The sequence below is a fragment of the Ruegeria sp. G5 genome, assembly GCF_056533365.1.
In genome coordinates this window covers 167,508-209,793 of record NZ_JBQFOK010000008.1, presented here as the reverse complement: position 1 = coordinate 209,793, position 42,286 = coordinate 167,508, and the positions used below count along the sequence as shown (strand labels likewise).

The following is a 42,286-nucleotide window of genomic DNA, read 5'->3' as shown; positions in this document are numbered from 1 at the left end:
CTGCGGTCAGCGTCGTTTTACCATGGTCAACGTGGCCAATCGTGCCGATGTTGACGTGCGGTTTTGTACGCTCAAACTTTTCCTTTGCCATTCCTCAGGCGCCCTTTTGCAATTTGGGGGACCCTTGGTCCCGCGGTTACATCTGCGCGCGCGAGATATTTGGTTCGCAGGGGAAAATCAAGCACATCCTGCGGGAAAAGCCGTTTACGACGCTGGATTTTGCGTGAGTTCGCCAGAATCCAGCGGCTGGATCAGATCGGGACGCCGCTGGAACCAGCCGTTCTCCTGATGTTCTTCGGCCAGCCACTCTTCGACTCGGTCCGCAACCTTGAGCGCAAGGCCGCTCATTTGCTCTTCTTTGGTACGAGAATGCCCCGATCCCGCCAGGGCGCTTTCACCGGTTGTGTCTTCGAGAACCTGGAACTGTTTTCCTTTGGCCAGAAACTCTTTCTTGTTCACGTCATAGACGTTGACCAGCACGATCGCGGTACTTTTGGGATTATAGATCACCGGAATGCCGGGGGGCGCCAACATGTAGCCTTCAAGGCTGATACCAATATCATAGTCCTGTGCACCCTCATACCGGCCCAAGCGGATATCCACAGCATTCTGAATGGCCGCGGTCCATTCGTCCGGCGTGGCGTCGCGTGATACAGGCCCCTGAACGGCCTTGTCGGCAAAGGCGTAATTCACCCGAAGTTTGAACTCACCCAAGGACTCGGGCTCTTCATAGACCTGCGTCTGTGTGCAGGCGCCCAGCAGGGCCAGTCCGGTAATCAAGGTCAGAATGCGCAACATGGTATCGTCCCGATAGGCCTGTTTTTCTTTGATCTAGCGCACCTATGCGACTTGTGCCAAGCCGTATCCGCGAAATTCCCCGCCGACACGCGCATGATCACGAGAATTTATAGTCCCGCGGGAAGCCATATGGCGGCTTTTTCCCAACACCCGCCCGCTTTGCCAGCCATTGTGACATGTCGGCCTCGTGTCGGGTTTTGTCACCGCCCATAGACCACTTCAAGCCATCATCCCAATTAAACGTCGTCACGTCCGATAGCCCGCCATCCAGTTCCAGCGTGCCTTGTCGACCACGCGCCATATTATATTTCTGCAGACGCACGCCTTTTCCGCGCGTCATCTCAGGAAGCTCGGTGACCGGGAACACAAGGAACTTGCCGTTCTGAGACACGACCGCGACGTGGTCGCCATCAACCGGTTTGCAGATTACCGCCGCCTCGTCTCCTTTGACGTTCAGCACCTGTTTACCGTTACGGGTCTGTGCCAGCACCTCATCTTCCGGCACCATGAATCCGTTGCCAGCATCCGAGGCGACCAGAAGTTTGCGCCCGGGTGTGTGGATCAGAATATCGACGATCTGCGCTTCGTTGGGCAGGTCGACCATCAGGCGCAGCGGTTCACCCATGCCGCGCCCGCCGGGCAGATTGGCGGCGCTGACGGTGTAGAATCGACCATTCGACGCGAACACCAGCAGCCGATCCGTGGTTTCCGCGTGGAAGATAAACCGCGGGCCGTCGCCGTCCTTGAACTTCAATTCGCGCTTCAGGTCGATATGGCCGGTCATGGCGCGAATCCAGCCCATCTGAGAGCAGACGACCGTGATCGGTTCTTTGTCGATCATTGCCTCAAGCGGGACCTCTTCGACTTGCCCAGCTTCGGCAAACTGGGTCCGGCGGGCACCACCTTCGTAATCTTTGCCAAAGGTCTTCTTGGTCTCTTTGAGCTGTTCAGCGATTTTCGCCCACTGCAGTGCCGGATCGGCTAGCAGGTCTTCGAGGCCAGCGCGTTCCAGCATCAACTCGTCGCGCTCGCGCACCAGTTCCATCTCTTCCAGACGGCGTAGGCTGCGCAGGCGCATGTTGAGGATGGCGTCGACCTGAACCTCGGACAGTTCGCCCTCGCCCGGTTTGGGCGTGATGTAGTCGGATTCGTCCGTGGCGCGGACGTGATCGATGCCCCAATCCTCGCGCATCAGCGCGGCCTTGGGATCATCGTCATAGCGGATGATGTCGATGACACGGTCGAGGTTCAGGAAGGCGACGATAAAGCCCTCCAACACCTCTAGACGGTGGTCGATCTTACCCAGACGGTGACGCGAGCGGCGGATCAGAACCTCTTGCCGGTGATCGAGGAAGGCGCGCAGCACTTCCTTCATCGAACAGACCTTGGGCGTTACCCCGTCGATCAGCACGTTCATGTTCAGGCTGAACCGCACCTCGAGGTCCGAGTTGCGATAGAGCATCCCCATCAGTACCTCGGGGTCCACGTTCTTGGAGCGTGGTTCAAGGATCAGGCGGATGTCATCAGCGGATTCGTCACGGACATCGGCGAGGATCGGGATTTTCTTGGTCTGGATCAGTTCCGCGATCTTTTCGATCAGCTTGGATTTCTGAACCTGATAGGGGATCTCGGTAACGACGATCTGCCACTGGCCGCGGCCCAGATCCTCGACCTCGAACTTGCAGCGCAGACGGAAGGACCCGCGCCCGGTGCGATACGCCTGCGCGATATTCTCGGGTGGCTCGACAATCACGCCGCCAGTCGGGAAGTCCGGTCCGGGGACGTAGTTGAGCAGCGTGTCGTCGCGCGCATCCGGCGTTTTAATCAGATGCAGACAGGCATCGCATAGCTCGGCAATGTTATGTGGCGGAATATTCGTCGCCATGCCCACCGCGATACCGCTGGCGCCGTTCGCCAACAGGTTCGGAAACTGCGCAGGCAGCACCACCGGCTCGGTCAGCGTGCCGTCGTAGTTATCGCGGAAATCGACAGCGTCTTCGTTCAGACCCTCAAGCAGCGCCTCAGCCACGATGGTCATCCGCGCCTCGGTATATCGCGAGGCCGCCGGGTTATCGCCGTCGATATTGCCGAAATTCCCCTGCCCGTCGACTAGCGGGTAGCGCACGTTGAAATCCTGCGCCAGACGCGCCATCGCGTCGTAAATCGCGGCGTCGCCATGCGGGTGGTAGTTGCCCATCACGTCGCCCGAGATCTTGGCGGACTTACGGAATCCCCCCGTCGCGCTGAGTCGCAGCTCGCGCATCGCATAGAGGATTCGCCGGTGAACCGGTTTCAGGCCGTCCCGCGCATCCGGCAAAGCCCGGTGCATGATGGTGGACAGCGCATAGGTCAGATAGCGTTCGCCAATTGCGCGGCGCAGCGGTTCAGCTACCTCGCCCCCACCTTCGGGAGCCTCCATGTTGGGGTCGTCGATCGTATCGTTCATATATGATGTGATACGACGCAAGAGCGCCCGGGTAAAGCAAGCAGCGTATATTTTGCTGGGGACAAGTGGCGGTTTTTACAACACGGGGAGGCAACACCCCGATTTCCCCCAATCTTTCGACTCCACAGTACTGATATGGTATGCTCGCTGCCATTAGACTGCTGCTTTTTTTTCAGATTTACGATTTGCCTGGGGGATGCGCCATGACGCGCCTTATCATTATCAGTTTTGCTGCACTCGGCTGGTGCTTTTACATCATGAGCGGAGGGCCAGACTTTGAGCCGCGCGGCACACGCGCCGAGCAACCGGTTCGTGTCGCATCAACACCAAGTGTCACACCGATCGCAACCACACCAGCCGACGCGCTTGTAACCAACGTCGCAGCGCGTACGCCTGCTGTCCGCATCAAGCCGATCCAAGCGCAACCCCCCGCTGTCGAGCTTGTTGCAGAAACTGTCAGCCTCGAAGACCTTAAGGGGCTGTCCGTATTCGAAGACGAAACCGCCAACATAACTTTGGCGTCGCTGGAAGACGGGGTAACCGGCCTTCAGCAAGTCAGCCTGGACGAACCCGTAGACACGCCCGTTGCCCCGGTTGAATTTGAACCGAAAAAAGACATTCGCGAAATCTCGGGCACGCGCGTCAACATGCGCGACGGGCCGGGTACGATCTATCCGATTGTCGGCAAAGCCTCGATTGGGCAGCAGGTCGAAGTCCTGAGCGATTCTGGCACGGGTTGGCTACGTCTGCGCGTGTTGCCCGAGCAACAGGTTGGCTGGATTTCTGCTTCTTTGGTTAGAAAAGTCGCCGACTGACCCGCCGCAATGATTGTCCCGGCTGAGACCAAGCCCTAGCTATGGCGTAGGATCAGCTTCGGGAAAATCATGCAAAGAACCATCCTCATTACTGGCTGCTCGTCCGGCATTGGGCTGGACGCAGCCCACGGCATGCGCGCGCGCGGATGGCGCGTATTCGCCTCATGCCGACAGCAGCGTGATTGCGACAGGTTGCGCGCGCAGGGTTTTGAGAGCCCCCGCATCGACTATACCGACACCGAAAGCATCGAAACCGGGTTGGCCGAAGTTCTGACAGCAACCGGCGGGACGCTGGACGCCCTGTTCAACAATGGCGCGCACGGACTGCCCGGCGCGGTCGAAGACCTGCCGACGGATGGTCTGCGCGCGATTTTCGAGGCGAACTTTTTTGGCTGGCATGAGCTGACGCGGAGGGTCCTTCCGGTCATGCGCAACCAAGGACATGGCAGAATCGTACAAAACTCTTCGGTCTTGGGCCTTGTGGCGTATCCTTGGCGCGGTGCTTACGTCGCCACGAAATACGCGATCGAAGGTCTGACAGACACATTGCGGCTGGAACTGGCAGATACCGACATCAACGTCATCCTGATTGAGCCTGGCCCGATCACGTCCAAAATCCGCGAAAACTCGATCCCGTTTTTTGAGAAATTCATCAACTGGCAGAGCTCTGCCCTGCGCGACAGATACGAGTCCAACTTATTGAAGCGGCTATACGAATCTTCTGGCCCGGATCGCTTTGAACTACCCGCATCTGCCGTCACCGAAAAACTCGCGCATGCGGTTGAGTCCAAGCGCCCGCGCCCGCGCTACTATGTGACGACGCCCACCTACATCGCCGGATATCTGCGCCGCATACTGCCAACGCGTACAATCGACCGCATCCTGTCGGATGTCTGAGGCGAAATTACCCGTTCGCTTTTCGCGCCCATGGGGCTAGATGAGAGGCTAACGAAACACAAAACGCGGACGGTGTATTCATGGACCCTTTGATGGTCGTTTTGTTGCTGGCTATGGCGGCTGTTGTCGTCGTGCTGGTCATTGGCATATCGAATTTCGGGAAAGCCGGTAAAAGCGCCGCGCTTAAAAGCAACAAGATGATGCAGCTGCGGATTCTGTTTCAGTTCATTGCCGTGGTGCTGATCGTGCTCTACGTCTGGCTGCGCGGACAAGGAGGTCAATAAATGGTTGTTCTCAACAAAATCTACACACGTACCGGCGATGACGGAAAAACAGCGCTGGGTAATGGCGAACGCGTTGCCAAATACTCGGGCCGGGTAACCGCCTATGGCACAGTGGACGAGCTTAACGCATTTGTAGGCGTTGCGCGCACCGAAGCCGAGGGCGAGGTAGAGGCAGCGCTGGCCCGCATTCAGAATGACCTTTTTGATCTGGGTGCAGATTTCTGCCGTCCGGACATGGAAAAAGACGCCGAAGCGGACTTCCCACCCCTTCGCGTCGTCTCGGCACAGATTGACCGCCTCGAGGCCGAGATCGACCATATGAACGAGACCCTGGAACCGCTACGCAGCTTTATTTTGCCCGGCGGCTCGCGTCTGGCCGCACATCTTCATGTCTGTCGCACCGTATCCCGGCGCGCCGAGAGGTTGGCAGTTGAACTGACGAACATGGAACCGGTGAACGAAACGGCGGTGAAATATCTCAACCGCCTGAGCGATTGGTTCTTTGTTGCGGCGAGATGCGCCAACAATGATGGCCGCGATGATGTTTTGTGGGTTCCCGGTGCAAACCGCTGAACGGGCCCTGCGGGAAACAAAATTTCGTTCCCTAACGTAAAAAATGTCGAAACGCGACGTCCTCGCGACATGACGTGACGATTTTGCTCTGTTCCGGACCGGGCCGAGGCGCTATCTACACCCGCGAGAGCATTGGTGGAGTCGCATTGCGGCTTGCCGTTTTTGTAAGGAGCTTACGCAAAAATGAAGGTACTTGTGCCTGTCAAGCGCGTGATTGACTACAACGTGAAAGTTCGCGTCAAAGCGGATGGCAGCGGTGTTGATCTCGCCAATGTAAAAATGTCGATGAACCCGTTCGACGAGATTGCAGTGGAAGAGGCGATCCGGCTGAAAGAAGCGGGCAAGGCTGACGAAGTCGTTGCTGTTTCGATCGGCGTGAAGCAGGCGCAGGAGACACTGCGGACTGCTCTGGCCATGGGTGCGGACCGCGCGATCCTTGTTGTGGCTGCGGATGACGTCCACACGGATATTGAGCCTCTGGCCGTTGCGAAAATCCTGGCCAAAGTGGTCGAGGAAGAGCAGCCGGGCATCGTTCTGGCGGGCAAGCAGGCGATCGACAACGACATGAACGCCACCGGCCAGATGCTGTCGGCCCTGCTGGGCTGGTCGCAAGGCACCTTCGCGTCCGAGCTGGACATCGAAGGCGACAGCGCCAAGATCACCCGTGAGGTGGACGGCGGTCTGCAGACCATCACCGTCAAGATGCCGACCATCGTGACCGTTGACCTGCGCCTGAACGAGCCGCGCTATGCCTCGTTGCCGAACATCATGAAGGCGAAGAAAAAGCCGCTGGATGAGAAAACCGCCGCCGATTACGGCGTCGACGTCACTCCGCGTCTGGAAGTCGTCAAAACCGATGAGCCTGCGGCGCGCGCCGCTGGTATCGTCGTCGGCTCGGTTGATGAGCTGGTCTCGAAACTCAAAGAAGCGGGGGCTGTGTAATGGCTGTACTTCTGCTTGCCGAAGTCAACAATGGCGAACTGTCGCTGGACGCCACCGCCAAGGCCGTGTCCGCAGCGAAATCGCTGGGTGACGTAACCGTTCTGGCCGCGGGTGGGTCTGCCGCTGCTGCTGGTGAGGCTGCTGCCAAGATCGACGGTGTCTCGAAGGTTCTGGTTGCTGAAGACGAGTCGCTGGGCCACCGCCTGGCGGAATCGACCGCAGCGCTGATCGTGGGTCTGGCCGATGGGTATGAGCACATCGTTGCCCCAGCCACCACCGACGCCAAGAACGTCATGCCGCGCGTTGCTGCGCTGCTGGACGTGATGGTGATCTCGGATGCGTCCGGCGTGGTTGACGGCGCGACCTTCGAGCGTCCGATCTATGCGGGTAACGCAATTCAGACCGTGAAATCAAGCGACGCCAAGAAAGTCGTCACCATCCGGACTGCAAGCTTTGACGCTGCAGGCGAAGGTGGATCGGCTGCGGTTGAGACAATCTCGGTCGGTGAAAACCCAGGTCTGTCCGAATGGGTCGAGGATAAGGTTGCTGAAAGCGATCGTCCTGAACTGACTTCGGCTGGCGTTGTTGTTTCCGGTGGCCGTGGTGTCGGCTCGGAAGAGGACTTCAAGCTGATCGAAACACTGGCCGACAAACTGGGTGCCGCTGTTGGTGCCTCGCGCGCTGCCGTTGACTCGGGCTACGCACCCAACGACTGGCAGGTGGGCCAGACCGGTAAGGTTGTTGCACCGGACCTCTATGTCGCTGTCGGCATCTCGGGTGCAATCCAGCACTTGGCTGGCATGAAAGACTCGAAGGTCATTGTTGCGATCAACAAGGATGAAGAGGCACCGATCTTCCAGGTCGCGGACTTCGGCCTTGTCGCCGACCTGTTCCAGGCCGTGCCGGAATTGACTGAGAAACTCGGCTGATCACAGTCGAAGATTTTTCGTCGAAAAATCTCAGAAAGGCCCACGTCACCGCGGGCCTTTTTTTATTCAAGATCATTGATCGCCACGCTGAGTACAGAAGCTATGGAGCGATGAGCAGCGGGGCCGATCATGTGCTCGGCCATCGGCTGTTGCAACGTACCGAACAGCATATCCTCAAGCTCATCCGATTGGCCCGAAACAGCGACGGACGCTTCGACAAGCTTTGCACAAAACGGTCTGACTGCTTCCAGCATTTCTGGTCTAACGGACACTTCGGCTTCCTGCTCCAGTCGCACCTCTTGCGGCTGTTTCAGAACACGCAGATGCAACAGGATGATCGGCGTTTGAATACTTTGCGCCAGTGTTGTCACCTGCCTGGTCCAGTTTCTGCGCAATTCCTCGACCACAACTTCGAACCGGGCATCCTGATGCCTGTGTAAAAGTGTCATCAAATGATGCACAAAATTAACATCCGCAAAGTCAACTTCCGGATACAGCGATACCAACGCGTCGGTCGCAGTTAGGAACCTGTCGTTGCGCCGGGGGTGCACTTTGTAGAATCGATTCGATTGTCCCAAAATATCGGGCGCTTGCAGAACGCAAAGGTCTGCTCTGTCCAATAAAGACTGCAATCCTGTGTCGCCGCACAAGGCATCGACTCCACAAAACAAACTGCCAAAGTTCAGGCACCTCCTGTCCAACCTTTCTTCGAGAACCGTCGCGAATGGGCGATCAACAAATCGCCCAAACGTTTCAGTTCCACCTGCCACGGCGACATAAGGCTTTTCAGTTGACCGTTCCGGCCCGCGAAACCATAGGCGCGCCCCGTCGTATTGGCAGACTGTATCCTCGGGTCCCCCCGAGCCTGTTTGATGATAGCTCATAACACTCACCCAATTTTTCACCCAATTGCCACCTTGCAGCCGCAAGTCTTTAGAAAAGGCTAATGTGCGGATTTGAAGCAAATTGCATGGGCGCGTTGCCCTTGCCGCCCGCCCCCATCTACCGATACTGTCCCGGTATCCCGAGGCACAAAGGCACTTGAAAATGGATGTTAAATCAATCGGAGTGATTGGCGCAGGTCAAATGGGTAACGGTATTGCTCATGTTTTGGCCCTGGCGGAATATGACGTGCTGTTGAATGACGTCAGCCAGGATGCTCTTAACAGTGCCATGGCGACGATCGAGGGCAATCTGGCACGTCAGGCCTCTCGTGGGAAAATCTCGGATGAGGCAATGCAAGCTGCTTTGAAGCGCATTACAACTACGCTGGAGTTGCCTCAGCTTGGGCAGACAGATCTTGTAATCGAAGCCGCGACCGAGCGCGAGACGATTAAACAGGCTATTTTCGAAGACCTGCAACCCCATCTTCTGCCCCACACGATCCTGACCTCGAATACATCCTCAATTTCCATAACAAGGCTGGCGAGCCGCACGGACCGGCCGGAACGTTTCATGGGATTCCACTTCATGAATCCGGTCCCCGTCATGCAACTGGTCGAGCTGATCCGTGGCATTGCGACCGACGAGGAAACCTTTAGCGCCTGTAAGGCCGTTGTGGACCGGCTGGGGAAAACCGCCGCCAGCGCCGAGGACTTTCCTGCCTTTATCGTAAATCGAATTCTGATGCCGATGATCAATGAGGCCGTGTACACCCTGTATGAAGGCGTTGGAAACGTGCAATCAATTGATCAGTCAATGAAACTGGGGGCCAATCACCCGATGGGCCCACTGGAACTGGCGGACTTCATCGGGTTGGATACATGTTTGGCGATTATGAACGTTTTGCACGATGGGTTGGCCGATACAAAGTACCGCCCTTGTCCTTTGCTGACGAAATACGTTGAAGCTGGATGGTTGGGTCGCAAGACGCAACGTGGGTTTTACGATTACAGAGGCGACGCGCCAGTTCCCACGCGGTAGATCAGGGGGCCAGCCCCCTCGCCCGGATTAAATCCGGGCTCACCCCCGGGATATTTTTGGCCAGATGAAGATCCGGATCAGGGTTTGGGCGACTGCCCCAAATCCAACGTATGTTTCCGCAACCAGGTCATGAAACCCCGCGGGTCCCTCTCCAGCACCTGCATGTCTTCGTCCGAGATCGGCTCACCAATCACCGGAGATTGCGGTTTGTTGCAGGATCTTACGATTTCATGAAGCAGCAAGCCTTGACGCAAAATCGCTGAGAGTTTGTTCGCAATCTGGTAGGCGCGCGAGTTTCTACCCGGGAAAAAGATCGGAACCACCTGAGCGCCGGAGCGGCGGATCATCTTGGCGGTAAACACGTTCCATTCCCGCTCGATCGCCGGACCGAACCAATCGTCCGAAGACATCACGACGCCAGACGGGAACAGAGCGACAACGCCACCGTTTTTGAGATGCTCCATGGCCTTGCCACGCATCTCCAGCATTTTGGCCTGAGCTTCGGGGTCGTGGGGAAACGGAACGGGAATCATGAAAGACGTCGCGGCCTCGTCCAGCCCTGTAAGAACAGACCGGGTCAGGATGCGGTAATCACTGCGGACCCTGCCGATCAGCTCGGCCAATATCATTCCGTCCACCATACCATGCGGGTGATTTGCCACCACGACAACGGGACCTGTTTTGGGGATATGGGCAATCTGTTCTTCCGGTGTGGTCAGATCGATCCCCATCACCTCTAGAGCGCCGCCCCAGAACCGCTGTCCCCGGTAGTATTCGTTCTTCTTTTCGAACTTGTTGACCATCCGCAAAATGGTCAGCTTCCCGGTGCACCATTCGATCGCGCGAATGGCCGTCGAAGTCCAGGCATCGTCGAACGAGTTCGCGTAAGTCAGGGTTCTACGGTCGTAGATTTCACCCTGGTCGTCGACACCGTCTACAACCGGGCCCGTCTTGGTATCGTGCGTTGTTTCCGCCAATTCCTGGTCTTCCCGTTCTTCGTTTCGCGGCAGACGCTGTCAGAAGCCTTCCCCGAACTTATCGTTTACAAGGGTCTCTAACGCATCAGCCAACGCCTCAGCATCCGGTCCGGACGTCTCGACGTCAATAGTCGTTCCACGCGACGCTGCCAACATCAAAAGACCCATGATGCTATCACCCGACGCTGAGAGACCGTCTTTTGATACTTCTGCCTGCGCATCGAACCCCTCGACGACCTCAACCAGTTTGGCAGAGGCGCGGGCGTGCAAACCCTTTTCATTGATTATTTTCAAGCTTCGGGAAGTCATTCTTTATCAGTCCGGTCTTCGTCCAAGGTCACATTTTGCGCATTGATGTACTTGCGTCCAGCCTCCATCGCCTGACGCACGGCATCGCCGATTGGCAGGTGGCGGGTTTTAGCCAGTTTTATCAGCATAGGCAGATTTGCACCGTAAAGGATACGCCGGTCTTGCGGTGCACAGGCCCTGAGACTCAGATTCGACGGGCTGCCGCCGAACAAATCGGTCACCACAACCACGCCATCGCCCACGTCCACGCCATCGGCTGCAGCACAGATTTCGGCTTGTTTTGCATCACGGTCGTGATCCGCCTCGATTGAAATCGCGGCCAAGCCAGATTGTTTTCCGACCACATGTTGCATGGCAGACAGGTATTCCTGCGCCAACCCCCCATGTGCAACGATTACGATCCCGATCAATCCGGCCTCACATTCAAAGAACGACGTTCCATTTCGCGATGCCTAATTGCCACTTGCTGCCCCTGCTCTGCAAGTGCCTTTGCAACTGCTTCAGCAGTGGCAACCGATCTGTGTTGCCCCCCTGTGCAGCCAAAAGCCACTGACAGATGCGCTTTTCCTTCGGCACGGTAGGCCGGCAGCAAAACTTGCAGCAGGTCCACGACCCGGGTGAAAAACGGCGCATAGTTCGCGTCTGACTGCACATAGTGCGCGACATCGGGATTTCGACCATCTTCCGCACGCAGTTCCGGACGCCAGTATGGGTTCGCAAGAAAGCGGCAATCGAAAACCATATCCAACCCGCGGGGCAAACCCCGCTTGTAGGAAAAAGATTCGATGGACACCGCCAAATGTCTTCCGCCTTGCGGTGCAAACCAGCGTTCCACCTCTTCGCGCAACTGATGAACATTCAGGGGGCTGGTATCGATTAACGTATCGGCGATCTCACGAATGGGCGCCAATAATTCCTTTTCCTGGACAACCCCGGTTTCCGGACTGGCGTCGGTTGCGACCGGATGCCGTCGGCGTGTTTCAGAAAATCGTCTGAGCAACACTTCATCGCTGCAGTCCAAATACAAGGTCGTTAAATCCACGCGTTCCATTTGGCGTAGCTTGACGGCCAGTTCGATGAACCCGATCGTTGAAAAATCCCTGTTTCTGGCGTCTATACCCAGCGCCATTGGGCGATCGCTTTGCGGACCGTCCAGCAAACGTGTCAACAAGCCCATCGGAAGGTTGTCGATTGCCTCGAACCCAAGATCTTCCAGGACACGAATGGCGGTGGACCTGCCTGCGCCCGAAGGACCAGTTACCAATACGATACGCCGCTGAGGTGTTACGTGCTGGGCCATTGCGGATCTACGCGTCCTGTTTTTAACAATTGCATTAACGCTGCCGCCAAATTGGGGACACTCGCAGCCCTTAGCAAGGGAACAGTTTGCCTCAGGACCAAAGCAAATTCAGGTTCTGGCAGGCGCGATGTCATGGCTTGGTCCAAGTCGACCACGCAAGAAAGCGGGACAGGTCCAACCGCGTCGGCGCGTATCAGGCCAATGCCGCGCGCCTCGATCAAGCCGCCGATATTGGGGGCAGCATCTGCCGTGGCGACATCTCCTGCCATCTTCAGCGTAACACGGTCATCCGCGACGAGATCGGCCCCTAAAGCCATCATCTGCAATCCCAACGCGGATTTGCCTGTACCCGAGGCGCCAACAATCAGTAAACCGCACCCGCCAACGGCCACGCATGTTGCGTGTATAACTGCAGTTTCCAGGTTTTCTACATCGGCAAGGGGCTGGCCACCCATGGCTTATACAGGCAACCCAACGACAAATCTTGCCCCTAGCGGGTCCGAGGTGATGTCGGCCTCGGTCGGTCTGATGTTCTCAGCCCAGATCACGCCGCCATGGGCCTCGATGATCTGCTTGGAAATCGCAAGTCCCAGACCCGAGTTGTTCCCGAAATGCTCAGCGGGGCGTTGCGAGTAGAACCGCTTGAAGACCTTTGTCAGCGCCTGTTCGGGGATGCCCGGACCGGTGTCTTCGACCACGATCAGCACCCGATTTTCGCGCTGCCGCACCCAGACACGGATTGCGTCGCTGTCTTCGCAAAACGAAATCGCATTGGTGATCAGGTTAACGAAAACCTGCGCAAGCCGCGCCTCGAGACCATGGATCACAATTGGCTGGCTGGGCAGATCGGTAATATAGTCAATGCCCTTTGCACGCGCTTCTTCACCCAGATACTGACCGATATTGCCCAACAGTTTGAGCAGGTCAAATGGTTGCTCTTCTTCCTTGACCAGTTCAGCGTCCAGGCGGGACGCATTGGAAATATCACTGACCAGTCGATCCAGCCGGCGCACGTCATGTTCGATCACACCCAAAAGCTTTTCGCGCTGATCGTCGCGTTTGACCATGCGCAAGGTCCCAACCGCAGATTGGAGGCTGGCAAGTGGGTTCTTAATCTCGTGCGAGACATCGGCGGCAAACTGTTCGTTCGCGTCAATTCGATTGTAAAGCGCCGTGACCATGCCGCGCAGCGCCCGGCTCAGGCGGCCGATCTCATCGGGGCGGGCGCTCAAATCCGGGATACGGATGCGACCGGGGTTCATTCCCGCGCCCCTGTCCTTTCCGGTTTCTGCTGCAGACGCCAAATCAGCCAATGGGTTGGCGATCGTCGATGCCAGAACCAGACTCAGGCCGATAGATACTAAGAGCGCCACTACGAACATCTGCAGGATCCGCTCTTGCTCACGCCGCGCGAGCGCATCAATTTCTCCGGCTGGGCCCGAAATGGCAACCGCCCCGACCGGCACACCATCCAGAAGGATGGGAGAGGCCGCAACGATTACCGTCTGACCTGCTTCATCCTGAACTGCCTGCACCTGCGTCTGACCTTCAAACGCGGGCGGAATAATGTCCTGCACACGCTGTGCCAGGGTTGGTGCGGTGCTGGGATCATAGCTGTTGAACACACGAGACAGCCCGGTCCAGACCGCGTTCAACGCGTCGCTTATCAGGGTGCTGCCCGTTTGCACCTCGGCTTCAGATCGGAACAACACGGGCAGTTGTGATGACGCCTCTGCGCCGCGGGTCCACCCGGTCAGCGTACCAGCCGCATCATAAACGAAGACTTCTCCGCCCGGCGGCAGGCTCAGACCTGCCAGCGTTTCATCGACATTTAGCTCGCCCGTGTCTTGGGCCAAAGCATCAGATCCCTGGCGCAACTGTGCCTCAAACACATTGCTGACGAGCTGCGCGTTCACGACCAGATTTCGCGCAGTCTTTTGCACCTGTTCCTCGCGCGAGTCGTCCAGATACAACAAGCCAGCAACAAGGATCACCAAGGCGATCAGGTTGAACGTGACGATTTTCCGCGCCAGCGGCGATTCACGTAATGCAAATAGGTTTCGGCGGCGGCGCGATGCGCTCTGCTCGGCCGACTCGGGATCCTGCGGGATGACCCAATCATCCCCCAGTACGACATCGCCATCCCTGAATTCGTTGGCTTGATCCGTATCGCGCACGAGTTCCAACTACCCTTTCAGATTGGTATTATTCTTCGTTGTATCTGTAACCAATTCCATAGAGCGTTTCGATGGCCGAAAACTCAGAATCCGCGGCACGCATTTTCTTGCGCAAACGTTTGATATGGCTGTCGATCGTGCGGTCATCGACATAGACCTGATCGTCATAGGCCACGTCCATCAACTGATCCCTGCTTTTGACAAAACCCGGACGCTGCGCCAACGCCTGAAGCAAAAGGAACTCGGTCACGGTCAGCGACACGTCGGCACCCTTCCAGCTAACCGCATGGCGCAAAGGGTCCATACGCAGGTCGCCACGCTCCATCACTTTGGCATCACCGGTATTGGCAACTGTCGCATCGCCCGAGGTCGCCTCCTGCCGGCGCAGCAATGCGCGGATACGCTCGACCAGCAACCGCTGCGAGAACGGCTTTTTGACGTAGTCATCCGCGCCCATGCGCAAGCCGAGCACTTCGTCGATTTCATCATCCTTGGACGTTAGAAAAATCACCGGCATTTGCGTTTTCTGACGCAGGCGCTGCAACAAATCCATGCCGTCCATGCGTGGCATCTTAATGTCCAGAACAGCCATGTCCGGAAGCTTTTTGTTAAATGCGTCCAACGCTGCCTGTCCATCGTTGTACGTTTCGACCTCGAAACCCTCGGCTTCAAGCGTCATGGATACAGACGTCAGAATGTTTCTGTCGTCATCCACCAGTGCAATCTTTGACATCGGGTTAGCCCCTATTCCTGCTCACTCATGCAATATATCGTTATTAGTAGGGTATTTCTGGCGTTTTTGTGGCCGCGAATCAATCCGTATCTGCGAATCGTGCGTTTGTTGTCACACAGTTGCGGCAAAAAAGCCGTTAATGTTGCCAGAAAAGCGCCCCGGTTTCCGACAGGAAATGTTTGGTGGCGCTAAACTTGAACTTGGTTGCGCTAACTGCACCAAACCCTTCTGTTCATGCCCCAAACGACCGTGATAAGACCCGCACTGTCCGCCGGATTTTCCGGCATAATGCCCAAAAAGCGCACCTTGGCCCAACCGCCGCCGCGCCGCCACAGGAGAAGACACACATGACATCTGGACGGGTTAACCCGCAATTCCGCCTCGAAGATCAGGGCATCGAGGGTCTGGGCAATGTCTATTATAACTTCATGGAACCGGCGCTGATCGAAGAGGCGCTGAAGCGCGGTGAAGGTACACTTGGCAATGGCGGTGCATTTCTTGTCACAACCGGCAAGTTCACGGGCCGCTCGCCAAAGGACAAGCATGTTGTCCGCACCGATAGTGTCGCAGAGCATATCTGGTGGGAAAACAATGCCGAAATGAGCCCCGAGGGCTTTGAGGCGCTGTACGTGGATATGCTTGAGCATATGAAAGGTCGCGATTATTTCGTACAGGACCTGGTCGGTGGCGCTGACCCTGCCTATTCGATCAATGTTCGAATGGTAACCGAACTGGCCTGGCACAACCTGTTCATCCGCCACCTGTTGCGCCGTCCGGACCGCGAGGATCTGGACGAATTCACCGCAGACTTCACCGTCATCAACTGCCCCAGCTTTCAGGCCGACCCGGCCAAGCATGGCTGCCGCTCTGAGACTGTGATCGCGATGAATTTCGACCGCAAGCTGATCCTGATCGGCGGAACCGAATACGCGGGCGAGAACAAGAAGTCTGTCTTTACGCTGTTGAACTACATGCTGCCCGAAAAAGGCGTAATGCCGATGCACTGCTCGGCGAACCACGCCGTTGGCAACCCGGTTGATACGGCTGTGTTCTTTGGCCTGTCGGGTACCGGCAAGACCACCCTGTCAGCCGACCCCGCACGTACCTTGATTGGGGATGACGAACACGGCTGGTCAGATCGCGGCACCTTCAACTTTGAAGGCGGCTGTTATGCCAAGACGATCAACCTGAATGCCGAGGCCGAGCCTGAGATTTACGCGACCACCAGCAAGTTCGGAACCGTTATCGAGAACATGGTCTTCGATCCTGAGACCAAAGAACTGGATTTCGAAGACGACTCGTTGACTGCAAACATGCGCTGCGCCTACCCGCTGGAGTATATCTCGAACGCGTCAAAAAGCGCGCTGGGTGGCCATCCTAAGAATATCATCATGCTGACCTGCGATGCGTTCGGTGTTCTGCCTCCGATCGCGCGGCTGACGCCTGCGCAGGCCATGTATCACTTCCTTTCGGGCTTCACCTCTAAGGTTGCCGGCACGGAACGTGGTATTACGGAACCTCAGCCTACATTCTCGACCTGCTTTGGCGCGCCTTTCATGCCCCGCCGGCCGGAAGAATACGGTAACCTGTTGCGTGACAAGATCGCCCAGCACGGCGCGACCTGCTGGCTTGTTAACACAGGTTGGACGGGCGGTGCCTATGGTGTAGGCAGCCGGATGCCAATCCGGGCCACGCGCGCACTTTTGACGGCTGCGTTGGATGGATCGCTGCGCGACGCCGAATTCCGCAAGGATGCCAATTTCGGCTTTGACGTACCTGTTTCGGTACCGGGTGTTGCCGAGGTCCTGCTGGACCCGCGCCGCACTTGGGACGATCAGGCGGCTTTCGACAAGCAAGCCGAAAAACTGGTGCAGATGTTCGCCGAGAACTTCGAACAATATCTGCCGTTTATTGATGACGATATCAAAGCCGTCGCAATCGGCTGAACAAATCAAAGGGGCCGATAGCGGCCCCTTTTTCTTTGGCACATCACTGCAACGTGATCACGCTTAAGTTGTATATTACAAACTGTGAATACAAACCCGTTGCCCGATGTGTCGGATTGAGTTATCCCAACATGTCATTAATGTGACAAAGCCCGACGCTTGCGCGCCGGGCAGAAAGTGAAAAGACCTATGGGATGCTCGGGCGCACACTCACGAAACGCGGATCGAGCATCCTAATCAGATTGATAGTGTATTCTAAAGGGGATGAGTGTCAATATGAGACATGCCGGAAAACTCACAAACCGGCCAGTCTTGAATCGTCAGACATAGTTGGCGATTGGCACAAGAGACAACAGGTAACGATATGACGGAAATCTCGAAACTGACTGAACTGCGTAAACTCATGCAGAGCATGGAGCGCACGCTGGGACTGGAACAACTCTCTCCGGTTGAGCGCGACATTTATTACGCCGCCGAGGAATTGTCCAAATCAGATCAGGAAGTTCGCACCTTTGGCCTGATCGAGCACACCCTGGTACAAAGCGTTTCGCGTCCGACATTTTTCCGCGCCCTGAAGTCTTTGGTACAAAAGGGTTACCTTTCTCAAAGCGGTAGCGCCAACCGGGGTCGGTACATCGTTCATGCCCCCAAGTAATGCGCTTACGCCGCGCATTGACGGCTAAGCATCGTGCGCGGTTGGGCTTCTGACACTTTTTATGCCTCATTGGCCTACGTAGTGGCGTCATTCCTCACTTTCGAGATTCTGATGCCGCTTCAAAACGTGTTCTTTCCCGAATACCCAAGCCGGGCCAGCTTGCTGTTTCTGCCGCATGGCGTTCGCGTTCTATCCGCGTGGCTTTTGGGATGGCGCGCGATTTTTGCCCTATTGCCCGGTGTCTTTATTGTGTTTGCCGTCTTGGGTGGCTCGGATGTGTTTCTACCCAGCCGACTTATGGCAATCGCCATTGCAGTAACGACGGTACCAGCCGTGTTCTACGCCCTGAAATGGGCAGGATGGGATCTGTTTCCACGCGCTGACCGACGACCATGTTGGATTTGCATAATGGGCGTGGGCATTATTACGTCATTCCTTGTCTCTGGGCTGACCAATCTGGCCTTTGGCAGCGCGCGTGTCGAATATATCGCCTTTTTGATCGGAGATATTTCCGGCCTGTTTTTCCTGATGCTGGGCCTTTATTTCGCGTTTCGGTTTCTCGAACGCCGGGGTTAGCCAAACAAGCCGCGCCGCAACAGGTTACCGCCTGCAATCAAAAGCACCAAAAGTGTGAACTTTCGAAAACGGGCTTGATCAATGCCTGACTGCATCCGCAGCCCAACCCACATCCCGATCATTGCCGGAAAAATCATAAGGGCAGAAAACGGTGCTGTCTTTGTGTTGAGAACTCCGGACCCTGTATGGGCCAGAACCAAGGCAACAGCGCCCAAGCCGTAAATCACCCCCTGGACACGCATCTGAACATCTTTTGGCGTGTTCAAGGCCGTCAGGTAAGAAACAGTTGGCGGCCCCCATATTCCAGACATGCCGCCAACGAACCCGGCGATCGAGCCGATCAACGCCTCAATCTGCATAGACGGATGCTTTAGCGTGAGTTGCAGCCCCAACACCTGGATGAGGGCAAACACCGTGACGGGGACACCTATCAACAGCAGGAATGTCTTAGCCGGAACAAGGCTGACCAGCTGTGCGCCTAAAATCAGAAAGACAAAACCAACGATCAGGAACACTCGAAACTGTTTAGCCGCGTCGACCGCAGCGGCGAAGCCTTCGCGTAAAGCTTGGACACCGTTGGTTGCCAACGTTGGCAGGATCAAACCTGCAATAGCGAGCTCAGGCGGCAGAAACATACTCAGCCCCGAGACCATCACCATGGGCATCGCAAACCCAACCATTCCCTTGACCCAACCCGCGGCAAAAGCCACGCCCAGCGCAAGAAAAACATCTTGCAGGGAAAGGAACGAAAACACAGTCATGAACACGTCATACCACTCTGGTCGTTCTCTGCACTGCAAAATTGATCAAGAAATTTTCGAACTTTTTTGAATGATAATACGTATTTTTGTTGCGCTGCATGTGCAGCATGGTATGACCAGACGACCCAGAAAAGGACGTGATTCATGGCCCATGACGGACAGGATATGACACAGATGACAGCATCAGCGGTTTTGCCCGACCTTTTGACGATGACACGCGCCGCCGTGCCCGCCGTCGAGGCCGTGTTTGAGCGCGCGCGGGAATCGGTCCGCGATATGGTCACAGCGGATGGCCGGGTTTCCAGTGCTTTGATGGAAGCTCATCAAACCGCCGCGCACGGCTTGGCCTGGTTGGCAACCTACAACCAGTCGCTGCAGCAGATGCAACGCTGGGCCGAAGCGCTGGAAGCGGATGGTAAATTCGGTGAAATCGAACAATTGCTGCACCAAATAGCATTTGGCGAGTACTTGCACCAGGTCGCAGGCGGCATCCCGATGAATCAGGGCGAGGTTATTCGCCTGCAGGACATGGGGCTGGGATGGGACGCATTGTCCGGGTTCCAAAGTGCAGAAGTACAAGCGCTGATGGCCGGCGCCAATTCCCAAGCGGCCCGTACGCGCTTGGTCTCATTGATGGAGGATCAGGCCGGCGCAACCATGTTCGGCGCATCGGGGCTGGACGAGGAGCTGGAGATGATCCGCGACCAGTTCCGCCGTTACGCACAGGAAAAGGTAGAGCCGCACGCGCATGAATGGCACCTGAAAGACGAGTTGATCCCGATCGAAATCATCGAAGAGCTCGCGGAAATGGGTGTATTTGGCCTCACGATCCCCGAAGAATTCGGTGGGTTTGGTCTGTCCAAGGCCTCCATGTGTGTCGTGTCCGAAGAACTGTCGCGCGGCTATATCGGAGTGGGCTCTTTGGGGACCAGGTCCGAGATCGCCGCCGAACTGATCATCGCAGGCGGCACCGAAGACCAAAAAGCGCAATGGCTGCCCAAAATTGCCAGCGCAGAAATTCTTCCGACGGCCGTCTTTACCGAACCCAACACGGGCTCGGACCTTGGCAGCCTGCGGACGCGCGCAGTCAAGGATGAAAACGGTGATTATCAGGTCACCGGCAACAAAACGTGGATTACCCACGCTGCACGTACCCACGTAATGACCCTGTTGGCCCGTACAAATCCGGACACCACTGATCACCGTGGTCTGTCCATGTTCCTGGCCGAAAAAACGCCCGGAACTGACGATGACCCCTTTCCGACCCCCGGCATGACAGGTGGAGAGATCGAGGTGCTGGGCTACCGCGGCATGAAAGAGTACGAGCTGGGCTTTGATGGCTTCAAAGTCAAAGGCGAGAACCTTCTGGGCGGGGAGGAAGGCAAAGGCTTTAAGCAACTGATGGAGACCTTTGAATCGGCCCGCATCCAGACCGCAGCACGCGCCATCGGCGTGGCGCAAAGTGCGCTGGATATTGCGATGCAATATGCGCAAGACCGCAAACAGTTTGGCAAGTCTCTGATCAATTTCCCTCGGGTATCCGGCAAATTGGCAATGATGGCCGTCGAAATCATGATCGCTCGGCAACTGACCTATTTCTCGGCCTGGGAAAAAGATCATGGTCAGCGTTGCGATCTGGAAGCCGGGATGGCGAAACTGCTCGGCGCACGCGTTGCCTGGGCCGCCGCAGACAATGGACTGCAGATTCACGGCGGTAACGGTTTCGCGTTGGAGTACAAAATCAGCCGCGTCCTTTGCGATGCGCGTATTCTCAATATTTTCGAAGGGGCTGCCGAGATTCAGGCACAAGTCATTGCCCGACGCCTATTGGGCTGACACAAATCGGCACCCCTGTTTCCCAAACTTGAACCGGCGCTCGCGCCGGTTCTTTTTTGCGATGGCCAGATTTCTGTGCAGTTCGGGTTCAGTTGCTTTCTGTGTCACAGCTAACGTTTTCTTCACAAGCCATGAATCGCTTGTGTCTAAACTTCCCCCTATCCTCATTAAATGATTACCGATACATCACCCGCGCAGTCTTAACGCGTGAAAGCTTACCATGATCAAACCCCTCCTTGCTCTTATCGCCATAACCCTGACGTTCGTGCTGGGCGGCTGTTCCACTCCCCCGCCGACTGCAAGCCAAGCGGAAATTGATGAACTGGCTGTCGCCATTCGTTCATTGGGACCAAATGTTGACCCTGCCGAAGCACAACATGCTGCGCAAATTGCCTTCACGCATTCTCAGAACCTTGCTGTTGAATGGAAAGTCTCAGATCCAGCAATTATCCATAATGCTAAGGTTATCAACGGGTTCCGCGAAAAAGGCTTATGCAATGACTGGGCCGAGGCCATGACTGCCCGCCTGCGGCAGGAGAATTTTCGGACACTCGATCTGCATTGGGCCACATCCCCGCCGAGCGAATTCCGGATCATCCACCATTCAGCGCTCATTAGCGCCAAAGGTGACTCTATGTATGATGGGATTATCCTTGACCCCTGGCGGAACAGTGGCGCGTTGGTATGGGCACCGACGCGTGAAGATACAAGGTACAACTGGCGTCCCCGCGCCGAAGTGCGCGACGCGCTTCTGAGCAACTGACTGAAACTATTTCTTCGCACCAAGTCGCATAGGTTTCTTGCATGACACGGCTTTTCCTGACCCTTCCGTTGCTGGCATTGTTCCAATGCCAAAAGGACGAAACGGTCGCCGCCTATGGTGCCGCTGATCAGGAATGGTCACTGCAGGAAATCGACGGTCAACGCTTTGAAGCCAGCGCCCTCTTGCGTTTCCCGGAAGACGGCAAGATCGCTGGCAACGCACCTTGTAACAGCTACAGCGGTTCTTTGAACGCACCTTACCCATGGTTCGAGATCGCCGACCTGACGGCAACCCGTGCTGCTTGTGCAGGGTTGGAAGCAGAGGGTTTCTACTTTGCAGCGCTGATGGCGATGACCCAATCCGAAGTATCCGGCGACGTGCTGATCTTGCGCAACGAAGACGGGCACGAAATGGTTTTCAAAGCCGTCGAGTAAACCGCTCGACAAATCGCGACCGCGCTTCAGGTAGCGGGTGATGGCCTAAGGATGGCGCGACCCTGTGCTCCAGAAAATACCCGGTCGTCCGCAATGCATCGGCGATTTCAGTGTCCGGCGCGTGCCCTTCGCCGCGCAAACATGGGGGCAGTGGCAATAGCTTATCCGCCCATTCACCCGCACCCTGGGCGCTGACCGCCCGGCCCGTTTTAGGTGAGACATAAACGAGCCCGACAGTTGCGCCCGTTACCGCACAGGCTGAAAGATCAAGCCCGAACCCCAACTCCTCAAGCAGCGCCAATTCCCAACGGAGATACGCCAGCGGCCAGACCTCATCCTGCCCGAGCAGGTCCATCAACTGCTCGGTCTGCTTATAGATCGCCGGATGTGGTTCCCGTTCGGGCAAGCAAAAGGACAGCAACGAAACAACCGCATTCAAGCCTGCCAATGCCAGCCTCCCTGAAAAGGCGGCCGCTGCCCGCGATCGCAGGGGCTCAACCTGAAACGCTCCGATATGTTCCTCAAGCCGCGCACGCCACAACACGTCCAGTTGCGCACCCGGCTGCAAAATCGGCGCAACTTTACGGCTGGTCCCACCGCGCACGACACCGGCGTGGCGTCCGTGACCTTCGGTAAAGACCTCGATGATCGCCGCTGTCTCGCCGTGTTTGCGAGTGGTCAAAAGTATGCCGTGATCGCGCCAGTCCAAGTTTGGCTCCATTGTGCCACTAAAGTGGTTTCTAGGAAATCTTATGACTACTGCACGTGCAAGGTACAAACAGGATGACTTTGCCATGGCAAGTTTGCCCAGGCCGCAAATCCGGACGTGCAACCACGTCCCACCGAAAGCCAATGCACATAGGTTCGGAGTTATTCCAACCCTTCCTCATCCAAAAGGTGGCGTCCCTGCCGGTCTTCGACCTCAATCACCCAAAGGTCAGGATCAAAGCTGCGTTGTTTCGAAATGGTGGCGTCCACATCGGCCTCAGGACCGCTTGAAAGTTCGACCCATTTCCTTTCGCCACTCATCAGATCAAAGCTGCGTTGATAGGCGACCGCCTGACCATCCAGAGTGTTCAGCTTGACCAACACCGCACCGGCCGTGTCATCCCCATGCGCCACAACAAAGGCCGGAATCTCCTGAAACCGCAGCCGAGCCAGATAGGCATGCACCCAAAATTCCGCCGTCAGACGTGTCATTGAATCGCCCTGTCCATTGGGCGTAAGAATTTTCGACGAAAATTCTCGGCCCGCGTCATGCGTTGCCGTCTTTGAAGTCTAGCCCCATTTCCGAATAACGCTCGGATTCCTCAAGCCAGTTGGGGCGAACTTTGACCTGCAGAAACAGGTGAATCTTACGGTCGAGGAACTCTTCCAATTCGGCCCGGGCGGCTTGGCTCACGGCTTTAATCGTTTCCCCGCGTTTACCCAGAACAATGCCCTTGTGACCATCTCGCATGACATAGATGACCTGATCAATCTTGGCCGATCCGTCTTTGCGTTCCTCCCAGTTCTCGGTCTCAACCGTCAACTGGTAAGGCAATTCCTGATGCAGCCGCAGGGTCAGTTTCTCTCGCGTCATTTCTGCGGCGATCATCCGCAGGGGAAGGTCCGCAATCTGGTCTTCTGGATAAAGCCATGGACCTTCGGGCAGCTCGGATGCCAACCATTGTCTCAGGTCGTCAACCCCGTGGCCTTTCTCGGCGGAGATCATGAAAGTCTCAGTGAAAGGGTAACGCGTGTTCAAATCGCTGGTCAGCGCCAGCAGTTTTTCGGAAGGTACTTTGTCAATCTTGTTGATGGCCAGCGCCACCTTGCGACCCTGCCCAATCTCTTCAAGACCTTCCAGAATGCGTTCTACGCCTTCGGTGATACCCCGGTGGGCCTCGACCATAAGAACGACGATATCCGCATCCGCCGCCCCACCCCACGCGGCTGCGACCATAGCGCGGTCCAGGCGTCGGCGCGGCTTGAACAGGCCAGGCGTGTCTACAAACACCAACTGCGCGTCACCTTCCATCGCCACACCGCGAATGCGCGCGCGGGTTGTCTGCACCTTGTGCGTCACGATCGAGACCTTAGCCCCGACCATGCGGTTCAGAAGGGTGGATTTGCCTGCGTTGGGCTCTCCGATCAGAGCGATAAATCCGGCGCGTGTGGTCATGTGTCCTGCGATCCTGTTTGCAAGTGCGCACCCCTATAGCAGAAACATTGCGCGGGCCAGAGAGATTTGTCGCATTGCCGCCATGCAGCGAGAGTGCAAAAGACAAATAACGTGCCCAGCCGAACCGAGCCCGGCCACACCACCATTCACGAAAGACATAGAATGAACCGTCGAGAGTTTATTTTAGGCAGCGCTGCTGCCACCGGAGTACTGGGCGCAGGTGCAGTTGGCCTATCGGCGCGCCCTCAGGAGTTGACCATCCAAGCGGCAAGCTACGCCTTGCGCGAACAGATCACCAACGGGATGGTCAGTTTATCACCAAACGCGCCGCCTCCGGTTTTGTATGGCAAACAGGGTGAAGTCATGCGTCTGCCTGTGCGGAACGCTCTGCCTGACTACACAGCTATGCATTGGCATGGGTTGCGTATCCCCAATTCTATGGACGGAGTTCCCTATTTGACGCAGATGCCGATCGGACCAGACGAGGTGTTTGATTACGAGTTCACCCCGCCAGACGCAGGCACCTACTGGTATCATCCGCATTGCATGACAATGGACCAGATGGCGCACGGGCTGACAGGGGTACTGGTTGTCGCTGAGGCCGAAGACCCAGGTTTCGACGGTGAGCAGGTGGTCAATCTGCGTGATTTTCGCCTGGATGAGGCCGGGTCTTTTCTGCCCGCTTACACCGCTCGCGGTGCCGCGCGCTCTGGAACCTTCGGCAACGTTCAAACGGCAAACTGGCAGACAGCTGCAACCTATGACCTTCCAGCGGGCTCATTGGTTCGGTTGCGTGTCGTCAATACCGACACCACCCGGATCTACAAACTGCACCTTAAGGCTAAGGACGCGAAGATCATCGCCTGGGATGGCCATCCAGTCGCGGTCAGCGTTCCGATGCCCAACGCCGAGGATCCTTTACTGCTCGGCCCAGGTCAGCGCGTGGATTTTGCCCTGCGCATGCCCGACAGTGAGGGTGAAACCGTCGATGTGATCGCCAAATTCCCCGGTCAGCCACATCGCGACATGGTCCAATTGCGAGCAACAGGTAAAAACCAGAGACGTGACTTGCGAGAGTTGCAACCACTCGCCACCAACCCAACGGCCAAACCTGATCTGTCAAATGCCGAGCTACATGAGTTCGTATTCGGCTGGACACCTGAAGGCGGTGTTCCGGACAACGGATTCTGCGGTTCTTTGGGGTACAACTTCTGGTCGATAAACCGAACGCCATGGCCCGGAGATGCAGCCTCTGACCTCGGGCCATTGGCGACGTTGGAGATGGGCAAAAGCTATGTTCTGCGTTTACGCAACGAGTCTCCGAACCTGCACCCAATCCACCTGCACGGTTTGGTGTTTACCCCGCTGCGATCTAATCTGCGCACACTGCCACCTTTGCTGACGGATACGATGTTGCTGCTGAAAGACGAGGTGGTTGAGATTGCACTTGTTGCAGACAACCCGGGTGATTGGGCGTTCCATTGCCACGTGATCGAACACCAAAAAACGGGCTTAACAGGGTTTATTCGCGTCATCTGAGTTTCGGATCAGCTGCGCCGATCCGACCAGAAAGGGGGCCAGCCCCCTCGCCCGGATTTCATCCGGGCACACCCCCGGGATATTTCTGGCCAGATGAAGTCGGATCCGACTTAAATCCGCTGGTTATTTCGTTAGATCGTCCAGCAACGCCTTAGCCGCCGCTTGTTCGGCTTGACGCTTAGATCCGGCGGTTGCTTGCGCCTCTTTTCCGTTTTGCAGACGCGCTGCGATGGTGAAAACCGGTGCATGATCTGGCCCGCTGCGCTTTACCTCAATGTAAGCTGGTGGTTTTTGCCCACGGGCCTGCGCCCATTCCTGCAAAGACGTTTTTGCGTCGCGCGCATCTGCTTCGACATTGTGAATGCGCTCTCCCCACAAAGCGAGGATCACATCGCGGGCGGCCTCGAAGCCTGCATCGCGGTAGATTGCGGCAATGACAGCCTCCATTGCGTCACCCAGCAAGGCTTGCTTGCGGCGACCACCAGACAGCATTTCTGAGCGCCCCAGTTTTAACACCGCGCCCAGATCAACCTGTCGGGCCACATCGGCACAGGCCTCTTTTCGGACCAGAGCGTTGAAGCGGGGCGCAAGCTGGCCCTCGGTCGCCTTTTTGTCGGCTTCCAGCAAGGCGGTTGCCATAACAAGACCCAGAACGCGGTCGCCCAGAAATTCGAGGCGCTGATTGTCTGGTCGTGTCGGGGACGAAACAGACCCATGCGTCAGAGCGCGCAACAGCAATTCGGGGTTCTCAAACTCGTACCCCAAACGGTTTTGAAACGCTTTTATCTCGGCTGATAGCTTCAATTGACCGCCTTGAAAAAGCGATCACTGCGCCATGTCCAGAAGAACAGCATCGAACGGCCCGCAGACGAGAACATGATGCGATCTGCACGCCCGATCAGGTTCTCATAGGGCACATAGCCTACACCACCCGCGGATTGCGGCAGACGACTGTCGCTGGAGTTGTCGCGGTTATCGCCCATAAAGAAGTAATGCCCTTCGGGTACCGTGTAGATACCCGTGTTATCCGAAGCCTGATTACCGATATTGAGCACATCATAGGAAACGCCATTTGGCAGCGTCTCGATCACGCGCGATTTCTCGCAAATGGCACCAAACCCGACCGGTCCGTTTTCACAGCGCGGGCGCAAACCCTGCGGCCCCTGTGGCGCCGCGGTTTCGGTAAATACGCCGTCCGGTTGCTGAGGGATGGGCTCGCCGTTCAAAATGATCTGACCAGCCCGGATTTGAATGCGATCGCCCGGCAAACCGATCAGACGTTTGATAAAATCGCGTTCTGTGACTGGGTGGCGGAAAACGATGACGTCCCCGCGTTCAGGCTCACCGCCCCAAAGACGCGAATTGTCACCGCCCGGAAGCCAACCGCAAACATCCTTGGCGTCGATATTCAGGCCGACACTGGGAATGATCACACTGGGGCAAGAGGCGTAGGAATAACCATAGGCCATTTTGTTGACGAACAGAAAGTCACCGATCAACAGGGTTTGTTTCATCGATCCCGACGGAATCCAAAACGGCTGAAAGAACAGCGTGCGGAACACACCCGCGATCAACAACGCATAAACAATGGTCTTGATCGTCTCCCACACGGGATTTCCGGTTTTGACGTCCTCGGCCATACTGCTCTCCGGTCTTTGGTTTGTTGGGGTGCTACATGCGGGGCCTAAGGTGGCAAGTCAAGGCTGTGCCGTACCATCGTGAAGCGGGCGCGCCTCGATCACCACGAAGGCCTGCGCCCAGGGGTGATCGTCTGTCAGCGTAACATGGATGACCGCTTCGTGCCCGGTTGGTGTCATTTCCCTGAGGCGTTCGGCAGCCCACCCGGTTACGTGCATGATCGGCTGACCCGTTTTCAAGTTGGTCACCGACATATCCTTCCACGCGATCCCCATGCGCAAACCGGTGCCCAGCGCCTTGGAACACGCCTCTTTCGCGGCCCAGCGCTTGGCATAGGTACCTGCGGTATCGGCTCGCCGTTCGGCCTTGCGCTGTTCGATATCCGTGAAAACACGGTTCCGAAACCGGTCGCCAAACCGGTCGAGTGTACCTTGAATACGTTCTATATTTGCGAGGTCTGTGCCGATGCCGAGGATCATGTCGCGTTGTCTCTTAGCCGCTGCCTGACCATCGCCCGAAGCTCCATTTTCGTCGACAAACAGAACAGTGCGCTATTGGCAAAGAAAGCAAAACCAGCGGCATAGGCCATGACGCTACCCATTTGGTCAACGCTGTACCAATACATCAATAGTGCCATATGAACTGGCCCGATATTGCTTACCGCTAAAATTAGGTAGGCCGCAGCGTTCACGATAACAAATATCACGGTACCCGAAAGCGCAAAGAACAGCACCTCTCGGAGGTTTGGCATTCGGCTCATGGACCGTGCCGAAACTCGGCCCATTACCATCGCGGCAATGATCGCTGAGATGTATGGAATCCCCACATTCGCAAGATTTATCCCGGTCAAATGCCACAGAATAACAATGGCAATCGGCAACAAAAACCTGATCAGGACGAGTAAGACGCTGTAGCGCCAAAGGGTATCCGAGTTCATAGTCCCATCCTTGTTAGGTCACTCAATTACCCGCGCCTCATCCATCAGGCGGCGCATCTCGGCTATTGCTGGGGTCAGACCCAGGAATATGGCCTCACCAATCAGGAAGTGCCCGATATTCAACTCTCGGACTTCAGGGAAAGCTGCGACGGGCTGGACGGTGTCGTAAGTCAGACCGTGGCCTGCATGAACTTCAAGACCCAGCGAGTGAGCAAAAGTGGACATTTCACGCAGCGCCTCAAGCTCGCGATTGGCATGATCCATGTCCCCTTCGGCGAAGGCGTCGCAATAGGCCCCTGTGTGCAATTCGATAACCTCGGCGCCGATGCGATGTGCGGCCTCGATCTGGCGGCGGTCTGCAGCAATAAAGATGGACACCCGACATCCCGCATCGCGTAAAGGCGCAATGAAATGGGCCAGCTTGTTTTCCTCACGCGCGACCTCCAGCCCGCCTTCGGTGGTACGCTCTTCGCGTTTTTCGGGGACGATGCAAACGGCGTGAGGCTTATGCCGCAAGGCGATTTTCTGCATCTCGGGCGTTGCGGCCATCTCAAAGTTCAGAGGAACGGACAGGACCTCCATCAGACCGTCGATATCGGCATCTGAAATATGACGGCGGTCCTCGCGCAGATGGGCTGTGATACCGTCGGCACCAGCCTCTTCCGCCAGTTTTGCGGCGCGCAGTGGGTCTGGGTAAGCACCGCCGCGGGCATTCCGCACGGTGGCCACGTGGTCAATATTTACGCCCAATCGCAAAGGGTTCTCAGACATCGGTTGATTCCTTTCCCGAATTCTGGCCCGAGACTAGTGGTTTTGTGAGGGGAACGTCAGCCTCGCTTTCGGCCAAACGTTTGATTTCCTCAAATTTCGCTTTGATCTTGGCGCGCCGACGCTGCTGATAGGTGCGGATCAAAGGCAAGCTGAGATAGTGGCAAATAGCCCCGGCCAACAAACCGGGAAGTATGCCACCAATCAAATAAGGAAAGAACACCTCGTCATAGAAAATCCGCAAACCGTACCAATCGGCAACCCGGTCCGTAAACATGGCCAGAAAGTTGTCTTTCAGATCGCCCAGAGCATCAGCGAATTTACCCATCAAGCCGTGGGTATCACCTTCGCGAAACTCGGTGCCCAGCAGAAAATGACCGGTTTGCAGACAGATAACCCCGATGGGAACGTAGGTCAGTGGGTTCCCAAAGAATGTCCCGCTCAGGGCTGCAAGGATATTGCCGTTGATCATGCGCGCCAGAAAGGCGGCTATGAAAAAGTGGAACCCGTAAAACGGCGTGAACGCTGCAAATACGCCGGCACCAATTCCCCGCGCGATCCGCTCAGGCGAGTCCGGCAATCGGCGGACACGGTGTTTGACGTAGTGAAAAGCCCGGGTCCATCCACCCCGCGGATAGACGAATTCTGATGCGATCTGGACAGGCGAGCGTCGATCTCGGCGCTTGAAAACCACTCCTGATCACCCCTTCTCAACCAGCCGCCACGGCGGTCTTGGTCCTGTCTCTGAACCGTTCGACCGCTGCGACGTCGCTTTCCGCTTCGAGCATCAGCATCAGTGAGTGAAGCTGTTCCAGGTCGCGCAGTTCGACATTGATCAGCAATCGGTAAAAATCCGGTTTGCGGTCGACGAATTCGAGGTTCGAGATATTGGCCTTTTTCTCACCGATCAACGTGCAGATGCGTCCCAATACACCGGCATCATTCCCAATCGTCACATCGATCGTTGCGCCGTAAACGGCGGGGTGCGTCCCCGAATGCCAGTGCAGGTCGACCCACCGATCGGGCTCTCCTTCGAATTCGGACAGTCGATCACAGTCGATGGCATGCACGACAACGCCCTTGCCGCGATACGTAATTCCAACGATCCGCTCACCCGGCAGAGGCTGACAGCAAGGCGCGCGGTCAAACTTCTGACCGGGCTCAAGGCCGATCACCGCGCGGCGCAGCGGAATGGCGTCGCCCTCATCCTGCGTCAGTTCAGGATAAACAGCGCTGACCACATCATGAGCCGTCAACTCGGCACTACCCAACCGCGCAAGCAGTTCGTGGCGATCTTTGAGGCGCAAGTGTTTCGCAGCCGTATCCAACGCTTTTTCGGTTGCCTTGCGGCCGACATGTTCAAAACCCGATCGCGCCAGTTCCTTGCCGAGTTTGATGAACCGTTCCCGGTCTACTTCGCGCAGCGCACGACGAATGGCTGTGCGCGCCTTACCGGTGACCGCGATTTCAAGCCATGTGACCTGCGGTGTCTGGCCATCCGCAGTGATGACATCAACGGATTGCCCGTTCTTGATCCGCGTCCAAAGCGGAACCCGTATACCGTCCACTTTGGCGCCGACACAAGCGTGCCCGATACGCGTGTGGATTGCGTAGGCAAAATCAATCGGGGTCGCACCGCGCGGTAGCTTGACCACATCACCCTTTGGTGTGAAGCAAAACACCTGGTCCGAATACATCTCAAGCTTGACCGCCTCGAGGAAGTCTTCGTGGTCATCTTCGCTGTCGAATTGTTCGGTCAGGTTGGAAATCCACTTGGCCGGGTCAACGGCAAACGGGTTTTCAGATCGCACCCCATCGCGATAGGACCAGTGCGCCGCCACACCGGTTTCGGCCACGTCGTGCATCTGTCGCGTGCGGATCTGCACTTCGACCCGTTTGCCGTCGCGGCCAGACACAGTTGTATGGATCGAACGATATCCGTTGGATTTTGGCTGACTGATGTAATCTTTGAACCGACCAGGAACCGCGCGCCAGCGTTGGTGGATCGCGCCCAACGTCCGATAACAGTCTTCTTCGGTCTGAGTGATGATACGAAAGCCATAGATGTCGGACAAACGGGAAAAGCCCTGATCCTTTTCCTGCATCTTGCGCCAGATCGAATAGGGTTTCTTGGCGCGACCGAATACCTCTGCCTCGATACCGGCCTTTTCCAGCTCATGCCGCATATCGCCAGTGATCCGATGGATCACGTCCCCGGTTTCACGTTGCAAAGTGATAAAACGGCGAATGATCGACTGGCGACCTTCGGGGTTCAGCACGCGGAAGGCAAGGTCTTCCAATTCCTCGCGCATCCATTGCATCCCCATACGACCCGCAAGCGGCGCGTAGATATCCATCGTCTCGCGCGCCTTGACGACCTGCTTTTCAGGACGCATCGCCTTGATGGTACGCATATTGTGCAAACGGTCGGCCAGCTTGACCAGAATAACCCGAAGGTCCTTGGACATCGCCATGAACAGCTTGCGGAAATTCTCAGCTTGCTTGGTTTCACGACTGGACAGCTGAAGGTTGGTCAGCTTGGTGACGCCATCGACCAGCTTGGCAACTTCATCCCCGAACAACTCGGACACCTTGCCGTAGTTGGCCTTGGTGTCCTCGATCGTGTCATGCAACAGGGCGGTAATGATCGTAGCGTCATCCAGACGCTGTTCGGTCAGGATAGCGGCTACGGCAACAGGGTGGGTAAAGTAGGGTTCGCCCGAGTGGCGAAACTGGCCTTCATGCATCTGCTGCCCGAATTCATAAGCCCGGGCGATGCGGTCGGCATTTGTCTTTGGGTTGTAGTTGCGGACCAGCGCAATCAGATCGTCAGCAGAAATCATCCGGTCCGCACCTTCGTTCGAGGGGTTTACCCCTGGCCTTGAGCCTCCATCAGAGCGCGCAGCAGCTTTTCTTCGGACATATCGTCATCTGCAGGCTTGTCCGATTCCGCACCCATCAACAGTGCCATCTGATCTTCTTCTGGCTCGTCGATCTCAATCTGGGTCTGGTTGGCTTCGATCAGACGCTCGCGCAGCTCGTCGGCGCTTTGGGTTTCATCGGCAATCTCACGCAGAGACACGACCGGGTTTTTGTCGTTGTCACGATCGACGGTGATCTGGCCTCCGGCGGAAATCTCGCGCGCACGATGGGCGGCAAGCATTACCAATTCGAACCGGTTTGGAACCTTGTCTACGCAATCTTCAACCGTCACGCGGGCCATGGGGCGCTCTCCGTTACTGAATCCATGTCAGGAAGAGGTTTATCTAAGGGCGAATCCCCGCCTTGACAAGCAGGAAATGCTGCAATCGCACCAATCACAAAGGGGTGACGGCCGCGATATCTTCGGCCGGCAGGTCCATCAGCATTTCGCGAACGGTTCGACCCGATACCGGGTGCCGCCATTCAGGAGCAACATCTGCCATCGGGACCAGCACAAATGCACGATCCTGCAGCCGGGGATGAGGCAGGATCAATTGCTCGGGCGCCGACTGCCTCTGCTCGTCTGCAGACAATGAAAGCCAGCGGTCATATTCCGCCCGATCGGGTAAGATCAGATCCCCAAAACAGACCAGATCCAGGTCCAAAGTACGCATCCCCCAACGTTGCACCCTTTCGCGCCCGAACTCGTGCTCGACCTGATGCAACAAGTTCAGCAACTCCAAAGGTTCCAGGTCGGTCTGGATACTAGCCGCAGCATTGACGTAATCCGGACCCGCCCCAGCAGGGAAACAAGGGGTTTCAAAAAAGCGGCTGACGGCGCGAATCATCACACCCTGACGCGAAATTGCGTCAATTGCCTTTTCAAGTGTCACCTTGGGCCCCCAACCACTCAAATTGAGATTCGCCCCCAGTGCGATCACTACTTCTGACGTAAATTTGCGCATTCTACTCCCTATATTCGGTGAATTGCATACTTGCGATACACATTAAATGCCCTAATTATAGGCTGATCAGCGCGTCGCCAATTTCCTGGACTCACTCACGTAACACCCGGCGCTCTGGTTGATACCGGAAGGACCTATTTATGTTTTATAAAGACGAACGGCTAGCGCTGTTCATCGACGGCTCGAATCTTTACGCAGCCGCAAAAGCACTGGGATTTGACATCGACTACAAACTGCTGCGCCAGGAATTCATGCGCCGCGGTAAAATGCTTCGTGCTTTCTACTACACAGCGCTATTGGAAAACGACGAGTATTCGCCGATCAGACCCTTGGTAGACTGGCTGCATTACAACGGCTTCACCATGGTCACCAAACCGGCCAAGGAATACACTGACAGCATGGGGCGTCGGAAAGTCAAAGGAAATATGGATATCGAACTGACCGTCGATGCCATGGAACTGGCACCGCGCGTGGATCATATCGTGCTGTTTTCGGGCGATGGGGATTTCCGCCCGCTGATAGCCAGCCTGCAGCGTCAGGGTGTTCGCGTCTCGGTGGTCTCTACCATCCGCAGCCAGCCGCCGATGATTTCGGACGAGCTGCGCCGTCAGGCCGACAACTTCATCGAGCTTGAGGACCTGCGCGACGTGATCGGCCGCCCTCCGCGTGATGTACCCATGGAGCCGCGCAGCGTTGCGGCTGGTGGGCAATAATTTCCGGTCACTCAAAACCGGAATGGAAATCGGCGCGGTCAGGATAAACACCCTGACCGCGCTTCTTTAACTAGGAACAGGTGCTCAAACATCTGTTTGCTAGCACTGATTCATGTCAGTTCAGTGACGCAGTCCTGTCTGGACCAAGGCCAGGAAAAGACTTACCTGTGGCCTTAAGGAGAACGCGACATGAATAAGCCACCCCTGACCCTGTATCTTGCCGCCCCGCGCGGGTTTTGTGCCGGCGTGGATCGCGCGATCAAGATCGTCGAGATGGCGCTGCAGAAATGGGGCGCACCGGTATATGTGCGCCACGAGATCGTGCACAACAAGTTTGTCGTCGACGGGCTGCGGGAAAAAGGTGCTGTCTTCGTCGAAGAGTTGACGGAATGCCCAGACGACCGTCCGGTCATCTTCTCGGCGCATGGGGTCCCAAAATCCGTGCCCGCCACGGCAGAGCAGCGCCAGATGATCTACGTGGACGCGACTTGCCCCCTTGTGTCCAAAGTGCATGTCGAGGCGCAACGCCACGCGGATGCAGGCTTGCAGATGATCATGATTGGCCACAAAGGTCACCCCGAGACCGTGGGCACGATGGGTCAATTGCCCGAAGGTGAGGTCCTACTGGTTGAGACCGTCGAAGACGTTGCCAACGTACAGGTGCGCAACCCTGACAAGCTGGCTTTCGTGACCCAGACGACCTTGTCGGTCGATGACACCAAGGACATCATAGCAGCGCTTGAGGCACGGTTTCCTGCGATCGTTGGGCCGCATAAAGAAGACATCTGCTATGCGACCACCAACAGGCAAGAGGCCGTCAAAGCCGTTGCGCCCAAATCCGACGCCCTTTTGGTGGTGGGCGCGCCGAACTCGTCAAACTCGCGCCGACTGGTCGAGGTTGCCGCGCGCGCAGGGTGCAACTACGCGCAGCTTGTACAGCGCGCGACCGAGATCGATTGGCGTGCTTTAAAAGGCATTTCGTCTGTCGCGATTACGGCAGGTGCATCTGCCCCCGAGGTATTGGTTAACGAGGTCATCGAGGCCTTTCGCGACCATTACGACGTCACCGTTGAACTGGTCGAGACAGCCGTCGAACACGTCGAATTCAAAGTTCCACGTGTCTTGCGGGAACCAGTATGAACGGTATTCCAAAGGCCCCGCTATTTCTGGGCTTGGCCGGACTGATCCCATTCATTTGGGGGGCGCTGACCTATCTGAACGGCGATTTGAACGATTGGGGCCGTGAGGCTTTGGGGTCTCGCTTCGTAGGGCCCTACATTCAACTGTTCTATGGCTCTGTAATCCTGAGTTTCATGTCAGGCGTGCTGTGGGGGTTTGCCACCAAAACATCGGGGGCAAGGGCCGCAACCTGCTACACGCTGTCCGTGCTGCCAGCCCTTTGGGCGTTCTTTCAAACGGGCGGCGGGCCTGTGGCGGCTGGCACGAACCTCATGTGGGGGTTTGCCGGGTTGCTTTTGTTGGATGCCGTGTTCTCTTATTGGCGACTGACACCGGTTTGGTGGATGCGTCTGCGTATGCTTTTGACCGCTGTTGTTTTGGCCTGTCTTGCCGTCGGAGTGTTTTTGTGAGCGATCAAAGAACGATCAACGCCTATACCACACGAGTCGCCGAATACCTGAGCGTCCCTCTGCCCGCCGAACAGATCGAAGCCCGCATGGCCTTTGCCGAAGCCGTTGGGGTTGGCGGGTATGTGCTGGACCTTGGCGCAGGGCCCGGGGCAGACAGCAGCTTTTTCCTGCGTCAGGGGCTTAATGTCCGTGCTGTGGACGCCACGCCAGCTTTCGTCGAACATGCCCGCGAAAATGGCGTGGATGCGCATCTGAGCACCTTTGACGACCTGACCGAAGTCGACGAATACGATGGCGTATACGCAAGCTTTTCCTTGTTGCACGCCCCGCGCGAGAAATTCCCTGTTCATTTGGCCGCCATACACAAGTCACTGAAACCAAAAGGGATCCTGTTTCTTGGGTTAAAGCTTGGCACGGGTGAACACCGTGACGATCTGGACCGCTATTATACCTATTTTTCCCAGACCGAGATCGAAGAGGCGCTGTCGCTGACAGGTTTCACCATCGACCAGATCACGACCGGCATGGGCACAGGTTTGGCCGGATCCTATGACGGGTTTATTCTGGTACTCGCGCATGCCTGAGCTCTTTGCATATACCGACGGTGCGTGCTCCGGCAATCCCGGCCCCGGCGGCTGGGGCGTTCTGCTGCGCGCAATGGACGGGGACACCGTTCTGAAAGAGCGTGAGTTAAACGGTGGAGAGGCCGAAACAACCAACAACCGGATGGAGCTTTTGGCTGCCATAAGTGCCCTTGAGACACTGGACCGCGCCTCGAAAATCACCGTGGTTACAGACAGCGCCTATGTAAAAAACGGCGTCACAGGCTGGATCTTTGGGTGGAAACGGAACGGTTGGAAAACCTCGAACAAGAAGCCCGTCAAGAATGTCGATCTGTGGCAGCGGCTGGATGAGGCGCAGACCCGCCATGATGTCACATGGGAATGGGTCAAGGGTCACGCGGGCCATCCGGAAAACGAGAAAGCCGATGAACTGGCCCGTGCCGGCATGGCGCCCTTCAAGCCCAAAAAGGCTCAGGCGTGAGCTGGCTTGCCCTGCTTGATTACGCTTCGGTTCTGGTCTTTGCGCTGACAGGTGCACTTGTGGCCAGCCGAGCGCAGCTTGATCTTGTCGGATTTGCATTTATCGCCTGTCTGACCGCTGTAGGTGGTGGAACCGTTCGCGACTTGCTGTTGGATCGGCACCCTGTTTTCTGGGTTGGGCAGCCTGACTACATCCTTATTGCGACGGGCGCAGCGGTGCTGGTGTTCTTTACCGCGCATCTCGTGGAAAGCCGCTACAATTGGCTGATCTGGCTGGACAGTTTCGCTTTGTCTATCGCTGTGGCTGCGGGATCGGCCGCGGCTTTGTCATTGAACCAATCCGGGATCGTTGTTGTTTTGATGGGTATTGCCACCGGATGTCTGGGTGGACTGATGCGCGATGTTGTTTGCAACGAAGTTCCTTTGGTCCTCAAACAAGGCGAACTCTATGTCTCATGCGCGTTTGCAGGGGCAATCACGGCGGTGATGGCCAATCGGGCCGGTTTTGATGACCTGGCCGTGCTAGGAGCATGCGCTTTGATTTGTTGGGTGTTACGGGCAGGCTCGTTGCTGTTTGGCCTCAGGCTGCCCGTCTATAAAAGCCGCCCGCCACGCCGTTAGAAAAGGGGCCATGTTCGCATGAAATGGAAGTTTTACGCCGCAGGCTTTGCACTGCTGACCGCCTGCGCCCCGCAATACACCCCTGTCAGCTTTGTGTCCCAAGGCGACAGGATCATTGCGACAGGCGCAATCGACCACACAACTCTGGACGCATTTCTACAAGCGTCGGCGCAAAATCCTGATGCCAAAACCCTGGTTCTGCAGCATATCGAGGGCTCGGTTGACGACGAAGCGAATGTCATCTTTTCACGGGTCGTCCGGGAGCGGGGGTTCAACACGCTTGTACCCTCGGATGGACTGGTTGCCTCGGGCGGTACCGATCTGTTTCTGGCTGGACGTCAGCGTACGCTTGAACCGGGGGCCTGCGTCGGCGTTCACAGTTGGGGCGGCTTCAACATCGAAGGCAGCGAGCTGCCTAAGGACGATCCGGAACATAAACGCTATCTGGATTACTACACTGACATCGGCGTAGATGAGGACTTCTACTGGTTTACGCTTGAAGCAGCGCCAGCCGACGGCATGCACTGGATGAATACAACTGAAGCCGTGCTTTACGGGACGGCAACGGGCCAAACACCGCAGCTTGGGTCAGCGGAAACATGTGACGCACGCTAACCAGATGCCAGTTAAAAGTACGGGAAAACGGCGAACTAACGACGCAGATACGTTTTCCAAACCCAGATCACCAGCAAGGCGCCAAGAACGGCGCCGACAAAGCCAGACAGCCAGCCGGATACGGCAATCAGCGCGCGCAACAGGAACCCGCCCACCAAAGCGCCGACAATCCCGATGAGCATCGTGGTTGGGATATCCGCCTCAATCCGCATCAAGCGGGTGGCCAGAAATCCCGCTGCGGCTCCGATGATAATGAGGGCAATAACCGGCACGCTATTTTCTCCAATGGGTTGGAACGATGATAAGCGCTCCGATCGAAGAGACAATGGCGTTCAACCCCGGCGACCCGAAGGCAAAGCCAAATCCGAACATCCTGCGCAACATGATCTGTGCGAAATAGAAAAGAAACGCACCGCCAATACATATAATGATGGATTGAAGATATCCGTTGCGCGTGAACCCCGACTTCTCGGACAGCGATCCAACGGCCGCCGCAATCAGCACTGTACCGATTAATGTCAAATACACCTGGATCGTCCCTTTGTTATAGTTGACTGCCTTTGGTCACGTTCCAACCGCGCAGAAATGTCTCTGCATCCTGTGCGCCCTTGCCCGCCCTTTGAAGGCGCAGCAGATCAACGGCCCCATCTCCACATGCAACCCGCAAAGAATCGTTGAGAACCTCACCGGGGGCGCCGTGCCCATCCACAAGCCGAGAGGCCAGCAACTTAACCCGTTCGCCCTGAATCTCGGTCCATGCGCCGGGAAAGGGTGACAGCCCACGGATCAGGCGGTCAATCTCAATGGCTGGCCTCGCCCAATCGACCCGCGCCTCGGATTTATCGATTTTGGATGCGTAGGTCACTCCGTCCTCTGGCTGAGGTTCTGGAGTGAGATCTGGCAAACATGTCAGGGCCTGCACGATCAGGTCCGCCCCCATCTCAGACAGTCGGTCATGCAATTGCGCTGTCGTCTCTTCGGCCCCAATGTCTGTCGCTGCGCGCAAAAGGACGGGGCCCGTGTCCAGACCAGCCTCCATCTGCATGATACAGATGCCCGTTTGCGCGTCACCCGCCATGATCGCACGATGAATCGGCGCGGCACCGCGCCAGCGGGGGAGCAGGCTTGCGTGGATATTCAAGCATCCGTGCCGCGGCGCATCCAGAACCGGTTGCGGCAACAACAAGCCATAGGCCACGACGACTGCCACATCCGCGTTCAGTTCGGCAAAACTGGCCTGTTCTTCCGCAGACTTCAGGGAAACCGGGTGGCGAACAGTCAGGCCCAGCGCGGTCGCGCGCGCATGCACCGGCGTTGGACGATCTTTCTTGCCACGCCCCGCCGGACGCGGAGGCTGGCAATAAACGGCCACGATTTCATGCCCCGCCGCGACCAGCGCATCCAGAACCGGAACAGAGAAATCCGGCGTTCCCATGAAAACAACGCGCATTTTCAGCCCTGCTTTTTCGCTTTTCTCAGCAACATATCCCGCTTCACTTTGCTGAGGCGGTCAAAGTACATCCTGCCATTCAAATGGTCGATTTGATGCTGAACACTCGTCGCCTCAATACCAACAAAGTCTCGGCGATCAATGAAACCCTTGTCGTTCAGAAACTTGACCGTCACTGCGCGCGGGCGTTTTATCTTGGCGGACACGCCGGGCAAGTTTGGGCTGGCCTCATCATGTTCTCGCAGCTCTACCGAACTGTGCAGGATTTCCGGGTTCGCCAGACGCGTGGCCCGGCCCCGTTCCGCCGACCCGTCAACGACGGCCAGTCGCAACATCACACCGATTTGAGGCGCTGCAAGGCCGACCCCCGGCATTGCCTCCATCGTGTCGATCATGTCTTGCCAAATGGCGCGAATGTCATCGGTGATTTCGGTCACATCTTCGGCCTTGGTCCGAAGACGTTTGTCGGGCCAGGGCAAACAGGGCCGAACGCTCATGCGCGGGCCTGCTCGCGTTTCAGCTTTTGCATCTTACGTGTGATCATCTGACGCTTCAGCGGTTTGAGGTAGTCGATGAATAGCTTGCCGTTCAAATGGTCAATCTCATGCTGAACGCATGTCGCCCATAGGCCATCAAACGTTTCCTGGCACGCGTTGCCGTCCTGGTCCATCCAGGTTACGTCCACAACCTTGGGGCGGGTTACGTCCGCATATTGGTCGGGAATCGACAGGCAGCCTTCCTCGTACACATTGGTTTCATCCGAAGATGCGATGATCTCGGGGTTGAACATGACCAATGGGCGCGGTTTCTCGCCCTCTTCTTTGACGCAATCCAACACGATCAACCGGTCCAGCACCCCAATCTGCGGCGCAGCCAGGCCAATACCGGGCGCATCGTACATGGTCTCCAGCATGTCGTCGGCCAGCTTGCGCAGCTCGTCCGACAGATCCGCCACGGGGGTACAGACCTTTTTCAGGCGGGGATCGGGATGGATCAGAATATTACGTTTCATGAGGTTGATTTATGCCATCGCACGCTTCACCGCAACGCCCCCTTGCACCTGCCGAGATAGAGATTAGCTTTCGACCCGACAGATGGAGAAGACATGACTTTCAACGACCTGATCGACCGCCGGGGAACCAACAGTTCAAAATGGGACAAGATCGAAAGGATCTATGGCATCTCACCCGAGGATGGGTTGGCCATGTGGACCGCCGATTCCGATTACCCGACGGCTCCGTGCGTGGTTGATGCGGTCAGGCGCGCGGCCGATCACGGGGTGTTTGGTTATTCCTGGATGCACCCCGACTATCTGTCATCCGTTCAATGGTGGATGAAAAACCGGCATGGCTGGGATATCGACACCGATTGGATTTTGACCTCGCAAGGGTTGGGCAACGCGATCGCCCTTTGTATCGACGTCTGGACCCAGCATGGCGACGGCGTCGTCATATTCACCCCGGTCTACCATGAGTTCGCGCATAAGGTGAACAAAGCCGGGCGCCGCGTGGTCGAGTGCCCGTTGAAACGTGCCGGAGACGGTTACGACCTTGATCTGGAAGACGCGCAGTCTCGGCTGAACGGAACAGAGAAGCTGTTGCTGTGGTGTTCGCCTCAGAACCCCTCGGGACGGGTGTGGTCAGCGGATGAACTGCGCGCGGTCGCAGCCTTTGCCGAACGGAATGGGCTGATCCTTGTGTCGGATGAAATCCACCATGATCTGGTCTATCCCGGCAGCACGTTTGTTCCCATGGACGTCGCCGCCCCGGATGCCCGCCCTTGGACAGTCACCCTGACCGCAGCATCCAAGACATTTAACATCGCCGGTCAGCGGACCGGAAACATCATCATCCCTGACGCTAAACTGCGCGCTGAGATGCGCCACCGGATTCAAACACTTGACTATGACCCGAGCGCTTTGGGCGTGGCCATGATCACCGCCGCCTATACGCCCGAAGGTGCGGCCTGGGCTGATCAGCAAGTCGCGCATTTGGCCGAAAACTGTCGCGTGTTTGATGCAGCTATCGCAGAGATACCCGGCCTTTGGTCAATGCCCCTTAAGGCGACGTATCTAGCATGGGTCGATTTTTCTGGCACAGGCATGGACCATGCCGAGTTCATCCGACGTCTGCGCGAGGATGCAAAGATCGCCACGTCTCCGGGTCCCGGTTTCGGCGCGGGTGGTGAGACGTTCGAGCGTTTCAATCTGGCTACGCAACGAAGCCGCGTCGAAGAGGCCTGTGAACGCTTGAAACGCGCTTTTTCAGATCTGCAGTAACCAATCACCCAGCGGTCAACCCGCTGGGTCTTGCTTTAATCTTCTTTGCCCAACAGCGCGATAGGCGCGTCCGGCGCAAGATAGAAATCCAGCGGTGCTCTGTCGGCGGCGGCCGTGCTGCGCTTGAATTCGTAGCGCATTTCACCCGCTTCATCCTGATCTGCAATGATCAGGCATTGGTACAAATGGTTGGCACCATCGTAGATATCGACCAGACCGCGCAGACGCGGCGTAGTTTCGGCCTCAACCGTAAAACCGTCTTTCCACAATCTTAAAATCTTAAACGTATTGTCGCCGTATTCGACACGAAGGCGGCTGGTTTTCTTCAGACCCGCGATTCGCGCCGCATCTAATTCGGCGCTTATTTCCTTTGAAACATAAGTAGACATAACAAATTTCCCCCGCAGCGGACTCCATTCTGAAGGACTGAATGTAAAAATCCAGTAAAACGAAGTGCATGAGAGCCGTAATTCACGACCTGTTGCACTGAGATACCCGGCCAACCTGTGCACAGACGCAGGTCACGTGCGCGTTGCAACGCATAGGAACTGGCGCATGCGCAACCTATGTTTTCCGAAACCGGAATTCGGAGGAAATCAGCATGGGCTTGTTGGTCGACGGCAAATGGCACGACACATGGTATGATACAAAATCCAGCGGCGGCGCGTTCAAACGCAGCGCTGCGCAGTTCCGCAACTGGTTGACCGCGGATGGCAGCCCCGGCCCGTCCGGCAAGGGCGGCTTTAAGGCCGAACCAGATCGCTACCACCTGTATGTCAGTCATGCCTGTCCTTGGGCCCATCGCACATTGATTTTTCGCGAGTTGAAAGGGTTGAACGACCTGATCTCGGTTTCGGTCGTGCACCCGGATATGCTGGATCAAGGCTGGACTTTTGAAACCGACGACAAAGGGGCAACGGGCGACGACCTCTACGGACTAACCTACGCCCATCAGATCTATACCAAAGCT

The 42,286-nt window shown here is 56.6% G+C and carries 53 protein-coding genes (1 of these 53 running past the window's edge); 23 read left to right on the top strand and 30 right to left on the bottom strand.

Translation table 11 applies throughout. The annotated features are described in order from the left end of the window. The 3 genes from ACR0BD_RS15120 to parC all read right to left on the bottom strand — a co-directional run. Positions 1-91 (bottom strand): GTP-binding protein (locus ACR0BD_RS15120; RefSeq protein ID WP_215675807.1); only part of this gene is annotated, 91 nt, incomplete at its 3' end. A 113-nt stretch (positions 92-204) separates the two neighbouring features. Then, positions 205-798, bottom strand: coding sequence for a hypothetical protein (locus ACR0BD_RS15115; RefSeq protein WP_480831658.1), 594 nt, complete (start codon positions 796-798; stop codon positions 205-207). A 97-nt stretch (positions 799-895) separates the two neighbouring features. Further along, positions 896-3,244 carry a DNA topoisomerase IV subunit A gene (parC, locus tag ACR0BD_RS15110; RefSeq protein ID WP_480831657.1) on the bottom strand — a complete coding sequence of 783 codons (2,349 nt, stop codon included), beginning with the start codon at positions 3,242-3,244 and terminating at the stop codon, positions 896-898. Positions 3,245-3,447: 203 nt separating this feature from the next. On the opposite strand from parC, the gene ACR0BD_RS15105 reads away from it, so the two are divergent. The 6 genes from ACR0BD_RS15105 to ACR0BD_RS15080 all read left to right on the top strand — a co-directional run bounded on the left by ACR0BD_RS15105 (position 3,448) and on the right by ACR0BD_RS15080 (position 7,684). Continuing rightward, complete coding sequence (locus ACR0BD_RS15105; RefSeq protein WP_480831655.1) at positions 3,448-4,059, top strand: SH3 domain-containing protein; 612 nt, start codon at positions 3,448-3,450, stop codon at positions 4,057-4,059. 69 nt (positions 4,060-4,128) lie between these two features. Next, a complete protein-coding gene (locus ACR0BD_RS15100; protein WP_480831653.1) occupies positions 4,129-4,956 on the top strand; it encodes an SDR family NAD(P)-dependent oxidoreductase in 828 nt (275 codons plus the stop codon). Between the two features lie 80 nt (positions 4,957-5,036). After that, complete coding sequence (locus ACR0BD_RS15095; RefSeq protein WP_480698517.1) at positions 5,037-5,240, top strand: twin transmembrane helix small protein; 204 nt, start codon at positions 5,037-5,039, stop codon at positions 5,238-5,240. Beyond that, entirely contained in the window at positions 5,241-5,813 is a 573-nt protein-coding gene (locus tag ACR0BD_RS15090; RefSeq protein ID WP_480831650.1) for a cob(I)yrinic acid a,c-diamide adenosyltransferase, read from the top strand. A gap of 183 nt (positions 5,814-5,996) precedes the next feature. Next, positions 5,997-6,755 carry an electron transfer flavoprotein subunit beta/FixA family protein gene (locus ACR0BD_RS15085; RefSeq protein ID WP_480831648.1) on the top strand — a complete coding sequence of 253 codons (759 nt, stop codon included), beginning with the start codon at positions 5,997-5,999 and terminating at the stop codon, positions 6,753-6,755. Further along, positions 6,755-7,684: an electron transfer flavoprotein subunit alpha/FixB family protein gene (locus tag ACR0BD_RS15080; protein WP_480831646.1), complete on the top strand. Its 930-nt coding sequence runs from the start codon at positions 6,755-6,757 to the stop codon at positions 7,682-7,684. The genes ACR0BD_RS15085 and ACR0BD_RS15080 overlap by 1 nt, the downstream gene beginning before the upstream one ends. Before the next feature lie 62 nt (positions 7,685-7,746). Here ACR0BD_RS15080 and ACR0BD_RS15075 read toward each other — a convergent pair whose 3' ends face one another. Next, entirely contained in the window at positions 7,747-8,568 is an 822-nt protein-coding gene (locus tag ACR0BD_RS15075; protein ID WP_480831644.1) for a DUF6473 family protein, read from the bottom strand. A 163-nt stretch (positions 8,569-8,731) separates the two neighbouring features. On the opposite strand from ACR0BD_RS15075, the gene ACR0BD_RS15070 reads away from it, so the two are divergent. Then, the gene (locus tag ACR0BD_RS15070) at positions 8,732-9,607 is read left to right on the top strand and encodes a 3-hydroxybutyryl-CoA dehydrogenase (RefSeq protein ID WP_480698526.1); all 876 of its coding nucleotides are present in this window, start codon (positions 8,732-8,734) and stop codon (positions 9,605-9,607) included. A gap of 77 nt (positions 9,608-9,684) precedes the next feature. Here ACR0BD_RS15070 and ACR0BD_RS15065 read toward each other — a convergent pair whose 3' ends face one another. From ACR0BD_RS15065 to ACR0BD_RS15035, 7 genes are read right to left on the bottom strand one after another with little or no spacing between them, the layout of a single operon-like run. Further along, a complete protein-coding gene (locus ACR0BD_RS15065; protein ID WP_480831642.1) occupies positions 9,685-10,584 on the bottom strand; it encodes a lysophospholipid acyltransferase family protein in 900 nt (299 codons plus the stop codon). A 39-nt stretch (positions 10,585-10,623) separates the two neighbouring features. Then, on the bottom strand, positions 10,624-10,893 hold the full coding sequence (locus ACR0BD_RS15060) for an HPr family phosphocarrier protein (RefSeq protein ID WP_480698530.1): 270 nt from the start codon (positions 10,891-10,893) through the stop codon (positions 10,624-10,626). After that, positions 10,890-11,303, bottom strand: a complete 414-nt coding sequence (locus tag ACR0BD_RS15055) for a PTS sugar transporter subunit IIA (protein ID WP_480698531.1) — start codon at positions 11,301-11,303, stop codon at positions 10,890-10,892. Before ACR0BD_RS15055 ends, ACR0BD_RS15060 begins: the two co-directional genes overlap by 4 nt. Further along, entirely contained in the window at positions 11,300-12,193 is an 894-nt protein-coding gene (gene rapZ / locus ACR0BD_RS15050; RefSeq protein WP_480698533.1) for an RNase adapter RapZ, read from the bottom strand. Before rapZ ends, ACR0BD_RS15055 begins: the two co-directional genes overlap by 4 nt. Then, the gene (locus ACR0BD_RS15045; RefSeq protein ID WP_480831640.1) at positions 12,178-12,648 is read right to left on the bottom strand and encodes an HPr kinase/phosphorylase; all 471 of its coding nucleotides are present in this window, start codon (positions 12,646-12,648) and stop codon (positions 12,178-12,180) included. Before ACR0BD_RS15045 ends, rapZ begins: the two co-directional genes overlap by 16 nt. Positions 12,649-12,651: 3 nt before the next feature. Beyond that, the gene (locus ACR0BD_RS15040; RefSeq protein WP_480831638.1) at positions 12,652-14,370 is read right to left on the bottom strand and encodes an ATP-binding protein; all 1,719 of its coding nucleotides are present in this window, start codon (positions 14,368-14,370) and stop codon (positions 12,652-12,654) included. 28 nt (positions 14,371-14,398) lie between these two features. Beyond that, a complete protein-coding gene (locus tag ACR0BD_RS15035; protein ID WP_480698539.1) occupies positions 14,399-15,103 on the bottom strand; it encodes a response regulator transcription factor in 705 nt (234 codons plus the stop codon). 347 nt (positions 15,104-15,450) lie between these two features. On the opposite strand from ACR0BD_RS15035, the gene ACR0BD_RS15030 reads away from it, so the two are divergent. From ACR0BD_RS15030 to ACR0BD_RS15020, 3 genes are all read left to right on the top strand, one after another. After that, the gene (locus ACR0BD_RS15030; protein ID WP_480698541.1) at positions 15,451-17,049 is read left to right on the top strand and encodes a phosphoenolpyruvate carboxykinase; all 1,599 of its coding nucleotides are present in this window, start codon (positions 15,451-15,453) and stop codon (positions 17,047-17,049) included. 337 nt (positions 17,050-17,386) lie between these two features. Continuing rightward, positions 17,387-17,704 carry a hypothetical protein gene (locus tag ACR0BD_RS15025; protein ID WP_480831636.1) on the top strand — a complete coding sequence of 106 codons (318 nt, stop codon included), beginning with the start codon at positions 17,387-17,389 and terminating at the stop codon, positions 17,702-17,704. A gap of 111 nt (positions 17,705-17,815) precedes the next feature. Further along, positions 17,816-18,280, top strand: coding sequence for a hypothetical protein (locus ACR0BD_RS15020; RefSeq protein ID WP_480698543.1), 465 nt, complete (start codon positions 17,816-17,818; stop codon positions 18,278-18,280). Here the strand turns inward: ACR0BD_RS15020 and ACR0BD_RS15015 are convergent. Next, positions 18,277-19,041 carry a sulfite exporter TauE/SafE family protein gene (locus tag ACR0BD_RS15015; protein ID WP_480831634.1) on the bottom strand — a complete coding sequence of 255 codons (765 nt, stop codon included), beginning with the start codon at positions 19,039-19,041 and terminating at the stop codon, positions 18,277-18,279. The genes ACR0BD_RS15020 and ACR0BD_RS15015 overlap by 4 nt on opposite strands. A gap of 144 nt (positions 19,042-19,185) precedes the next feature. Between ACR0BD_RS15015 and ACR0BD_RS15010 the strand changes: the two genes are divergently transcribed. The 3 genes from ACR0BD_RS15010 to ACR0BD_RS15000 all read left to right on the top strand — a co-directional run bounded on the left by ACR0BD_RS15010 (position 19,186) and on the right by ACR0BD_RS15000 (position 22,074). Continuing rightward, the gene (locus tag ACR0BD_RS15010) at positions 19,186-20,877 is read left to right on the top strand and encodes an acyl-CoA dehydrogenase family protein (protein ID WP_480831632.1); all 1,692 of its coding nucleotides are present in this window, start codon (positions 19,186-19,188) and stop codon (positions 20,875-20,877) included. 220 nt (positions 20,878-21,097) lie between these two features. Continuing rightward, a complete protein-coding gene (locus ACR0BD_RS15005; protein ID WP_480831630.1) occupies positions 21,098-21,640 on the top strand; it encodes a hypothetical protein in 543 nt (180 codons plus the stop codon). Between the two features lie 41 nt (positions 21,641-21,681). After that, positions 21,682-22,074, top strand: a complete 393-nt coding sequence (locus ACR0BD_RS15000) for an META domain-containing protein (RefSeq protein ID WP_480831628.1) — start codon at positions 21,682-21,684, stop codon at positions 22,072-22,074. Here the strand turns inward: ACR0BD_RS15000 and recO are convergent. From recO to era, 3 genes are all read right to left on the bottom strand, one after another. After that, on the bottom strand, positions 22,058-22,783 hold the full coding sequence (gene recO, locus ACR0BD_RS14995) for a DNA repair protein RecO (RefSeq protein ID WP_480831666.1): 726 nt from the start codon (positions 22,781-22,783) through the stop codon (positions 22,058-22,060). The genes ACR0BD_RS15000 and recO overlap by 17 nt on opposite strands. Before the next feature lie 161 nt (positions 22,784-22,944). Further along, positions 22,945-23,274, bottom strand: a complete 330-nt coding sequence (locus ACR0BD_RS14990; protein ID WP_480831626.1) for a DUF1491 family protein — start codon at positions 23,272-23,274, stop codon at positions 22,945-22,947. Between the two features lie 55 nt (positions 23,275-23,329). Continuing rightward, on the bottom strand, positions 23,330-24,238 hold the full coding sequence (era, locus tag ACR0BD_RS14985; protein ID WP_480831625.1) for a GTPase Era: 909 nt from the start codon (positions 24,236-24,238) through the stop codon (positions 23,330-23,332). Between the two features lie 162 nt (positions 24,239-24,400). Here era and ACR0BD_RS14980 point away from each other — a divergent pair, with 162 nt between their 5' ends. Further along, positions 24,401-25,777, top strand: a complete 1,377-nt coding sequence (locus tag ACR0BD_RS14980; protein WP_480831623.1) for a multicopper oxidase family protein — start codon at positions 24,401-24,403, stop codon at positions 25,775-25,777. 123 nt (positions 25,778-25,900) lie between these two features. On the opposite strand, the gene rnc is transcribed toward ACR0BD_RS14980, so the two are convergent. The 9 genes from rnc to folK all read right to left on the bottom strand — a co-directional run bounded on the left by rnc (position 25,901) and on the right by folK (position 33,007). Continuing rightward, positions 25,901-26,581: a ribonuclease III gene (gene rnc / locus ACR0BD_RS14975; RefSeq protein ID WP_480831621.1), complete on the bottom strand. Its 681-nt coding sequence runs from the start codon at positions 26,579-26,581 to the stop codon at positions 25,901-25,903. Continuing rightward, positions 26,578-27,417 (bottom strand): signal peptidase I, encoded by an 840-nt coding sequence (gene lepB, locus ACR0BD_RS14970; protein WP_480698563.1) that lies wholly within the window; start codon positions 27,415-27,417, stop codon positions 26,578-26,580. The genes rnc and lepB overlap by 4 nt, the downstream gene beginning before the upstream one ends. Positions 27,418-27,474: 57 nt before the next feature. After that, complete coding sequence (gene acpS, locus ACR0BD_RS14965; protein ID WP_480831618.1) at positions 27,475-27,894, bottom strand: holo-ACP synthase; 420 nt, start codon at positions 27,892-27,894, stop codon at positions 27,475-27,477. Beyond that, positions 27,891-28,352, bottom strand: coding sequence for an ABZJ_00895 family protein (locus ACR0BD_RS14960; protein ID WP_480831616.1), 462 nt, complete (start codon positions 28,350-28,352; stop codon positions 27,891-27,893). Before ACR0BD_RS14960 ends, acpS begins: the two co-directional genes overlap by 4 nt. Positions 28,353-28,370: 18 nt before the next feature. Beyond that, positions 28,371-29,123 (bottom strand): pyridoxine 5'-phosphate synthase, encoded by a 753-nt coding sequence (locus ACR0BD_RS14955; RefSeq protein WP_480831614.1) that lies wholly within the window; start codon positions 29,121-29,123, stop codon positions 28,371-28,373. Next, the gene (locus ACR0BD_RS14950; RefSeq protein WP_480698571.1) at positions 29,116-29,814 is read right to left on the bottom strand and encodes a DUF2062 domain-containing protein; all 699 of its coding nucleotides are present in this window, start codon (positions 29,812-29,814) and stop codon (positions 29,116-29,118) included. The genes ACR0BD_RS14955 and ACR0BD_RS14950 overlap by 8 nt, the downstream gene beginning before the upstream one ends. Before the next feature lie 16 nt (positions 29,815-29,830). After that, positions 29,831-31,963 (bottom strand): RelA/SpoT family protein, encoded by a 2,133-nt coding sequence (locus ACR0BD_RS14945; protein WP_480698573.1) that lies wholly within the window; start codon positions 31,961-31,963, stop codon positions 29,831-29,833. A gap of 26 nt (positions 31,964-31,989) precedes the next feature. Then, the gene (rpoZ, locus tag ACR0BD_RS14940; RefSeq protein WP_480831611.1) at positions 31,990-32,343 is read right to left on the bottom strand and encodes a DNA-directed RNA polymerase subunit omega; all 354 of its coding nucleotides are present in this window, start codon (positions 32,341-32,343) and stop codon (positions 31,990-31,992) included. 94 nt (positions 32,344-32,437) lie between these two features. Beyond that, positions 32,438-33,007: a 2-amino-4-hydroxy-6-hydroxymethyldihydropteridine diphosphokinase gene (gene folK / locus ACR0BD_RS14935; RefSeq protein WP_480831609.1), complete on the bottom strand. Its 570-nt coding sequence runs from the start codon at positions 33,005-33,007 to the stop codon at positions 32,438-32,440. A 140-nt stretch (positions 33,008-33,147) separates the two neighbouring features. On the opposite strand from folK, the gene ACR0BD_RS14930 reads away from it, so the two are divergent. The 7 genes from ACR0BD_RS14930 (at position 33,148) to ACR0BD_RS14900 (ending at position 37,588) form a co-directional block, all read left to right on the top strand. Continuing rightward, the gene (locus ACR0BD_RS14930; protein ID WP_480698578.1) at positions 33,148-33,720 is read left to right on the top strand and encodes a LabA-like NYN domain-containing protein; all 573 of its coding nucleotides are present in this window, start codon (positions 33,148-33,150) and stop codon (positions 33,718-33,720) included. A gap of 189 nt (positions 33,721-33,909) precedes the next feature. Then, entirely contained in the window at positions 33,910-34,860 is a 951-nt protein-coding gene (gene ispH, locus ACR0BD_RS14925; RefSeq protein WP_480831607.1) for a 4-hydroxy-3-methylbut-2-enyl diphosphate reductase, read from the top strand. Then, positions 34,857-35,309, top strand: coding sequence for a DUF3429 domain-containing protein (locus ACR0BD_RS14920; RefSeq protein ID WP_480698582.1), 453 nt, complete (start codon positions 34,857-34,859; stop codon positions 35,307-35,309). Before ispH ends, ACR0BD_RS14920 begins: the two co-directional genes overlap by 4 nt. Further along, positions 35,306-35,893, top strand: a complete 588-nt coding sequence (locus ACR0BD_RS14915) for a class I SAM-dependent methyltransferase (protein ID WP_480831605.1) — start codon at positions 35,306-35,308, stop codon at positions 35,891-35,893. Before ACR0BD_RS14920 ends, ACR0BD_RS14915 begins: the two co-directional genes overlap by 4 nt. Beyond that, entirely contained in the window at positions 35,886-36,353 is a 468-nt protein-coding gene (gene rnhA / locus ACR0BD_RS14910; RefSeq protein WP_480698586.1) for a ribonuclease HI, read from the top strand. The genes ACR0BD_RS14915 and rnhA overlap by 8 nt, the downstream gene beginning before the upstream one ends. Then, a complete protein-coding gene (locus ACR0BD_RS14905; RefSeq protein WP_480698588.1) occupies positions 36,350-36,973 on the top strand; it encodes a trimeric intracellular cation channel family protein in 624 nt (207 codons plus the stop codon). Before rnhA ends, ACR0BD_RS14905 begins: the two co-directional genes overlap by 4 nt. 18 nt (positions 36,974-36,991) lie before the next feature. Further along, positions 36,992-37,588: a COG3904 family protein gene (locus tag ACR0BD_RS14900; protein WP_480831603.1), complete on the top strand. Its 597-nt coding sequence runs from the start codon at positions 36,992-36,994 to the stop codon at positions 37,586-37,588. A gap of 35 nt (positions 37,589-37,623) precedes the next feature. Here ACR0BD_RS14900 and ACR0BD_RS14895 read toward each other — a convergent pair whose 3' ends face one another. Genes ACR0BD_RS14895 through def (ACR0BD_RS14875) form a run of 5 tightly spaced genes read right to left on the bottom strand, consistent with a single transcriptional unit; the run spans position 37,624 to position 40,050 of the window. Next, positions 37,624-37,860, bottom strand: a complete 237-nt coding sequence (locus ACR0BD_RS14895) for a GlsB/YeaQ/YmgE family stress response membrane protein (protein WP_480831601.1) — start codon at positions 37,858-37,860, stop codon at positions 37,624-37,626. Position 37,861: 1 nt separating this feature from the next. After that, entirely contained in the window at positions 37,862-38,116 is a 255-nt protein-coding gene (locus tag ACR0BD_RS14890) for a hypothetical protein (protein WP_480698594.1), read from the bottom strand. 16 nt (positions 38,117-38,132) lie between these two features. After that, complete coding sequence (fmt, locus tag ACR0BD_RS14885) at positions 38,133-39,038, bottom strand: methionyl-tRNA formyltransferase (protein WP_480831599.1); 906 nt, start codon at positions 39,036-39,038, stop codon at positions 38,133-38,135. A 2-nt stretch (positions 39,039-39,040) separates the two neighbouring features. Further along, positions 39,041-39,535: a peptide deformylase gene (gene def, locus ACR0BD_RS14880; RefSeq protein WP_480831596.1), complete on the bottom strand. Its 495-nt coding sequence runs from the start codon at positions 39,533-39,535 to the stop codon at positions 39,041-39,043. Then, positions 39,532-40,050, bottom strand: coding sequence for a peptide deformylase (gene def / locus ACR0BD_RS14875; protein WP_480698600.1), 519 nt, complete (start codon positions 40,048-40,050; stop codon positions 39,532-39,534). Before def (ACR0BD_RS14875) ends, def (ACR0BD_RS14880) begins: the two co-directional genes overlap by 4 nt. A gap of 93 nt (positions 40,051-40,143) precedes the next feature. Between def (ACR0BD_RS14875) and ACR0BD_RS14870 the strand changes: the two genes are divergently transcribed. Then, positions 40,144-41,316, top strand: a complete 1,173-nt coding sequence (locus tag ACR0BD_RS14870; protein ID WP_480831595.1) for a MalY/PatB family protein — start codon at positions 40,144-40,146, stop codon at positions 41,314-41,316. Positions 41,317-41,351: 35 nt separating this feature from the next. Here ACR0BD_RS14870 and ACR0BD_RS14865 read toward each other — a convergent pair whose 3' ends face one another. Then, a complete protein-coding gene (locus tag ACR0BD_RS14865; RefSeq protein WP_480831664.1) occupies positions 41,352-41,705 on the bottom strand; it encodes a hypothetical protein in 354 nt (117 codons plus the stop codon). A 212-nt stretch (positions 41,706-41,917) separates the two neighbouring features. On the opposite strand from ACR0BD_RS14865, the gene ACR0BD_RS14860 reads away from it, so the two are divergent. Continuing rightward, positions 41,918-42,286: the 5' end (the start) of a glutathione S-transferase family protein gene (locus ACR0BD_RS14860; RefSeq protein WP_480831593.1), read on the top strand. 621 nt of this gene lie beyond the right edge of the window; 369 of the gene's 990 nt are visible here — the first part of the coding sequence; its start codon is at positions 41,918-41,920; its stop codon lies off the right edge, out of view.

What these genes read in the sequence shown, in the direction of transcription:
- lepB (WP_480698563.1), bottom strand. Translation starts at nt 27,417, where the DNA reads ATGGCCGAGGACGTCAAAACCGGAAATCCCGTGTGGGAGACGATCAAG.
- ACR0BD_RS15085 (WP_480831648.1), top strand. Translation starts at nt 5,997, where the DNA reads ATGAAGGTACTTGTGCCTGTCAAGCGCGTGATTGACTACAACGTGAAA.
- ACR0BD_RS15080 (WP_480831646.1), top strand. Translation starts at nt 6,755, where the DNA reads ATGGCTGTACTTCTGCTTGCCGAAGTCAACAATGGCGAACTGTCGCTG.
- ACR0BD_RS14870 (WP_480831595.1), top strand. Translation starts at nt 40,144, where the DNA reads ATGACTTTCAACGACCTGATCGACCGCCGGGGAACCAACAGTTCAAAA.
- ACR0BD_RS15115 (WP_480831658.1), bottom strand. Translation starts at nt 798, where the DNA reads ATGTTGCGCATTCTGACCTTGATTACCGGACTGGCCCTGCTGGGCGCC.
- fmt (WP_480831599.1), bottom strand. Translation starts at nt 39,038, where the DNA reads ATGCGCGTTGTTTTCATGGGAACGCCGGATTTCTCTGTTCCGGTTCTG.
- def (WP_480831596.1), bottom strand. Translation starts at nt 39,535, where the DNA reads ATGAGCGTTCGGCCCTGTTTGCCCTGGCCCGACAAACGTCTTCGGACC.
- ACR0BD_RS14955 (WP_480831614.1), bottom strand. Translation starts at nt 29,123, where the DNA reads ATGTCTGAGAACCCTTTGCGATTGGGCGTAAATATTGACCACGTGGCC.
- parC (WP_480831657.1), bottom strand. Translation starts at nt 3,244, where the DNA reads ATGAACGATACGATCGACGACCCCAACATGGAGGCTCCCGAAGGTGGG.
- ACR0BD_RS15045 (WP_480831640.1), bottom strand. Translation starts at nt 12,648, where the DNA reads ATGGGTGGCCAGCCCCTTGCCGATGTAGAAAACCTGGAAACTGCAGTT.
- ACR0BD_RS14945 (WP_480698573.1), bottom strand. Translation starts at nt 31,963, where the DNA reads ATGATTTCTGCTGACGATCTGATTGCGCTGGTCCGCAACTACAACCCA.
- ACR0BD_RS14920 (WP_480698582.1), top strand. Translation starts at nt 34,857, where the DNA reads ATGAACGGTATTCCAAAGGCCCCGCTATTTCTGGGCTTGGCCGGACTG.
- ACR0BD_RS15015 (WP_480831634.1), bottom strand. Translation starts at nt 19,041, where the DNA reads ATGACTGTGTTTTCGTTCCTTTCCCTGCAAGATGTTTTTCTTGCGCTG.
- ACR0BD_RS14980 (WP_480831623.1), top strand. Translation starts at nt 24,401, where the DNA reads ATGAACCGTCGAGAGTTTATTTTAGGCAGCGCTGCTGCCACCGGAGTA.
- ACR0BD_RS15105 (WP_480831655.1), top strand. Translation starts at nt 3,448, where the DNA reads ATGACGCGCCTTATCATTATCAGTTTTGCTGCACTCGGCTGGTGCTTT.
- ACR0BD_RS15100 (WP_480831653.1), top strand. Translation starts at nt 4,129, where the DNA reads ATGCAAAGAACCATCCTCATTACTGGCTGCTCGTCCGGCATTGGGCTG.
- def (WP_480698600.1), bottom strand. Translation starts at nt 40,050, where the DNA reads ATGAAACGTAATATTCTGATCCATCCCGATCCCCGCCTGAAAAAGGTC.
- ACR0BD_RS15075 (WP_480831644.1), bottom strand. Translation starts at nt 8,568, where the DNA reads ATGAGCTATCATCAAACAGGCTCGGGGGGACCCGAGGATACAGTCTGC.
- rnhA (WP_480698586.1), top strand. Translation starts at nt 35,886, where the DNA reads ATGCCTGAGCTCTTTGCATATACCGACGGTGCGTGCTCCGGCAATCCC.
- ACR0BD_RS15060 (WP_480698530.1), bottom strand. Translation starts at nt 10,893, where the DNA reads ATGACTTCCCGAAGCTTGAAAATAATCAATGAAAAGGGTTTGCACGCC.
- ACR0BD_RS15090 (WP_480831650.1), top strand. Translation starts at nt 5,241, where the DNA reads ATGGTTGTTCTCAACAAAATCTACACACGTACCGGCGATGACGGAAAA.
- folK (WP_480831609.1), bottom strand. Translation starts at nt 33,007, where the DNA reads ATGCGCAAATTTACGTCAGAAGTAGTGATCGCACTGGGGGCGAATCTC.
- ACR0BD_RS14990 (WP_480831626.1), bottom strand. Translation starts at nt 23,274, where the DNA reads ATGACACGTCTGACGGCGGAATTTTGGGTGCATGCCTATCTGGCTCGG.
- ACR0BD_RS14960 (WP_480831616.1), bottom strand. Translation starts at nt 28,352, where the DNA reads ATGAACTCGGATACCCTTTGGCGCTACAGCGTCTTACTCGTCCTGATC.
- ACR0BD_RS15070 (WP_480698526.1), top strand. Translation starts at nt 8,732, where the DNA reads ATGGATGTTAAATCAATCGGAGTGATTGGCGCAGGTCAAATGGGTAAC.
- ACR0BD_RS15035 (WP_480698539.1), bottom strand. Translation starts at nt 15,103, where the DNA reads ATGTCAAAGATTGCACTGGTGGATGACGACAGAAACATTCTGACGTCT.
- ACR0BD_RS15030 (WP_480698541.1), top strand. Translation starts at nt 15,451, where the DNA reads ATGACATCTGGACGGGTTAACCCGCAATTCCGCCTCGAAGATCAGGGC.
- ACR0BD_RS14865 (WP_480831664.1), bottom strand. Translation starts at nt 41,705, where the DNA reads ATGTCTACTTATGTTTCAAAGGAAATAAGCGCCGAATTAGATGCGGCG.
- ACR0BD_RS14930 (WP_480698578.1), top strand. Translation starts at nt 33,148, where the DNA reads ATGTTTTATAAAGACGAACGGCTAGCGCTGTTCATCGACGGCTCGAAT.
- ACR0BD_RS15005 (WP_480831630.1), top strand. Translation starts at nt 21,098, where the DNA reads ATGATCAAACCCCTCCTTGCTCTTATCGCCATAACCCTGACGTTCGTG.
- ACR0BD_RS15020 (WP_480698543.1), top strand. Translation starts at nt 17,816, where the DNA reads ATGCCGCTTCAAAACGTGTTCTTTCCCGAATACCCAAGCCGGGCCAGC.
- era (WP_480831625.1), bottom strand. Translation starts at nt 24,238, where the DNA reads ATGACCACACGCGCCGGATTTATCGCTCTGATCGGAGAGCCCAACGCA.
- acpS (WP_480831618.1), bottom strand. Translation starts at nt 27,894, where the DNA reads ATGATCCTCGGCATCGGCACAGACCTCGCAAATATAGAACGTATTCAA.
- ACR0BD_RS15000 (WP_480831628.1), top strand. Translation starts at nt 21,682, where the DNA reads ATGACACGGCTTTTCCTGACCCTTCCGTTGCTGGCATTGTTCCAATGC.
- ACR0BD_RS15095 (WP_480698517.1), top strand. Translation starts at nt 5,037, where the DNA reads ATGGACCCTTTGATGGTCGTTTTGTTGCTGGCTATGGCGGCTGTTGTC.
- rpoZ (WP_480831611.1), bottom strand. Translation starts at nt 32,343, where the DNA reads ATGGCCCGCGTGACGGTTGAAGATTGCGTAGACAAGGTTCCAAACCGG.
- rapZ (WP_480698533.1), bottom strand. Translation starts at nt 12,193, where the DNA reads ATGGCCCAGCACGTAACACCTCAGCGGCGTATCGTATTGGTAACTGGT.
- ispH (WP_480831607.1), top strand. Translation starts at nt 33,910, where the DNA reads ATGAATAAGCCACCCCTGACCCTGTATCTTGCCGCCCCGCGCGGGTTT.
- ACR0BD_RS14900 (WP_480831603.1), top strand. Translation starts at nt 36,992, where the DNA reads ATGAAATGGAAGTTTTACGCCGCAGGCTTTGCACTGCTGACCGCCTGC.
- ACR0BD_RS15010 (WP_480831632.1), top strand. Translation starts at nt 19,186, where the DNA reads ATGGCCCATGACGGACAGGATATGACACAGATGACAGCATCAGCGGTT.